The organism is Cupriavidus pampae, assembly GCF_914271485.1.
Classification (GTDB): domain Bacteria; phylum Pseudomonadota; class Gammaproteobacteria; order Burkholderiales; family Burkholderiaceae; genus Cupriavidus; species Cupriavidus pampae.
The window spans coordinates 230687-287367 of sequence record NZ_CAJZAG010000011.1 but is presented as its reverse complement, the minus strand read 5'-3'; the positions used below and the strand labels follow the sequence as shown (position 1 = coordinate 287367).

General features: G+C 64.3%; 54 protein-coding genes (2 of these 54 running past the window's edge). 24 read left to right on the top strand and 30 right to left on the bottom strand.

Annotated features, from left to right (window positions below; translation table 11 throughout):
• On the bottom strand, positions 1-922 hold the 5' portion of the coding sequence (locus tag LDO41_RS26840; protein ID WP_223993874.1) for a DASS family sodium-coupled anion symporter. 584 nt of this gene lie to the left of the window's left edge; 922 of the gene's 1506 nt are visible here — the first part of the coding sequence; the start codon lies at positions 920-922; the stop codon falls past the left edge of the window.
• Between the two features lie 231 nt (positions 923-1153).
• Between LDO41_RS26840 and LDO41_RS26835 the strand changes: the two genes are divergently transcribed.
• The 4 genes from LDO41_RS26835 (at position 1154) to LDO41_RS26820 (ending at position 3871) form a co-directional block, all read left to right on the top strand.
• Positions 1154-1999, top strand: coding sequence for a class II glutamine amidotransferase (locus LDO41_RS26835; protein ID WP_223993873.1), 846 nt, complete (start codon positions 1154-1156; stop codon positions 1997-1999).
• Positions 2000-2215: 216 nt separating this feature from the next.
• Positions 2216-2401: a hypothetical protein gene (locus LDO41_RS26830; protein ID WP_223993872.1), complete on the top strand. Its 186-nt coding sequence runs from the start codon at positions 2216-2218 to the stop codon at positions 2399-2401.
• 49 nt (positions 2402-2450) lie between these two features.
• Positions 2451-3407, top strand: coding sequence for a ThiF family adenylyltransferase (locus LDO41_RS26825; protein WP_223993871.1), 957 nt, complete (start codon positions 2451-2453; stop codon positions 3405-3407).
• A complete protein-coding gene (locus LDO41_RS26820) occupies positions 3404-3871 on the top strand; it encodes an HIT family protein (protein WP_223993870.1) in 468 nt (155 codons plus the stop codon). The genes LDO41_RS26825 and LDO41_RS26820 overlap by 4 nt, the downstream gene beginning before the upstream one ends.
• Before the next feature lie 60 nt (positions 3872-3931).
• Here LDO41_RS26820 and LDO41_RS26815 read toward each other — a convergent pair whose 3' ends face one another.
• Together LDO41_RS26815 and LDO41_RS26810 are read right to left on the bottom strand one after the other, a co-directional pair.
• Positions 3932-4144, bottom strand: coding sequence for a GSU2403 family nucleotidyltransferase fold protein (locus LDO41_RS26815; RefSeq protein ID WP_223993947.1), 213 nt, complete (start codon positions 4142-4144; stop codon positions 3932-3934).
• Between the two features lie 50 nt (positions 4145-4194).
• Positions 4195-4620 (bottom strand): PH domain-containing protein, encoded by a 426-nt coding sequence (locus tag LDO41_RS26810; RefSeq protein ID WP_223993869.1) that lies wholly within the window; start codon positions 4618-4620, stop codon positions 4195-4197.
• A 209-nt stretch (positions 4621-4829) separates the two neighbouring features.
• Here LDO41_RS26810 and LDO41_RS26805 point away from each other — a divergent pair, with 209 nt between their 5' ends.
• The 4 genes from LDO41_RS26805 (at position 4830) to LDO41_RS26790 (ending at position 9189) form a co-directional block, all read left to right on the top strand.
• A complete protein-coding gene (locus LDO41_RS26805) occupies positions 4830-5174 on the top strand; it encodes an HIT family protein (RefSeq protein ID WP_223993868.1) in 345 nt (114 codons plus the stop codon).
• 135 nt (positions 5175-5309) lie between these two features.
• On the top strand, positions 5310-6410 hold the full coding sequence (gene alr, locus LDO41_RS26800; RefSeq protein ID WP_223993866.1) for an alanine racemase: 1101 nt from the start codon (positions 5310-5312) through the stop codon (positions 6408-6410).
• A 337-nt stretch (positions 6411-6747) separates the two neighbouring features.
• The gene (locus LDO41_RS26795) at positions 6748-6945 is read left to right on the top strand and encodes a hypothetical protein (protein WP_223993864.1); all 198 of its coding nucleotides are present in this window, start codon (positions 6748-6750) and stop codon (positions 6943-6945) included.
• Positions 6946-6993: 48 nt separating this feature from the next.
• Complete coding sequence (locus LDO41_RS26790; protein ID WP_223993862.1) at positions 6994-9189, top strand: phosphocholine-specific phospholipase C; 2196 nt, start codon at positions 6994-6996, stop codon at positions 9187-9189.
• Between the two features lie 86 nt (positions 9190-9275).
• Here LDO41_RS26790 and LDO41_RS26785 read toward each other — a convergent pair whose 3' ends face one another.
• Positions 9276-9656 (bottom strand): carboxymuconolactone decarboxylase family protein, encoded by a 381-nt coding sequence (locus tag LDO41_RS26785; RefSeq protein ID WP_223993860.1) that lies wholly within the window; start codon positions 9654-9656, stop codon positions 9276-9278.
• 288 nt (positions 9657-9944) lie between these two features.
• Between LDO41_RS26785 and LDO41_RS26780 the strand changes: the two genes are divergently transcribed.
• From LDO41_RS26780 to LDO41_RS26760, 5 genes are all read left to right on the top strand, one after another.
• On the top strand, positions 9945-11447 hold the full coding sequence (locus tag LDO41_RS26780) for an aldehyde dehydrogenase family protein (RefSeq protein WP_223993858.1): 1503 nt from the start codon (positions 9945-9947) through the stop codon (positions 11445-11447).
• 46 nt (positions 11448-11493) lie between these two features.
• The gene (locus tag LDO41_RS26775) at positions 11494-12387 is read left to right on the top strand and encodes an NAD(P)-dependent oxidoreductase (RefSeq protein ID WP_223993853.1); all 894 of its coding nucleotides are present in this window, start codon (positions 11494-11496) and stop codon (positions 12385-12387) included.
• A gap of 173 nt (positions 12388-12560) precedes the next feature.
• Positions 12561-13532 (top strand): Bug family tripartite tricarboxylate transporter substrate binding protein, encoded by a 972-nt coding sequence (locus tag LDO41_RS26770; protein WP_223993852.1) that lies wholly within the window; start codon positions 12561-12563, stop codon positions 13530-13532.
• A gap of 3 nt (positions 13533-13535) precedes the next feature.
• Complete coding sequence (locus LDO41_RS26765) at positions 13536-14936, top strand: M20 family metallopeptidase (protein WP_223993851.1); 1401 nt, start codon at positions 13536-13538, stop codon at positions 14934-14936.
• Between the two features lie 72 nt (positions 14937-15008).
• Complete coding sequence (locus tag LDO41_RS26760) at positions 15009-15926, top strand: LysR substrate-binding domain-containing protein (protein ID WP_223993850.1); 918 nt, start codon at positions 15009-15011, stop codon at positions 15924-15926.
• A gap of 34 nt (positions 15927-15960) precedes the next feature.
• On the opposite strand, the gene LDO41_RS26755 is transcribed toward LDO41_RS26760, so the two are convergent.
• The 16 genes from LDO41_RS26755 to LDO41_RS26680 all read right to left on the bottom strand — a co-directional run bounded on the left by LDO41_RS26755 (position 15961) and on the right by LDO41_RS26680 (position 33544).
• Complete coding sequence (locus LDO41_RS26755) at positions 15961-16503, bottom strand: cytochrome b (RefSeq protein ID WP_223993849.1); 543 nt, start codon at positions 16501-16503, stop codon at positions 15961-15963.
• A complete protein-coding gene (locus LDO41_RS26750) occupies positions 16500-17612 on the bottom strand; it encodes a catalase family peroxidase (RefSeq protein WP_223993848.1) in 1113 nt (370 codons plus the stop codon). Before LDO41_RS26750 ends, LDO41_RS26755 begins: the two co-directional genes overlap by 4 nt.
• A gap of 340 nt (positions 17613-17952) precedes the next feature.
• A complete protein-coding gene (locus tag LDO41_RS26745; protein ID WP_223993847.1) occupies positions 17953-19371 on the bottom strand; it encodes an NHL repeat-containing protein in 1419 nt (472 codons plus the stop codon).
• A 100-nt stretch (positions 19372-19471) separates the two neighbouring features.
• Positions 19472-20311: a hypothetical protein gene (locus LDO41_RS26740; RefSeq protein ID WP_223993845.1), complete on the bottom strand. Its 840-nt coding sequence runs from the start codon at positions 20309-20311 to the stop codon at positions 19472-19474.
• 164 nt (positions 20312-20475) lie between these two features.
• A complete protein-coding gene (locus tag LDO41_RS26735) occupies positions 20476-21429 on the bottom strand; it encodes a Bug family tripartite tricarboxylate transporter substrate binding protein (RefSeq protein ID WP_223993945.1) in 954 nt (317 codons plus the stop codon).
• Between the two features lie 267 nt (positions 21430-21696).
• Positions 21697-22281 carry a glycerol-3-phosphate responsive antiterminator gene (locus LDO41_RS26730; protein ID WP_223993838.1) on the bottom strand — a complete coding sequence of 195 codons (585 nt, stop codon included), beginning with the start codon at positions 22279-22281 and terminating at the stop codon, positions 21697-21699.
• 2 nt (positions 22282-22283) lie between these two features.
• Positions 22284-23837, bottom strand: coding sequence for an FAD-binding oxidoreductase (locus LDO41_RS26725; RefSeq protein ID WP_223993837.1), 1554 nt, complete (start codon positions 23835-23837; stop codon positions 22284-22286).
• Complete coding sequence (locus LDO41_RS26720) at positions 23834-25513, bottom strand: glycerol-3-phosphate dehydrogenase/oxidase (protein WP_223993836.1); 1680 nt, start codon at positions 25511-25513, stop codon at positions 23834-23836. The genes LDO41_RS26725 and LDO41_RS26720 overlap by 4 nt, the downstream gene beginning before the upstream one ends.
• Positions 25514-25546: 33 nt before the next feature.
• A complete protein-coding gene (locus LDO41_RS26715; protein ID WP_223993835.1) occupies positions 25547-27070 on the bottom strand; it encodes an FGGY family carbohydrate kinase in 1524 nt (507 codons plus the stop codon).
• The gene (locus LDO41_RS26710; RefSeq protein WP_223993943.1) at positions 27067-28536 is read right to left on the bottom strand and encodes an MFS transporter; all 1470 of its coding nucleotides are present in this window, start codon (positions 28534-28536) and stop codon (positions 27067-27069) included. The genes LDO41_RS26715 and LDO41_RS26710 overlap by 4 nt, the downstream gene beginning before the upstream one ends.
• Positions 28537-28721: 185 nt before the next feature.
• Entirely contained in the window at positions 28722-28904 is a 183-nt protein-coding gene (locus LDO41_RS26705) for a hypothetical protein (protein WP_223993834.1), read from the bottom strand.
• 117 nt (positions 28905-29021) lie between these two features.
• On the bottom strand, positions 29022-29741 hold the full coding sequence (locus LDO41_RS26700; protein ID WP_223993941.1) for a GntR family transcriptional regulator: 720 nt from the start codon (positions 29739-29741) through the stop codon (positions 29022-29024).
• A gap of 93 nt (positions 29742-29834) precedes the next feature.
• Entirely contained in the window at positions 29835-30833 is a 999-nt protein-coding gene (locus LDO41_RS26695) for a 2Fe-2S iron-sulfur cluster-binding protein (protein ID WP_223993833.1), read from the bottom strand.
• A 6-nt stretch (positions 30834-30839) separates the two neighbouring features.
• Complete coding sequence (locus tag LDO41_RS26690; protein ID WP_223993831.1) at positions 30840-31319, bottom strand: GlcG/HbpS family heme-binding protein; 480 nt, start codon at positions 31317-31319, stop codon at positions 30840-30842.
• A gap of 39 nt (positions 31320-31358) precedes the next feature.
• The gene (locus LDO41_RS26685) at positions 31359-32807 is read right to left on the bottom strand and encodes an aldehyde dehydrogenase family protein (protein WP_223993829.1); all 1449 of its coding nucleotides are present in this window, start codon (positions 32805-32807) and stop codon (positions 31359-31361) included.
• A 17-nt stretch (positions 32808-32824) separates the two neighbouring features.
• A complete protein-coding gene (locus tag LDO41_RS26680; RefSeq protein WP_223993827.1) occupies positions 32825-33544 on the bottom strand; it encodes a TenA family transcriptional regulator in 720 nt (239 codons plus the stop codon).
• A gap of 315 nt (positions 33545-33859) precedes the next feature.
• Between LDO41_RS26680 and LDO41_RS26675 the strand changes: the two genes are divergently transcribed.
• The 4 genes from LDO41_RS26675 to LDO41_RS26660 are packed head-to-tail and all read left to right on the top strand — an operon-like array spanning position 33860 to position 36459.
• Positions 33860-35398 carry a hypothetical protein gene (locus LDO41_RS26675; RefSeq protein ID WP_223993825.1) on the top strand — a complete coding sequence of 513 codons (1539 nt, stop codon included), beginning with the start codon at positions 33860-33862 and terminating at the stop codon, positions 35396-35398.
• Between the two features lie 46 nt (positions 35399-35444).
• On the top strand, positions 35445-35747 hold the full coding sequence (locus tag LDO41_RS26670; protein ID WP_223993823.1) for a 2Fe-2S iron-sulfur cluster-binding protein: 303 nt from the start codon (positions 35445-35447) through the stop codon (positions 35745-35747).
• Positions 35744-36049, top strand: a complete 306-nt coding sequence (locus tag LDO41_RS26665; protein WP_223993821.1) for a ferredoxin — start codon at positions 35744-35746, stop codon at positions 36047-36049. The genes LDO41_RS26670 and LDO41_RS26665 overlap by 4 nt, the downstream gene beginning before the upstream one ends.
• The gene (locus LDO41_RS26660) at positions 36046-36459 is read left to right on the top strand and encodes a 2Fe-2S iron-sulfur cluster-binding protein (protein WP_223993819.1); all 414 of its coding nucleotides are present in this window, start codon (positions 36046-36048) and stop codon (positions 36457-36459) included. Before LDO41_RS26665 ends, LDO41_RS26660 begins: the two co-directional genes overlap by 4 nt.
• Here LDO41_RS26660 and LDO41_RS26655 read toward each other — a convergent pair.
• Both LDO41_RS26655 and LDO41_RS26650 read right to left on the bottom strand, forming a co-directional pair.
• Positions 36416-37414: an alpha/beta fold hydrolase gene (locus LDO41_RS26655; protein ID WP_223993818.1), complete on the bottom strand. Its 999-nt coding sequence runs from the start codon at positions 37412-37414 to the stop codon at positions 36416-36418. The two genes, LDO41_RS26660 and LDO41_RS26655, sit on opposite strands and share 44 nt — an antisense overlap.
• 151 nt (positions 37415-37565) lie before the next feature.
• Positions 37566-38513, bottom strand: a complete 948-nt coding sequence (locus tag LDO41_RS26650) for a TauD/TfdA dioxygenase family protein (RefSeq protein WP_223993817.1) — start codon at positions 38511-38513, stop codon at positions 37566-37568.
• A 184-nt stretch (positions 38514-38697) separates the two neighbouring features.
• Between LDO41_RS26650 and LDO41_RS26645 the strand changes: the two genes are divergently transcribed.
• The 4 genes from LDO41_RS26645 (at position 38698) to LDO41_RS26630 (ending at position 44061) form a co-directional block, all read left to right on the top strand.
• The gene (locus tag LDO41_RS26645; RefSeq protein ID WP_223993816.1) at positions 38698-40353 is read left to right on the top strand and encodes an ABC transporter substrate-binding protein; all 1656 of its coding nucleotides are present in this window, start codon (positions 38698-38700) and stop codon (positions 40351-40353) included.
• A gap of 75 nt (positions 40354-40428) precedes the next feature.
• Positions 40429-41403, top strand: a complete 975-nt coding sequence (locus tag LDO41_RS26640; RefSeq protein ID WP_223993939.1) for an ABC transporter permease — start codon at positions 40429-40431, stop codon at positions 41401-41403.
• A gap of 16 nt (positions 41404-41419) precedes the next feature.
• Entirely contained in the window at positions 41420-42349 is a 930-nt protein-coding gene (locus LDO41_RS26635; protein WP_223993815.1) for an ABC transporter permease, read from the top strand.
• A 14-nt stretch (positions 42350-42363) separates the two neighbouring features.
• Entirely contained in the window at positions 42364-44061 is a 1698-nt protein-coding gene (locus LDO41_RS26630; protein ID WP_223993813.1) for an ABC transporter ATP-binding protein, read from the top strand.
• Here LDO41_RS26630 and LDO41_RS26625 read toward each other — a convergent pair.
• The 4 genes from LDO41_RS26625 to LDO41_RS26610 all read right to left on the bottom strand — a co-directional run bounded on the left by LDO41_RS26625 (position 44048) and on the right by LDO41_RS26610 (position 49092).
• Positions 44048-45388 carry an LLM class flavin-dependent oxidoreductase gene (locus tag LDO41_RS26625; RefSeq protein WP_223993806.1) on the bottom strand — a complete coding sequence of 447 codons (1341 nt, stop codon included), beginning with the start codon at positions 45386-45388 and terminating at the stop codon, positions 44048-44050. The genes LDO41_RS26630 and LDO41_RS26625 overlap by 14 nt on opposite strands.
• 22 nt (positions 45389-45410) lie before the next feature.
• Entirely contained in the window at positions 45411-46637 is a 1227-nt protein-coding gene (locus LDO41_RS26620; RefSeq protein ID WP_223993804.1) for an acyl-CoA dehydrogenase family protein, read from the bottom strand.
• Between the two features lie 113 nt (positions 46638-46750).
• Complete coding sequence (locus LDO41_RS26615; protein WP_223993802.1) at positions 46751-47734, bottom strand: sulfonate ABC transporter substrate-binding protein; 984 nt, start codon at positions 47732-47734, stop codon at positions 46751-46753.
• A gap of 101 nt (positions 47735-47835) precedes the next feature.
• Positions 47836-49092 carry a Bcr/CflA family multidrug efflux MFS transporter gene (locus tag LDO41_RS26610; RefSeq protein WP_223993797.1) on the bottom strand — a complete coding sequence of 419 codons (1257 nt, stop codon included), beginning with the start codon at positions 49090-49092 and terminating at the stop codon, positions 47836-47838.
• 220 nt (positions 49093-49312) lie between these two features.
• Here LDO41_RS26610 and LDO41_RS26605 point away from each other — a divergent pair, with 220 nt between their 5' ends.
• A complete protein-coding gene (locus LDO41_RS26605; protein WP_223993792.1) occupies positions 49313-49645 on the top strand; it encodes a DUF2322 family protein in 333 nt (110 codons plus the stop codon).
• 1 nt (position 49646) lies between these two features.
• Here LDO41_RS26605 and LDO41_RS26600 read toward each other — a convergent pair whose 3' ends face one another.
• From LDO41_RS26600 to LDO41_RS26585, 4 genes are all read right to left on the bottom strand, one after another.
• On the bottom strand, positions 49647-50645 hold the full coding sequence (locus tag LDO41_RS26600) for a Bug family tripartite tricarboxylate transporter substrate binding protein (RefSeq protein WP_223993790.1): 999 nt from the start codon (positions 50643-50645) through the stop codon (positions 49647-49649).
• A gap of 88 nt (positions 50646-50733) precedes the next feature.
• Entirely contained in the window at positions 50734-52152 is a 1419-nt protein-coding gene (gene pyk / locus LDO41_RS26595) for a pyruvate kinase (protein WP_223993789.1), read from the bottom strand.
• Between the two features lie 15 nt (positions 52153-52167).
• A complete protein-coding gene (locus LDO41_RS26590) occupies positions 52168-53445 on the bottom strand; it encodes a glycerate kinase type-2 family protein (RefSeq protein WP_223993788.1) in 1278 nt (425 codons plus the stop codon).
• A gap of 109 nt (positions 53446-53554) precedes the next feature.
• Complete coding sequence (locus LDO41_RS26585; RefSeq protein ID WP_223993787.1) at positions 53555-54643, bottom strand: tartrate dehydrogenase; 1089 nt, start codon at positions 54641-54643, stop codon at positions 53555-53557.
• 205 nt (positions 54644-54848) lie between these two features.
• On the opposite strand from LDO41_RS26585, the gene LDO41_RS26580 reads away from it, so the two are divergent.
• Both LDO41_RS26580 and LDO41_RS26575 read left to right on the top strand, forming a co-directional pair.
• Positions 54849-55325 (top strand): hypothetical protein, encoded by a 477-nt coding sequence (locus LDO41_RS26580; RefSeq protein WP_223993786.1) that lies wholly within the window; start codon positions 54849-54851, stop codon positions 55323-55325.
• 722 nt (positions 55326-56047) lie between these two features.
• Positions 56048-56681, top strand: the beginning of a protein-coding gene (locus tag LDO41_RS26575) for a GGDEF domain-containing protein (RefSeq protein ID WP_223993784.1). The gene runs 662 nt beyond the window's last position; 634 of the gene's 1296 nt are visible here — the first part of the coding sequence; it begins with the start codon at positions 56048-56050; its stop codon lies beyond the right edge, outside the window.

The following is a 56681-nucleotide window of genomic DNA, read 5'->3' as shown; positions in this document are numbered from 1 at the left end:
CCGGCACGTTGGCCCACAGCACCAGCATCATGGCGAAAACCCCCATCATCATGCGCTCCTTGCCGCTGAGCGGACCCATGCGTGTCAACTCGCCACGCGCATACTCCACGGCGTTGGGTGTCACCTTCAGCTCGGGCGGATTCAGCAGGTAAATGACCATCGGCATGACCAACAGGCAGAGCAGGCCCGGCAACAGCATGCACAGCGCCCACATGGTCCAGCTCAGATGCAGCGACTGGCCGCTGGCCCGCGCGATGTAGTCGACCACAAGCGGATTCGGCGCGGTAGCCGTCACGAACATCGCCGACGTGATGGGGTTGGCGTGATAGTTGACCAGTGCCAGATACGTGCCTACCTTACCTTGCGTGCCCTTGGCCGGATCCGAATCGAACGCGCCAGCGATCGAGCGCATGATCGGATGCACGATGCCACCCCCACGCGCCGTGTTGCTGGGCGTGAACGGCGCGAGCACCAGCTCGCAGATCGCCAGTCCGTAACCGATGCCAATGGTGCGCTTGCCCAGCAGCGCAATGAACATCAGGCCGATGCGATTGCCTAGGCCGGTTTTCTTCAGTCCGCGCGAGATCAGAATGGCCACCACGATCAGCCAGATCAACGGATTGGAGAAGCTGCTGAGTGCATCGGCGATGGCGCCCTTCGACGAGTGCGAGGTCACCTGCGCGAACGCCACGATGACGATGGCCATCATCGCCATCACACCAATCGGCATTACCTTGAGGATGATGGCGACAATCGTGGTCAGAAAGATGGCCACTAGCGTCCACGCGTCTGCGTTCAGGCCCGACGGCGCGGGCAGCAGCAATAGCGTGACAAGGACGATCGTGGTGATGATGGCCGGCGTTAGCCGGAACGGCACCACGGACATGAAGTAACGGTACATCGCAGCGATCCTGCGGAGCATCTCCGAACCTCCCTGGGCGAACATACTGGTCATCGGCATCGTGACCGATCGGCGCCGGGAGCGGAAGTCAATTTTTTTGAAGCGCGCTTGAATCCGATGGTTTGGCGGCCCCATTGCGCCGCAACGTGTCTAAAACGTGCGCAGGGAGTGTGATCACGGCTTCCGCTGACATCACAATTTCCGCATTGTTGCTATCCTGAAGTGGTGCACCCATTCCAAGGAGACGCCCCCATGTGCCGTTGGCTGGCCTATTCCGGCCGTTCCGTCCCACTCGAGGCGGTACTGTTTCAGCCGGAGCATTCCCTGATCGACCAGAGCCTGAATGCGCGGCTCGGGCATACCACCACGAATGGCGATGGCTTTGGTGTCGGCTGGTATGGCCGGCATTCGGAGTTGCCGTTCCGCTATCGCTGCCTGCATCCCGCGTGGAGCGACACCAATCTGCGTGAGACCGCGCGCGCCGTCAGGGCGCCGATGTTCGTCGCCCACGTGCGCGCGGCCACGGGTACGCCGACGCAGGAGACCAACTGCCATCCGTTCCGCTTTGGCCGCTGGCTATTCGTGCACAACGGCTTGATCCGAGATTTCCCGCTCCTGCGCCGTGACCTGATGATGGCGGTGGCGCCGCACCTGTTCCGCTGGATCGAAGGGTCGACGGACTCCGAGATCATGTTCTTCCTCGCCCTGACTTTCGGCCTCGAACGCGACCCGCGCAGCGCGTTGGAGCAGATGGCCGGATTCATCGAGAAGGTGGGGCACCGCTACGACGTCCAGTTCCCGCTGAACATGACGGTGTGCGTCACCGACGGCCAGCAGATCGTGGCGGTCCGCTACTCGAGCGAAACCGCATCGCGCTCGCTGTTCCACAGCACGTCCTTCCGCCAGCTACGCGCCCTCTACCCCGAAGACCCCCGCATCATCGCCGCTGGTGACGACGCCTTCCTCGTCTTGTCAGAACCATTGATCGATGTACAGGACGTGTGGGAGGAAATCCCCGAGGCAACGATCCTGATGTCGAAGGGCGGAGAACTCCAACAGGAGAAGTTCGTACCGAGGATGCCGAAGGCGGAGGTGTAGGTTGGGAGCGTGGCACGTTGCGCGCCGCGCCGAAACAGATTAGAAAACCAATTAGATCGTAATTATCCTAATTGTTGCCAATTTTGTTAATTAATTTCAATCAAGCCATATACTGACTTCGCGAACCATCGTGGTTCGCGTTTCGTCTGTGTTCACGATCCACCGTTGACGACAACGCTGTTCTCGTCGAATCGGTGTCGATATGGAGCGATATATATGGCTATCACGAAAACAGGTCTTGCCATCTCTGCAATGCTGATGTTGGCCGCCAATGCGCAAGCATCGGCGTTGCGCGCGCCGCAGGATCCGCAATCGGTCGTTGATCTTAAGTGGGGCCATTGCGAGCCCTTCTACGAAACCGGCGCTACGTCGGAGATGCTGTCGATGTTCGGCTGTAACTGACGATCGTACGTCAGCCAATTTCTCAATCCTCGCAGAGCCATCTGTCGCCATGTACAAGCAGTTTTCGGACGAGATGAACTTCATCGAGGACGGCACGGTGTTCGCCAACGGCGAACCGATAGGACTACTCGTGCCGTCGACGTTGTTTGGCTATAGCGATGACGGCACTCTGCACGTCTGTGGAAGACAGGGAGTCGCCCAGTTAGGGAAGGGCGACGGTCCGATGCGATTCTGGGAGGCTTTGATCGCATCGGACTGCATACTATTTGGGGAAGCGTCTGCAATCAAACGTTGCAAGGAAATACTTGCAGACCCGGTCTATAGTCGGACATTTTCATATTTGGCTACCGTCTCGGCCACCTGTGAAGACCTGCTTCGTCGTCTGGCGCTTATACGTTCGTCAAGCGTACTAGTCCTAGGCTGCGGCGGAATTGGTTCCCTAGCGGCACTGAACGTAGCCGGCGCTGGCGTCAAGTCTGTGACCCTCGTGGATCATGATCACATCGAGCTGAGCAACCTCAATCGTCAATTTCTTTGGACGACTCGTGACATAGGCTGCCTGAAGGTAGAAGTACTGCGTAGCGCAATCGAGCAGCGTTTCCCGTGCGTCGAGGTCACCGCCGTTGCCGCGACAATCACCGTAGAAGACGCCAAGCGTCTCAGCCGAAGCCATGATGTGATTATTGTGTCGGCAGATGAGCCATTGGGCTTGGGAGGCCACCTTTCGGAGGAGTGCCGAGAGTTGGTCGTGTATGGGGCCTACTTCCAAAAGTATTGGGGTTACTTTGCCTCAAAGAACTGCGGTCGCGTTGCCGGTCGAGAGCGAGGCGTGACGTGGGTACGAAGTCCAGGATTCATTGGTCCCAGTTTCGGTCCCGGGAACACGGAAATTGCTGGAGCCATTTCCGCGGCATGTATGCACTATCTGTGCGAAAGAGATCGCCTCGAGACGGTGGATCTCGCTCAAATCTGGTGTGGCGATAGAGTCGTCGCGGAGAGACGATGACGAGTATTCAAAACTGTGTCTTTTGCCAGATTGTCGCCGGCTCGTCTCCCGCGCACGTGATCTGGGAGGACGACCACCATCTGGCCTTCCTTTCGATCTATCCGAATACGCCGGGTTTTACCGTCCTCGTCACGAAGGAGCACCACCCCAGTTACCTTCTCAATCTCGATGCAAACACACTCCAGCGTCTCATGCTCGCCGCAAAGGAAGTAGGTCAGCTACTCGATCGATCGTTCGACGACGTGGGCAGGACAGGCTGCATCATGGAAGGCTTCGGCGTGGACCATGCGCACATCAAGCTTTTCCCCATGCATGGCACGCGCGGGGCATGGCGGCCAATCAAGTCGAACGTGGACAAGTACTTCGAGGCATACGAAGGCTATATCTCATCGCACGACTTTCGGCGCGCCAACGAACGTGATCTGGCGGCGATGGCCGCGAAGATCAGGGCGAGTTGTTCATAGGCGGCGGCAACGAGATGGCGCTTCACGTTGCATATTCGTAATGAGGCCATATGCATGCCGTTAGTTCAGATGCGCAAGTCGCTCAGTCAACAGCTTTTCTACGATTGCAGCCTGCAGACGATCTCGTGACACCTTTACCGGGTCTCGATCGCTCAGTCCTGCCATCCATCGCTTGAAGTCGACGAACGTCTTCGGATCGATCGTTCTCATTCTGGCCATCTTCCCCGTCGTTGCCACGATCGGTGCGCTGAATGGCTTCGCGCTTAGCAGCACACTTGCGCGCGGCGCCGCCTCGAAGGTTGCGCGCGGCGCCGTCGATGTCCTCACGCTTGCTGCGTCAACTGCTCCTCCAGAATCGCATTCAACCGACCCCGGAAGTTGAGCGGCGACGAGATTCCCGGGATAGGCGCCCGTGGTGCGCCGGCGCCCGAAACAACGACCGAGCCGTAGTTGAGAATTCGGCCGAGAATCGACTGGTCGATCTGCACAGTCTCGACCTTGGCCAGACGCATTTCGACAGTGCTCCGGCTGATGAGACCAAACTTCGCGATGACACGCTTGTCGGTGATGGCAAGCTCGGTCGTCCAGACGCGAACGAACGCGACGATAAAGCAGATCAGCCCGATGCCCATGAAGGGCAGCGTGAGCAGGCCCAGGATCAGGATCGGTAGCTGAGACAACCACGACACCTTTGCCTCGTAAACGATTGTCTCGTTAGCGGCGATGCTGGCGTTGACGTACGACCCCATTGTTTATCTCCTTTGATTGGATTGCTGTAGACGAAGATCGATTGGATCCCGATCGTTAGATGTCGTCGCTTTCTCAAGAATCTTGACCCCTCTTGCGTTGGGAAAGGGCCGCGATGCTTCAAGATTAACGAAACGCTGATTGTTCCTCGTCCTCTCGCATGTGAATCTCGGCTTCGATACGTTGCCAATTTCCAAAGAGGACGAAGACCATGGCCCAGACCGAGCATCAGGACTGCATCTTCTGTCAGGTGGTCGCCGGCGCGTCGCCTTCGCACACCATCTGGGAAGACGAGCACCACATCGCGTTTCTTTCGATCTATCCGTACACGCCGGGGTTTGCGGTGCTCGTGACCAAGGCGCATCACGGCAGCAATCTCCTCGCACTGGAACCTGCGATCGTCGATCGATTGCTGGACGCTGCGAAGGACGTCAGCCGCATGCTCGATCGCACATTCAAGGAAGTGGGTCGGACCGGGTGCGATATGGGTGGATTTGGCGTGGACCACGCGCATGTGAAGTTCTACGTGATGCACCATAGCACCCGCATACACTGACTCTCACAAACGAACACGCATCCGTAATCTTTCCTGATTTTTCAAGATTTTTCAGCAACTCAAGCTGCCCACTCGTCATTAACATAGCAATCATTCCGGAAAGTAAAACGCTCCAGCAACCATCACGCCCCCGCCATGCCACGGCCGATCTCCGCCACGATTCATCTCTCCGCGCTCGCCAACAATCTCGCCGTCGCGCGGCGGCTCAGTTCCGATTCGAAGGTGTGGGCCGTCGTCAAGGCGAATGCCTATGGGCACGGCATCGAGCGCGTCTATCCGGCGCTTTCGGCGGCGGATGGGTTCGCGTTGCTCGATCTCGACGAGGCGGTCCGCTTGCGCCAACTGGGATGGGACAAGCCGATCCTGTTGCTCGAAGGGTTCTTCGATGAGAGCGATATCCCGCTGCTCGCCTCGCTGCGCCTGACCACCGCAGTCCACGACGAAGCGCAGTTGCGCATGCTCGAAGTCGCCTCGCGCGATGGACGACTGCCGCGTGGGTCCGTGAATGTGTTCCTGAAGCTGAACTCCGGCATGAACCGGCTCGGCTTCGCCCCCGATGCCTACCGTGCCGCATTCCGGCGCGCGCAGGAAATCGAGGCCATTCGAACCCTCGGCCATATGAGCCATTTCGCCGATGCGGACACCGAGACCGGCATCTCCGCGCAATGGGAAAGCTTTCGGACGACCACGCGCGATCTGCCCGGACCGGTATCGCTTGCCAACTCCGCCGCGACGCTGTGGCACCGCGAATGCCGCTATGACTGGGTGCGTGCCGGGATCATGCTGTACGGCGCTTCACCATCGGGCCGCGCGAGCGACCTGGCCAATACGGGCCTGATGCCAACGCAGACGCTGGCCAGCCGAATTCTCGGCATCCAGCAGATCGAAGCTGGACAAGCGGTGGGTTACGGCTCGCACTATGTGGCCACGCGGCGCCAGCGCATCGGCGTGGTGGCGTGCGGCTATGCCGATGGATATCCGCGCATCGCCTCCTCGCATGCCGGACATTTCGCGCCGGTGCGTGTGGGCGACCGCCTCACACGCACGCTCGGTCGGGTGTCGATGGACATGCTGGCCGTCGATCTCGATGCCTGTCCGGACGCGGCAGTCGGCACCCCAGTCGAACTATGGGGGCAGCACGTGCCGATCGACGATGTGGCCGCCGCCGCCGGGACGATTGGTTACGAGCTGATGTGCGCGGTGGCACCGCGCGTGCCGGTGCGCATCGAGTCCTGATCGCCGATCGTTACCACCGAGACAATTTCAACAGTAACGACCGCGCGCGTAAATACCACGCGCATATGCCCGCCTCAACTATCTCTTCGGTTATTCAAGCGGCCGCTTTGCCTCTCTCCGAGTCACATCGCTGACACATCGGATTCCTAGACTTCGCCTCTCTCGATCGGCACCCCCCGGTCGAGGGGTGCCCGGTCTGCAAAACCAATCCCAGAAACCATCCTGGCCGAGATCGGCCGGGCACATCGACGGCGCGCGCGGGCACCGAGATGCCGACTGCGCGATGCCGTGCGAGCCCTCGCGGCTCGCGCTCGGTCAGTTGCGCGGATCATGACCCATGACAAGAAAAGGTACGATCTCCCATTACGGCCGGCCTCTGCTCGGCGCCGGCATCCTGTGTCTGTCCATGTTGTTGAGCGCCTGCGGGGGCGACGACAACAACCCACCGGCAGGCGGCAATCCCAGCACGGGCAATCCCGGTGGCGGCACGCCGCCCGCGGCTTGCGCGACGGCTCATTGCGCGCCCGCACCCTGAAGTCACCATAAAAACGAACAGACAACAGACAACGGACACCAGACCGGTATGACTTTCAATCCTTCCAAGCGCAAGTTCCTGCGCAACACGTTGGGCACCGCCGCTGCCGCGGCCACGCTCGCCTCGTTCCCTCCCAGCATTCGCCGCGCGCTGGCCATCGAAGCCAATAACGCCACCGGCACGATCCAGGACGTGCAGCACGTCGTCATGCTTATGCTCGAGAACCGCGCGTTCGACAGCTACTTCGGCACGTACCGCGGCGTGCGCGGCTACGGCGATCGCTTCGGCATTCCGCTCGCGAATGGCAAGAACATCCTGTACCAGACCGACAACACGGGCACGATCGTCCCGCCATATCGCCTCGATGCGACGCTGGGCAATGCACAGCGCGCCGGCAGCACGCCGCATACATGGCCCGACGCGCAGGCCGCGTGGGACCATGGCCGCATGAATCGCTGGCCGGTGGCGAAGAACCGCCTGTCGATGTCGTACTACGAGACCGCCGAGATTCCGTTCCAGCGCGCGCTGGCCGACGCCTTCACGCTGTGCGATGCATACCACTGTTCGATGCACACCGGTACGATCCCGAACCGTCTGTTCTACTGGACGGGCACCAACGGGCCGAGCGGTGACAACGTCGCGGCCATGGTCAACGAGTTCAACGGTGGCAACGACGTGGGCCCGTCGACACAGGGCTGGACGTGGAAGACCTATGCCGATCGTCTCGTGGATGCCGGCGTGAGCTGGAAGGTATATCAAAGCCTCGCCGACAACTACGGCTGCAACGAGATGATGAGCTTCCGCCATTGGCGCGCGGCCATGGAATCGATGCCCGCGGCGCGCCGCCCGGTGGCACTGCCCGCTGTGTCGCCCGCCTATGATCCCGCCATCGACGACGCGCTGAGCCCGCTCGCGCGCGGCTTCAGCAACACCATGCCCGACGGCTTCCTGCAGGCGCTGCGCGACGACGTGCAGAACGGCACGTTGCCTTCGGTGTCGTGGATCATCGCGCCGTCAACGTACAGCGAGCATCCGGGGCCGTCGAGCCCCGCGCAGGGCGGCTGGTACGTGCAGCAGGTGATCGACGCACTGACCGCGAACCCCGAGGTATGGAGCAAGACCGTACTGCTGATCAACTACGACGAGAACGACGGCTTCTTCGACCACCTGCCGCCGCCGTCCGCGCCGTCGGTCAACGCCGATGGCACACTCGCGGGCGGCAGCACGCTGTCCGATGCGGACATGGCGTTCGAGTATTTCAACTACACGCCTGCCACTGCCAACCAGCTCAGGATGGACGGCAAGCCGTTCGGCCCGGGCCCGCGCGTGCCGATGTGGGTGGTGTCGCCGTGGAGTCGTGGTGGCTGGGTCAACTCGCAGACGTTCGACCACACCTCCACACTGCTGTTCCTGGAGAAGCGCTTCGGCGTCAAGGAGCCGCAGATCGGCGCGTACCGTCGCGCGGTGTGCGGCGACCTGACGTCGGCTTTCAACTTCGTGAATCCCAATAGCGAGAAATTGCCGACGCTGTCCGGCCGCACCACCAAGGTCGCGGTGGACAACCTCGCGCTGTCGCAAAAGGCGCTGCCCGCGATTCCCGTGCCGACCGCCGGCGTGGCGCCGAAGCAGGAAACCGGTTCGCGTCCGTCGCGGGCGCTGCCGTATGAGCTGCACACCACGTCGCGCGTGGATGCGGGCGGCACGGTCACGCTGACCTTTGCCAACAGCAGCACGGGTAACGCGGCCGCCGTGTTCCATGTCTATGACAAGCTGCACCTCGATGCGATTCCGCGCCGTTATGTGGTGGAAGCCGGCAAGACCTTCGAAGGCGTGTGGAACGCCACCGCCGATGGCGGCAAGTACAACCTGTGGGTGCTTGGCCCCAATGGCTACCACCGCGAGTTCATCGGCAACACCGCCGAACAGGGCGCCGGCGGTGGCGCGGAGATTCAGGTGTGCTACGAGCTGTGCGATCCGCCCGCGTTGCAGATCAAGCTGTACAACCGCGGCACGCAGCCGGTGACCTTCACGGCCACGGCGCAGGCCTATCGCGGTGATGGTCCGTGGGCGCAGACCGTGCTACCGGGTCGCATCGGCGAACTGAGCTGGCCGCTTGGCGAGAGCGGCAACTGGTACGACTTCGCGATCGTTTGCGACGCCGCACCGTCGTTCAGCCGCCGCATCGCGGGTCGCATCGAGACCGGCAAGGACTCGGTCAGCGATCCGGCGATGGGTCAGGTGTAAGGGGCAGGTGTAAGGTCAGGTGTAGGTCGGCGCTCGACACACCACCCTCTCCCTGAGGGTGGCGGCGCGTACGGGTTCTCGCGAGCCTACTTCGCGTCCATCTCCGCAAACAGCAGCTTGGCCACTCGTGTGGCCTCGCTGCCTGCGGGGATACCGCAATACAGCGCCGACTGCAGGAACACCTCACCGATTTCCTCGCGCGTCAGGCCATTGTTCAGCGCCGCGCGAATATGCGTCTTGAGTTCACCGGTACGACCTTGCGCCGCGAGGATCGACAACACGCCGATACTGCGCGCGCGACGATCGAGGCCCGGACGGCTCCAGATGTCGCCCCACAGGTTCTTGATGGCGAACTCGCGAATCGGTTCGCTGAAGGCGTCGGTATTGCGCGTGGAGTTGACCACGTACTCCTCGCCCAGCACTTCGCGGCGAACCTGCTCGCCCTTGTCAAACAGTTCCTTGCTCATGGTCGCTCCTTGCGCTCTCGATGGGAAGCCGGCACCTGCCAGCCGATGCGCAAAGTCTGCAATGCGCTCGGAGAGAAGCAAAGATGCCTGCACAGTTCTCATGATCACGCTTTGTGATCGGGGCGGATTGACGCTCCCCGTGAGAACTTATGGTGATCGCGAGAACAGAATTAGCATCTTTCGCTACCCGCCATCGCAACCCTAGACTTGCCTCATCGCATGACGGCATCAACGTCGTGCCATCGGTTAGGCACCCCAGCTCGGGTGTCGTTCTTGCAAGGCAGGGGCATGAATCATTCTTCGTCGGACTTCAATGCGCTCGTCGCGTCGCTCGTGGGCTCGCCCACGGACATCGGCTCCTATATTGGTGCTGAACTGGTGCCGGGTAGCGGCGCCACGCTGACGCTGATCGACCCCGCCACGGAGCAGACGCTGCTGCAGTTCGCCGATACGGACACGACGATCGTTGACGCCGCGCTGCGCAGCTGTCAGGCCGCGCAGAAGCAATGGGCCGCATACTCCGCCCAGCGCCGCGGGGAAGTACTCGCGCAGCTTGGCCAACTGGTGCGGCGCGATGCCGAACCACTGGCGCGGCTGGAAGCGATCACGAGCGGCAAGACGATCAAGGCGGCGCGCGCGCAGGTGGCCGCCGTCGCGGAGATCTTCCGCTACTACGCGGGCTGGACCGACAAGTTTCACGGTAGCGTGATTCCGGTGCCCGGCGGTCAGCTCAACTACACGCTGCGCGAACCGCTAGGCGTTGTGCTCGCGATTACGCCGTGGAATTCCCCGCTCTATCTCGCGGCGTGGAACATCGCGCCGGCACTGGCCATGGGCAATGCCGTGCTGCTCAAGCCTTCCGAACTGACGCCGCTGACCGCGCTGGCATTGGCCCGGCTCGCTCGCGAAGCCGGGCTGCCGACGGGCACGCTCAATGTGGTCAACGGTCTTGGCAAGACCATCGGCGATACGGCGATCGGCAACCCGATCACAAAGAAGGTGGTGTTCGTCGGCTCGACGCAAACCGGACGCGCGGTGAACGCCGCCGCGGCGCAGCGTCCGATCTCGTGTCTGCTGGAGCTGGGCGGCAAGTCGGCCAATATCGTGTTCGACGATGCCAACCTTGAACAGGCCTGCAAAGCGGCCGTGATCGCCGCCTGCGCCAATACGGGGCAGAACTGCGCGGCGGGATCGCGGCTGCTGGTGCAGCGTGCGGTCTACGATCGCTTTGTCGAAACCGTCGGCCGTGCGGTCGCCGAGTACCGCATTGGCCATCCGCTCGATGAAACGGCCGATGGTGGCCCCATCAACAACCGCCCGCAGTTCGAACGGATCCAGCGCATGATCGCCATGGGACTCGAGGAAGGCGCGCAACTCGTGACCGGTGGCGTCACTGGCGACGGTCACGAATCGCACGAACCTGGCTTGTATGTGAAGCCGACCGTGCTGAGTCACGTCAACAACACCATGCGCATCGCACGCGAGGAGGTGTTTGGGCCAGTCGTCGTAGCGATTCCCTTCGACACCGAGGCCGAAGCCATCGACATCGCCAACGACAGCGAGTTTGCACTGGCCGGCGCGGTCTGGACGCGCGACATCGCGCGTGCGCATCGTGTCGCCGCGCAGGTCAATGCCGGTCTGCTGTGGATCAACATGTACCGCGACATGCACGTTGCGTCGCCGTTCGGCGGCAACGACAGCAGTGGTTACGGCCGCTCCAGCGGCGCCGAATGTTTATACGAATACACCAAAACCAAGAGCGTCTGGGTACCGATCGCCGCAGGTTGCTGACTCTTCTTCACCTCCGTTCACGCTTTATTTCTTATCAGGTCTGACGATGGAAAACACCAAATCCGTAGGCGTCATCGGTCTCGGCAACATGGGCCGCGGCATGGCGCTCTCGCTGCAGCGCGCCGGCTATGCCGTGCTGGGTCTCGACAAATCCGAGCAGGCCGTCAATGCGGCACGCGAGGCAGGCATTCCAGTGGGCACAGATCTGGCGCAGCTGGCCCGCGAGTGCGCGACCATCGTGCTGTCGCTGCCGACCTCGGCTATCGTGCGGGCGCTGCTGGAAGGCGAGGGCGGTCTGCTCGCGCTGGCAAAGCCGGGACTGCTGCTGATCGATACCACCACCGCCGATCCGCAGGTGACGCGCGAACTCGCGGTCGCACTCAAGGACAAGGGCATCCGCTTCGTCGATGCACCGGTGAGCGGCGGCCCGAGCGGCGCGCTCAAGGGCGAACTCACGATGTTTATCGGTGGCTCGGAGGCGGACGTCACGCACGCGCATCCGGTGTTGTCGGCGCTCGGTACCAAGCGCTTCCATATCGGCGACGTCAGCGCGGGCCACGTGGCCAAGCTGATCAACAATCTGCTGACCGCGTCGCATCTGGTCACCGCGAGCGAGGCGTTCCGCCTGGCCAATGCGGCAGGCATCTCCACCGAGCAGCTGATTGAAGCCGTCAACGCGGGCTCGGGCCGCAGCGGCGTGACGCTGTTCAACTATCCGAACCGTATCCTGAACAACACGTACGCCTCTGGCTTTACGATGCAGTTGATGCGCAAGGATGTGAACCTCGCCGTGTCGCTGGGCGAAGCACTGGGTCTGGACCTGCCGGCTGTCGATGTGATCGGCGATATCTGGAAATCCAGCGCCTCCGCGCTGGCCGATGGCGAGGATTTCAACCGCATCGTCAACTTCGAACGGAGCACCTCGCCGGCGCGCGCCTGAACCGTGTCGTCGTAGCTGCTCCTGTACCGATGCCGCATTCGCACAGAGGTGAGATCACCCGAGGATGCGGCAGTGATTCCCAACAGTCTCTTCCGCCAACCGCCGCCGGCCTGCCAGCCGGTGCAATCTGAAGGTAAGCAACCACCGTCCCACTGATCATCCTGGAGTGCAAGATGTCTTTCCCGCGGATTCTCGTTTCCTGTGTTGGCGTATCCATCGCGCTGCTGTCCGGCGCCGCGCTGGCGGAATTTCCTGATCGTCCGATCCGCCTGGTGGTGCCGTTTCCCCCCGGCGGCAGCGTGGACTCGGTGGCGCGCCTGGTATCCATACAGCTGAGCGAGCGCCTGAAGCAACAGGTCGTCATCGACTACAAGCCCGGCGCGGCAACGATCGTCGGCGCGGAGCAGGTCTCGCGCGCGACGCCCGATGGCTACACGCTGCTGCTTGGAACGTCGACGACGTTCGTGGTGAACCCGATCATCTACAGCAAGCTCAACTACAACCCCGAGTCGAGCTTCGATCCGATTGGACTGGTGGGCAGCGCCTCGCTCGTACTGCTGGCCAACAGCGGCGTGGCGGCGCAGACCCTGCCGCAACTGCTGGCGGATATCAAGGCCAAGCCGGGCACGTACTCGTATGGCTCGCATGGCACCGGCTCCACCGTGAACTTTGCCGGCGAAATGCTGTGGAACGCGGCGGGCGTCAAGGTGCTGCATGTCCCGTACAAGGGCAGCGCTCCTGCCATGACGGATGTGATGGGTGGACAGATTCCGCTGAGCTTCGATGCGGTGCCCGCCTCGGTGGCGGCGCTCAAGGGCGGCAAGGTGCGCGCGCTGGCCGTCACCGGTACCAAACGCAATCCGATGCTGCCGAACGTGCCGACGATCGCCGAGAGCGGCTTTCCTGGCTTCCGTATGGATTCGTGGTTTGCAATCGTCGCACCGAAGGGTGTGCCGGCCCCGATCAAGCAGAAGCTCGTGACGGAACTGGCTGGTGTGATGGCGGACCCCGCGCTCCAGGAGAAGCTCGTGAACCTCGGCTTCGACCCTGAGTACGGTGCGCCGGCCAAGTACACCGAAGCCGTGCGCGCCGACACCAAGAAGCTGGCGCCAGTCGCCAAGGCCAACAACATGATGCAAGACTGAACCATGACACGTTCCACCGCCCTGCAATCCGCGCTGCAATATCTCGATCAAGGCCAGTTGTTCACCGACCTCGCGCGTCGCGTCGCGATCCGCTCCGAGAGCGACCTTGGCGCGGACCCTGCCGCGTTGGGCGAGTATTTCGATGCCGAGATGGTGCCGTGGCTGGAGCGTCTTGGTTTCGAGGTCACGGTGTCGCCGAACCCGGTGGCGACCGGCGGGCCGTTTCTTGTGGCGCGGCGGGTGGAAGATCCTGCAGCGCCCACCGTGCTGACTTACGGGCACGGCGATGTGGTCAACGGGCAGGAGGCGAGCTGGCGCAAGGGGCGGGGGCCCTGGGCGCTGACCGTCGATGGCGACCGTTGGTATGGGCGCGGCACCGCCGACAACAAGGGTCAGCACACAATCAACCTCGCGGCGCTCGAGCACGTGCTGAGCACGCGGGGCGGCAAGCTCGGCTACAACGTGCTCGTGCTGATGGAGATGGGCGAGGAAGCTGGCTCGCCGGGCTTGCGCGAATTCTGCGAGGCCAATGTGGCGCAGCTGCGCGCGGACCTGTTTATCGGCTGCGATGGTCCGCGTGTCGCGGCGGGTCGCCCCACGCTGTTTCTCGGCTCGCGCGGCATGGTCAACTTCACGTTGTCGATGCGCGCGCGCGAACGCGCGTATCACTCGGGCAACTGGGGCGGCGTGATCTCCAATCCGGCCAGCGTGCTCGCTAATGCGCTGGCCACGATCGTCGATGCACAGGGGCGGATGCTGGTCTCCGAGCTGTTGCCGCCCGCGATTCCCGATGCGGTGCGCGCCGCACTCGCGGATATTGAACTGGGCGGTGGCAAGGACGATCCGCCGTTCACAACGGGCTGGGGCGAGCCGGATCTGACGGCGGCCGAGCGGCTGGTCGCGTGGAACACGATCGAGGTGCTGGCGCTCGGCGCGGGCTCGCCGCAGCGTCCGGTCAATGCGATTCCGCCCGCGGCCGTCGCGCATTGCCAGTTGCGTTTCGTGGTGGGCACGCGGTGGCAGGAGCTGGAGTCGATCCTGCGTCGACATCTCGATGCGCATGGGTTTGGCGAGGTGGAGGTGAGCATCACGATGAGTGGCGCCGCCACGCGCCTCGATGTCGATCATCCGTGGGTGCAATGGGCGTCGGATTCGATCGAAGCCAGTACCGGTACGGCGCCAGCCGTGCTGCCGAACCTCGCGGGCACGCTGCCCAACGATGTGTTCGCCGATGTGCTGAAGTTGCCGACGATCTGGGTGCCACACTCGTATCCGGCCTGCGCGCAGCATGGTCCCGACGAACATATGCTGACCGATGTCACGCGCGAGGGGCTGCGGATCATGGCCGGTCTGTACTGGGATCTGGGCGAGCGGGGCACGTTACCCGCGGGTGTCGGCGTTTAGATGCGGGTTTGACAGCGGGATCGGCCGCAGTGTTCACTAGCGGATATTGATCATCAACGCCTGTCTCCCGTCATGACCCTGGATCAGTTGAGGGCGTTTGCCGCCGTCGTCGAACATGGGAGCATCCGCGCCGCCGCGCGTTCGCTCGAGCTTGCCCAAAGCGGGCTGACGCAGCAGATCAAGCGGCTCGAGGCCTCGCTCGGCGTGAGCCTGTTCGCGCGTGGCAATCGCGGCATCGTGTTGACCGGCCCCGGCGAGACGCTACTCGCGCGCTCGCGCATCATCCTCGGCGAGTGCGAACGCACCGAACAGGAGTTTCAGAGCTTTCAGGGCAATCTGGTGGGCTCGATGAACGTCGGGGTATCGTCGGAAGCGTTCGCGCGTATCGTACCGCCGGTGCTGCGTGCATTTCGCCAGCGCTTTCCGCAGTTCTCTGTGCATCTGGCAAGCGGCCCGGCTAGTTCGCTGCTGAGCGGCATTCGCGAGGGGCGGCTGGATTTTGCGCTGACGCTGGTGTCGCGTCGCACCGATGTGACGGACCTCACGAGCACGCGGCTCGCTAAATCGGAACCGGCGATCGTCTGCCGCGTGGGACACCCGCTCGAACGCGCGCGCGCCATCAAGTCGCTGGCCGAGTGCGAATGGGTCAACACGCGACCACCGGGTCAGGCTGGCCTGCCGTCGAACCGGCTGGTCGACATGTTTCACCATGCCGGGCTGGACACGCCCAATATCGTGGTTACGGTGGAGTCGCTGTACGACACGCTCAATCTGGTGTCGCGCACGGACCTGCTGTTTCTGGCGCCAAGGATTGCGCTGGAGCAGGAGGGCTTTCAGGACGCGCTGCGCGAGATCCGCATCGCCGAAGCGATCCCACCGGCCGACCTTTGCCTGGTGCAGCGTACCGCGGTGCCGCTACCTCCGATCACCGGCGAGTTCGCCAAGATGCTGATCTCATACAGCCGCATGTTGCGCAAGGGCGCGAAGTAGGGGTTGGGGGCCCTGGGGTGAGGGCCCCCAACCCTCACTGCGCCTTGCCAGTCGTCATCGACTCCAGCACGCCATCACGCCGCACCAGCCCGTGATAGAGCGCGGCTGCAAAGTGCAACAGCAACACCGCAAACAACGCAAACGCACCAATCGTATGCGCCTCGCGCAGGAACGCATAAAGCTGCGGGCTATGCGGCAGAATCGGCGGCAGCTCGGTCTGGCCAAACAGCACGATCGGAAACCCGCCGGCCGATTGCATGCCCCAGCCTACGAGCGGCATCGCCAGCATCAGCGCGTACAACGCCAGATGCGAAGCATGCGCGGCCACGCGTTGCGGCGCGGACAGCGAGGCTGGCAGCGGCGGCGGCCGATGCGTCAGACGGTTGATCACACGCAGCACGGCCAGCAGGAAGATCGCGATCCCGATCGGCCGGTGCAGCGTCAGCAGCGTCGTATAGCGCTCCGACACTGTCGACACCATGCCAATACCAATAAACAGCATCGCCACGATCAGCACCGCCATGACCCAGTGCAAGGCGCGCGAAATGAAGGAGAAGCCCTGGACGTTGTTGCTCATGATTTGCCTCCCGCGTTCACTTCGGATTCCGTTACAGCGCTAGGCGGCTTGGCCGAGCGTTCGTGCTCACGCAGCAGGAACGAGCGTGCATAGGCCGCCGACCGCGCGGCCGGAATGCCATCGGCGGACGTGCTGATACCTGCGGGCAACACGGTCGGATCGAACGTGATATCGGTGCAGGCAGCACCCGCGCTGTCCTCGCCCACCAGCTTGTCGAGCGTCACTGTGCCGATATCGATCTGCTTGCGCGTCTCGGGCCACGGCAGATCTGGCCGCACTGGATCGTCGGCCTGACCGATAGTCACGAGGACCTTCCACTTGAGCGGCTTGGCGGCGTCAGCGATCAGCGCGTCGAACAGGTAGTTCTTGTCCTCCAGCTTCGGCCCCAGCGGCGCAAACGCCTGCTCGGGTACCACCGACCAGCGCACCGGCACCGACACGCCCTCATGATTGACGAACAGGAACGTGTTGAGCCCGTTGTAGGTGGTGTTGGCAAAGCCCGACGACGCCACGCGCTTGCCAACGAGGCCATACGCTGTCAGGAACTCGGGATGCGCTGCGACGAACGCCTTCATCTTGTCGGGATCGGGCTTGCCGGTCTTGGGATCTGGCACCGACGTCATCATCTGTTCATAGAACGTGTCGACGTTGGCAAACGGGAAGACCGGAATATCGATCATCGCCATGCGCCATTCCTCGCCACCCGAGGGTTTGATCTGCAGCGCCAGGCTGCGAATTAGCCCCGGTGCGTCCGGGACATACGGCATGCCGCCGGCAAATGCAAAGCGGCCCACCACGGGGTAGTGACCAGGTGTCAGCAGACGGGCCTTGCTGTATGGCCCGGCGGCGCCGGTAGCATCGAACCAGCCCGTGGCACAGACGCCTTTGGCGTGGTTACGCCGAAAGCCGATGTGTTTGCCACTGGTGGCCTCGAAGCCATCGATGACCCGATGCGGCGAAAGCCGTTCGGGGGTCAGCCATCCGCCCGTGTAGGCAAAGGCGCCCGCAAGGCATAACGTCGCCAGCCCGATCACGCCGAAGCGGATCGCCAGCGCGGCGGGGCCGAGTCTGGGTGGAAGCCCCGAAGGGTTCCGCTTGTCTTGGTCCATGGTCACTCCTGCTGTATGGACAGCAACTGGTTTTGTGGGGGGCAGCGACGGAACAATCGCCACCATGGCAAGGTATGCCACGGGGCGCCAGGAAACCATCCGACGATGGCTTGTCGCGTCCAACGTTCTGGCTTGATCGTCCTATACGTTTGTATAGGACAAAAAGTGAAGTTGGAGGCGGAAATTTCGTAAGCTGGGACGACAAGAGGCCGGTGTCGATGCAATCCGGCATTCCTTGTCGAATGCAATCGCACCTAGCCAATAAAAAAGCGGCAGCCCGTGGCGAGGCTGCCGCAAACCGGTTAGACATCGTGGCGCGCGCTACGCGCGCGCCTTCGCGTCACTGCAAGACGATCTTGCGGATGACGAGGCCGTTCAGTTCCGTCACGTAGAGGTTCTTCGCCGCATCGATCGCGAGGTACGTCGGGTTGCTGAAGCGGGCGACATTGCCGTCGCCGTTGGTATTGCCCGCGGTGCCGTCACCGGCGATCGTCGTGACCACGCCGGCGGGCGTGATCTTGCGGATGCGGTTGTTGCCGCGGTCGGCCACGTACAGGTTGCCGTCCGCATCCAGCGCGAGGCCAAACGGTGCGGCGAACTGGGCAGCCGTACCGGTGCCGTCGGCAAAACCGTAGGTGGAGCCAGCGATTGTCGTGACGACACCGGCAGGCGTGATCTTGCGGATCTTGTTGTTGGACGTGTCGGCCACGTACAGATTGCCGCTCGCATCGATGGCAATGCCGCTCGGCGACTGGAACTGCGCGCCCGTGCCGGTGCCATCGAGATAGCCGCCCGTCGAGCCGGCAAAGGTCGTGACCACACCGCCCGGCGTGATCTTGCGGATACGGTTGTTGCTGAACTCGGTCACGTACAGATTGCCGACTGCATCGACCACGCCCGCGTACGGCGAGTTGAACTGCGCGCCGGTACCGGTGCCATCGAGATAGCCCGCGGTGGAGCCGGCGAGAGTCGAAACGGTGTTGGTGTTATCGATCTGGCGGATGCGATGATTGCTCTGATCGACCACGTACACGTTGCCGACGCTGTCGGCGATGACGCCAGAGGGATACTTGAAGGTTGCCGTGGCGGCAGCTCCATCGGCGGCGCCCATCGCATGGGTATTACCGGCGATCGTGCTGACCACGCCCCCCGGCGTAATTTTGCGAATGGCTTGGTTGTCCAGGTCGGCGAGGTAAAGGTTGCCGGCTGCATCGAAGGACATGCCGGCCGCCGACAGGAACCTGGCCGTGGCAAGGGTGCCGTCGGCGGAACCCGGCGTACCGTCGCCCGCGAACGTCGAGACCTGCGGCTGCGGCGGCGGGTTGTTCACGCAATTGACGGTGACGTCGGTCACGTTGGCGCTTGCCGTGCCGGCGCCATTTGTCACGGTACAGGTCTGGCCCGAGGGCTGCGTGCCGACCGTCACCGCATAGACATCGGTCACCGAGGTCGGGAACGTGAATGCACCGCTCGCGGACAGCGAGAGCGCGTCAACGCCGTTGTTTTGCAGGATCACCGTCGCGCTGCTCGCGAGGCCGGCAAGCATGCCGCCCACCGTGTAGGTGGCAGGCAGTTGCGGTGTGACGGGAACGTTGGGGTTATTCGGCGTCGCCGGAACTTGCGCAGGAGCAGACGGCGCAGCCGCATCGTCGCCACCACCGCAGGCAGCGAGAATGGTGACCGCGAGGCAGATCGAAGAGACGGTGGCTACCGCGAGACCGCGGCGCGAATTGTGGTGACGCGAACGAAGAGGTTTCATTGTTAGTTGTAATGGTCGAAAGGGTGCGATGGCAGTGGCCACCCACTCTTCCTATCGGCGCATTACAACGAACATTTATCCCGATTATTCCGGTTACACGTCAATCATTTTCGAGTATCGGCCGCAACTGCGTAAAATCGTTCGGATAATAAGGCGGCACCGCCTCGGGGTTCTTCTTGCGTGCAAGATCTACAAAGCGCCGGTCGGCTTCGAACGCGAGCATCACCTCATGCTTCCTGATGCCCAGCGCCTGCGCACGCTCGAGATCGCGAATGCTTTTCGCGCGATAGGCGATGGTTCGCATCAGCAGGTCGTACAGCACCTTGGGCCGGCGCGCGATCGCTTCCTGCACCGCCAATTCTTCCTTCTTCAGCAAACGCGTCCACAGCCGCGAGGATTTCAGCCCTTCGGTATGTTCAGCCATCGAGGCTAGCTGCGCCTTCTGCAGCGATGCTTCGAACGGCACGCCAACCTCGGTCAGGTAGTGCTCGAGCTCCACCGCATCGATGTCGAGCAGACGCGTATGCGTGGGCCGATTCGCGGGCGTGGGGACGTGATGGATATCAGTCCAGTTGGACGGGAACGCGCCGAGCTTTTCGAATGCCTCGCGCCACTCGTCGTACTCGCGCCAGCGCCAGTCGCGGTTCTTGAAGAAACGCTCATAGCCGCGTGTGAAATAGCCACCGAGGTTCAGGCCATCGCTGCCGCTCTCCTTGACGAGCAGCAGCAGTTCAGCGGCATCGTCCGCGGAAAGCCCGTCGACGGTGGTCATGACCTCCGCATAGACGCGGTCGTACGCGCTCTGCGGCAGGCTCACGATCGGTGGCGCCGGCCGCGCGGCGGGCGCAGGGGTACCCACGGCGGCCGCATCCTGTGCCGGCCCCGGCTTGCGCACGCGCGCCTTCTTATTTCTCCGCTTGAACAAACTCAGAATACTCATCGCCAACAGCCCTCTAACGCTTCCGTCGCCCTATGCGCAATAACGGCATACGGCAACATTCTCGCAGATACTCTAACGCGTCTTTGCCATGAAAAAAGCCATGCCCTTGCGAGCATGGCTTGTTTTCGTGACAAAGCCGGGCAGTGAGCGGCCCAGCAAGCCGCTCAGTCGAGCGAAATCTTGCCTGCCTTGACGATTTCGGCGTAACGCACCGTGTCGCGCTCGATCAACTTGCGGAATTCGTCCGACGTGCCGCCCACGGGAACAAAGCCAAGGTCGGTCAGCTTCTTCGCGACGTCGGCGCTGGCCGTGGCCGCGGCGATTTCCTTGGCCATGCGATCGACGATCGGTTGCGGCGTGCCTGCCGGTGCCAGCAATCCGGTCCACGAGCTCATCAGAAAGCCCGGAAAGCCGGCCTCTTCCATGGTCGGGATATTCGGCTCGCCGGGCCAGCGCTTGGCCGACGCTACCGCGAGCGCGTTGATCTTGCCGGACTTTACATGCGGCATCGGCACCAGCAGCGGATCGAACGCAACCGACACTTCGCCCGACACCAGCGCCGGCAGGATCGGCGCGCTGCCGTTGTACGGAATATGCGTCATCTTGACCTTCGACTCCATCGCCAGGCGTTCGCCCGTCAGATGCGCCGAGCTGCCAACGCCGCTGGAGCCGAACGTCAACGTGTCGGGATGCTTCTTGCCATACGCGACCAGTTCGCCGACGGTCTTCACCGGTAGCTTCTTGCTGGCGAACAGGAACAACGGCAACTCCGCCATCTCCGCCACGGGCACGAGGTCCGAGGGTTTGTAGCTGAGCTTCGAGTACAGCGACATGTTCGCGCTGTAGGCCGCGAGGATGGAGACAAACGTGTAGCCATCGGGCGTCGAGCGCGCCGCCACACCCACGCCCAGGGTGCTGTTCGCGCCGGGCTTGTTCTCGATGATGATGGGCTGGCCGAGGCTCTGCGCCACCTTCTCGAACACCACGCGCGACACCGTGTCGGTGGAACCGCCCGGCGTGTACGGCACGATGACCTTGATCGGCTTGCTGGGCCACGCATCGGCGGCGTACGCGGCGGGGGCACTCACGAGTGCCGTCGTCAGCAGCGCGGTGAACAGGCCGGCCGACGACAGGGTGCTACGCAGGGAACGGGAAAGGAATGCGGTACGCGCCGCGCGCGGCAGGCGCGTCGCGTCAGTCTTGATACTCAAGTTGTGTCTCCGATGTCTTATGTCATGCCGCATGCTAGGGCGGCATCATTATGACGGCCGGTTTTGCCGTCAATGTCGGGACAAACCATGTATTCGGGACGAGCGGAAGCACGCGGTGTGCGATTGCCGGTCAGCAACGCCGCCTTGTTCCGCGATGCGAGACAGCTACCGCTTTTACGCTTTGAGCGCCTTGGCTTCGAGGTTCCAGAGCTTGCGATCGCTGGTCGAGACGGCCACAGCGCCATGTGCGATCGCCGTCACGATATCGTCGCGGTTGCACACGAAGCCTGATGTGACGATCGGAGGCAGCGCCTTGCGGTCCGCCTCCGGCAGGTGCGACAGCATCGGCGCGGGCATCAGCTGCACGAGGTTCGGGTCGCTTTGCTCGAGCGCCTTCACACTGCGCGGCCACGTCGAGCGATCGGTCACGAAGACCTTCTGCATCGTCACCATCCCCGCGCGATTGGCGCGCTGAATCGTCGCCACACGCGTGGAGACCAGGCTCACCACGCCGATGTCGCCCAGGTACTCGACGCCGCCCTTGTCCTGCGACAGTCCTTCGCAACTGTCGATATTGACGATCGCGTACTTGCCGGCCCGTGTCAGCGTGGCGATCACGGGTTGCAACTTGCGCAGATCGACATTGGCCACGATCGAGACTTCCGCCTCGCTATCGACGAAGGCGTCGATCTGTTCCGTGCCGTACAACGTGGCGATGACCGGATGTCGTGTCAGGCGGGCGCCGAGAGACCTGTCCATGCTTACTTCTTCACTTCGTTGGCGAGTACGTCCGTCAGGCCGAGCTTGCCGGGGTTGAGAATGTTCTGCGGATCCAGCGCGCGCTTCACCGTCTCCAGCACCGGAAATGCGGTGTCGAGCGAAGGTGCCATGTAAGGCGCGCGCAGCAGCCCGATGCCATGGTGATGGCTCAACGCGGCATTGTATTGGATCAGCACCGCGTTGGCGGCATCCCAGGCCTGCCGATACCACTTCTGCCGATCTTCCACCGCGACGTCCCCGCGCAGCGAGAAGTACAGGCAGGCGCCATCGACGTAGGCATGCGACTGGTGCGCGGAACCCGCGAGCGTGCCGGGCACCGCGTTGATCGCCGCCACCACGTCGTCGTAGATCGCCGGCAGGTCGCGCCACGGGCCGGCCATCTCGAGCGTGTCGGCCACGAAGCCGGGGCTGCGCTTGAACCCTTCGGCACTCTTGCCGGTGAGGTAGCGCGTGTCGAGCCAGCGTTCGAAGATGGCATCGCCATCGAGTCGCTCGCCAAGTTCCGCGCAAACGCGCTCGCTGATGGCCAGCACCGCATCGACCATCTCGCGCGGGCCTTCATCGGCAATCAGCAACACGTTGCTCTCGGGCAGGCCGAACTGCACGCCGCTCTCCAGCGCGTCGTAGAGCCGCAGCGCGGCCGGGTTTGCGCCGCGTTGCATGATCTCGCGGCAGGCCTCGAGACCGATCGCAAACGACTTGAAACCATAGGCGATCGCACGGCCATAGTCGGGCAGGCGATGCAGCTTGAAGCGCGCGCGCACGATCACACCGAGCGTGCCTTCGGAGCCGATGAACAGTTGCTGCAGATCGGGTCCCAGCGCCGCGCGCGGATAACCGCCGACGGTGATCAGGCTGCCATCGGCCAGCACCACATCCATGCCGACGACCATGTCCTCGATCTTGCCGTAGCGCGTCGACAGTTGTCCCGCGCCACGGCAGGCGATCCAGCCGCCCACGGTGCTGATCGCGAATGACGAGGGCCAATGGCCCATCGTCATGCCGAACTCCTGCTGGATGGTCTGCTCGAAGATATCGCCGAACATGCCCGCTTCCACCTCGACGATCTGGCTGTCGCGATCGAAGCCGATCATGCGATTCAGCTCGCACACATCGAGCACGATGCCACCGCGCACCGGCAGCGCCGCGCCGGTCACGTTGCTGCGGCCTGCGGATACGGTCACCGGAATCGCCTCCGCATTCGCGATGCGCATCACCGCCTGCACCTGGTCGATGGTCGACACGCGCACGATCGCGCCACGCGGCGTGGCCGGCTTACCGCCTGTCTCGGTCATCATCGAACCGGCCCACCAATCGCGCGTCCAGTTGACGACGTCGCTCGTGCTTGTGAGCACTTCATCGGCGGCCTTGCGCAGCGCGTCGAGCGTAGACTCGGCCAGGCGCACGGCGTCGCGTTGCAGGCCCGGGGCGTCCGGCGTCTCGGTAATGGTGGTTGCGAAATGCGGCGGCGTGTGGGCACCCACGACGTAGTTGCGGCGGTTGTAGCCGCGCTTGATGGCTTCCTTGCTGATCATGCTGCTTCTCCCATAAGTACGGATTTTTCGAGGGTGACGGCGGACAGGTAGTCGCTGACCTGCCGTGCAACGGCCGACTCGGACATTCCGAGCTCGGCCTGGAGGATCTGTGCCACGCGTGGCGCGGCGTGTGCGGAGGCATCGCGTGCCATCAACCGCGCGCGAATGCGGCGCGACAGCACGTCGTCCACAGTGCAGGCCATTTCGTGGCGCACCGCGTAGACGATCTCGGCTTCGGTGTGCGGCAGGCCTTCGACGAGCGGACGCGCGAGCGAAGGGTCGGCCTGCAGGATGTCGCTGACAAAGCGCGCTTCGGTGCCATAGCGTTCGCCAAGGTGCGCGGACATGCCGCCCGAGGCGACGATGGCCTGCGGGTCGTAGCCCGCGGCGCCGAGCAGATAGGCCGACTTGGTGCGGCACTTCGCGCGCTTGCCGATAACCTTCTCAGCGGCGTCGATGGTCTGCTCGGCCATATGACGCGACGTGGTCAGCTTGCCGCCGACGATCGTCACCAGCCCATCGGGGCCGACGTGAATCTCGTGGTTGCGCTTGATCTCGAGCGTCTTGCCGCCCGGTGGCGCCACCAGTGGACGGCAGCCCGCAATGCTGCCCACCACGTCCTCGGGCCGCAGATCGGTTTTGAGCGCGGAGCGCGCGCCCGCCAGCAGGAAGTCGAGTTCCTCGCGCGTGCACATCACGTTGTCGAGGTCGCCGTCATAGTCCTCGTCGGTGGTGCCGAGGTATGACACGTTGCCCCAGCGCGTAATGGTGGCGCGGCGGCTGCGGCCCGGCACGGGAATCGTCACGGTGCAATCGTTGCGGATCTTGAGCCAGGGCACCGCCACGTGTACGCCCTTGGCGGGGCGCACGTGCAGCGTCTTCTGCTCGTTCTTGCGGCCGCCGGTCCAGTCGCGCAGCCACACGCCGGTGGCCATGATGACCACGCCCGCGCGCACGCGCAGTTCGCGACCATCCGCATGGACGATCGCGCCATCGACCTTGCCATGACCGTCGCGCGTGATCTCGGTAACGTGCGCATGGTTGGCCACAGCGGCACCGTGGAACGCCGCGGTGCGTGCGATATTGAGCGTGAGGCGCGCATCATCGACGCGCGCGTCGAAATACATGAAGCCGCCCTTCAGATGCTCCTCGTTGAAGGTAGGGCAGTGCGATAACACCTCGGCCTTGGTCAGGCGCTGATGCAGGATGCCCTCGCGCCAGCCACCGGCCAGATCGTAGGTCCATAACAGCCCCTCGAACGCCTTGGCCAGGCGCTGGTCGAACACGCCGTCGCGTTCGAGGATCGGCAGCAGAAACGGCAGGCGCTGCACCAGATGCCGGGCATTGCGCCGCAGGCGCTGCCGCTCCAGCAGCGAATGGCGGACGAGGCCGAGGTTGCCCTGTTCGATATAGCGCAGACCGCCGTGCACCATCTTCGAAGACTTGGACGAGGTGCCCGACGCGAAGTCGCTCTTCTCGACGAGGGCCACGCGATAGCCGCGCAGGCTCGCGTCGAGCGCCGCATAGACACCGGTCACGCCACCGCCGACGATCAGCACGTCGAAGGTGTCGCGTTCCAGGCGCTGCAGTTGTTCCGCGCGGACCAGCCGCAGCGGTTCGGTGCGCGTCATTTCGGCGCGCTCGCGGCTGGCGCCGCGGGATGGTAGACCCATCATCTTGCTTGCTTCTCCAGATCGATCGAGGTTCGGTCAATGCGCGGCCACATCGCGCACATGGTTGAGTTCCGAGGCGATGCGCGCATGCCACAGGGCGCGCCGTGCGGCGCGTTCGTCATCGCTGATCGCGGGCACGAAGGTGGCGTCGGGCGCGGTGGTGGTACGCGCCTGCTGCAACGAATCCCACAGCAGACCCGAGCCTCCGGCAAGGAACGCGATACCGCGCAGGCTCGCGCGATCGCTTTCCTTCATGCGATGGATCGGCAGACCGGTGAGGTCGGCTTGCATCTGCAGCAGCGGGTCGCTGGCGGAGAGGCCGCCACCGACCACGAGCTCGGTGACCGGCACACCGGCCATGTCGCGGTTGGCGTCGATGCAAGAGGCCACCGAATGCGCGACGCCTTCGAGAATGGCGTAGGCGAGTTCGGCCTGCGTGGTGGACATCGACATGCCATTGACGGTGGCGCGCGCATCGGGCTGCATGCTCGGCACGCGTAGCCCGGTCAACGCGGGAATGAACGTCACGCCGCGCGCGGTGTTGACCGTGGCGGCCAGCGCGCTGATCTGCTTCGCGTCGTCGAACCAGCGCAGACGCTCGCAGATCCAGTTCAACGCCGAGCCTGTGGTCGCCACAAAGGTCTCCACCGAGAAGTGCGACACGTCATCGACGCGCCGCGCGGTCATGGTCAGGGTGCTATCCGATTGGCCGCAGCGTGCCGGCAGGCGCGGACCGGTAACGAGGTCGACGAAGCTACCGGTGCCGTGCAGGCACATCGACTGCCCGGCATCGAGGCAGCCAAGACCCACCGCACCGGCGAGTTGATCGCCCGCGCACGCGAGGATCGGCACATCGATGCCAAGCACATCGGCGCGCGTGCGGCCGAAGTCGTCCGCGTCCTGACGCAGTGCGGGCAGCAGCTCGCGCGGAAAGCCGACCGCATCGACCCAGTCCTGCAGATAGCGATGCTCACCCAGCACGTATGCACTGCACGACGTGGCATTGGTCGGCGTGGTCACGCAGGCGCGTGCCGTCGACAGGTGCCATAGCAGCCAGCTGTCGACGGTACCGAACGCGAGCCGCCGCGCCTGCCACGCCTCGGCCACTGCGGGCGTTTCGCGCAGATGGCGCGCGGCCCACAGATAGGGCGATCGCACGCCCACTGGGCGGCCCACCGAGGCACGCAGCGGCGGATCCCACGTGGTGGCCAGCCGGTCGAGGTCATGCGCATAGCGCGTGTCCTGCCACACCATTGCGGGCACCAGCGCGCGGCCGGTCTGCGTGTCCCAGAGGATGGCCGTCGCGCGTTGCGTGGCGATGGCCATGGCGATCACGTTGAAGTTCTCGCGCGCGGCTTGCGCCAGCGTGGCGCGGCACACCGCGATGGTCTTCTCGAGCAGCACGTTGGCGTCCTGCTCGACCACGCCGGGACGTGGCGAGTCGACCTGAAGGGTCATGTATTCGAGGCACGAGACGTGGCCGTCGGCGGCAACCACCGCGGCCCGCGTGCCCGACGTACCCTCGTCGATCGCGAGGATGACGTTGGTCTTGTTGCTCATGAACGGGATTTCTCGATAGCGGGATTGATGAAGCCCTCCACGTCACGGGTGTCGCGGGCGTCGCCACGGAACTGCGGCGCATTGGCTTCGTTGTCGGGATGGATCTCCGTGCGCGTCGGGTCCCAGCGAATCGCAAAGCAGATGATGCTGGCGATAAACGGGACGACGGACAGAATCAGGAACGTCGTTTCCAGACCGTACTTGGCGCGGAAAATCGGAAACACCAGCAGGCCAAGCGCGGCGCCGATCGAGCCGAGGGCGCCGATCACGCCGTTGGCGCCGGCGCGCAGTTCGCTGCGGAACGACAGCGATGACAGGCTCTTGCCATTGGCACCGGGGCCGCCCGAGTGGAACAGGATGAACAGCGACGGCACCACCACCGCGAGCCACGTTGGCATGCGGCCGTTGAACAGGCCGAGCGTCAGCAGCATGACGAACACCGCGGCGAAGCCGAAGGCCGAGGCGCGGCGCAGGCCAAGCTTGCGGCCGATCAGCGGCGACAGGAAGCCGCCGAAGATGCCACATACGTTGAAGACCAGCGCGCCGATCGTCGCGTAGACGAAGTCCTTGCCGAACAGCGCGGCGCTGATCAATGGCAGATACCAGCCAATACCGAAGTACTGGATCGACTGGCCGATCTGCACCGTGGCCGCGAGGATCGTGCGCGGCAGATAGATGCCGCGGAAGATCAGCAGCAAGTTGGCAATGCCGCGACGGGCGAGGTTGGTGACCGGCACACGTTCGGACTGCGGCGCGGCGACGAATGCGCGGCCGTAGATGCACGTCATCGCGCGCGCCGCGGCCTCCAGGCGCTCCTTGCGCGCCAGCCAGGTCGGGCTTTCGACAAGGAACAGCGCCTGCAGCACGAGGATCAACGTGCCGAATACGGCGGTGGCGGCCACCGAGTAGCGCCAGATGGTATCGCCGACATTCCACGAGTAGAACATCAGCGCGAGCACGAGGTTCAGGCAGACCGCCGTGTACCACATGCCCTGCCACGTATTCAGGCGACTCTTGAGTTTGACCGGGGTGAACTCGGCGAGCACGGCCATCGCGATCGCGAAGTCGATGCCGTACGCGGCGCCGACGAAGAAACGGCCGACCAGAATCATGTCGAAGTCAGGCGCGTACACGACCAGCAGCGCGCCGGTGACCGCGAACACCTTGGCCAGGATCAGCGGCTTGACGCGACCCCAGCGATCGGCCATCCAGCCGCCGATCGGATTGAACGCGATGGCCACCCACGAGGCGAACGAGGTCAGCAACGCGACCTGCGACGGTTCGAGCTGGAGGTTGCGCGTCATCGGGCCGAGGCCCGCGCTCAGTGCGGAATTGGAGAAGGCGTCTAGAAACAGTCCACCAAGCGCCAGCCACCAGATCACGCCGGCGCGGCCACGAATACCAGGACAGGAATCTATGAAGGCGATGACATCGTCGATGCCACGCAGTTTGATCGTCGATTGAATGGCAGATGCTTGCACGGCGGTCTCCTTATCGTTGTTCTGTAAGAGGCCGCAGCAAATTGCACGCGCTAAGAGACCATCTTACAGATGGTCTCTTATCTAGATCTGCCAGCGAAATTTAAGGTGTGCGCACTAGGGTGTCAACCGGGAAAACCCGCGCTGGGCGGGCGACACGCGCATAGGAGCGACTACTGACGCGCGGTATCGGGCCTGCGTCGGAACAGTGCCGACACCGATGCCAGCGCCGTCGCAATAGTCGTGAAGCTCGGCAAAAGCGGGGTCGCGCGACGTACGGCATCGCGGTGCGCGTAATGGCGCAGCAGTTGCGCGCCGACCGGACGGTTGAGGTAAGAAGCCTCCGGATATTGCATGATCGTTTTCCCTACTGTGGTTCCAAGACGGACTACAGTATACACTTTATTGGTGCAATGCACCACGACGGGCACGGATGGTGCCCAAGCATGGCGCAGAGAGGGAAAAGCGTCGAATCAGGCGCGCGGGGCGTCGCTGTCGAGATTCATCGCGTCCACCGCCTTCGCGGCGCTGTAGACGTGGCGCGTAGCCAGCAGCGAGGCGAGGTCGGCGTCGCCGGCAATGACGGCCTGGAGGATCTGGGCGTGCTCGTCCCAGTTGAGCCGCGCGCGGCTCAGATTGGCCGGCGCGAAGAGCAGCGCGGTGCGCTCGCGCAGCGATCGCATCATGTCCTGCAGCACGCTGTTGGCGGCGATATTGCCGAGCACTTCATGAAAGCGCGAGTTCAGTTCGACGAAGCGTTCGGTCTGGCCGCTGTTGACGGCTGCGTTGCCTTCCTCGAGCACCTTCTCGATCTCGGCGATCAGGGTCGGATCGCGGCGCTGGGCCGCCAGCTTGGCGTTGAGGCCTTCCAGCGTGGCACGGACTTCCACCATTTCCCGCGCGATATTCGGTGACAGACGAGCCACCGATGCGCCGCGGCGCGGCTCGATCTTGACCAGCCCCTCCGCCGCGAGCGCGCGCAAGGCTTCGCGCACGGGAATGCGCGACACGCCGAGCTCCTGAGACAGCGTGTTCTCGACCAGCCGCTCGCCCTGCTCATACTGGCCGCCGAGGATGCGCTGGCGCAGGGTGTCGGTGACCAGCGCGAACAACGGCGAATGCTGCGCGCCGAGGCTGGCTACCGGAAGTTCCGGCGTGGGGAAGCGCGGGGTGCCCGCAGAGGCGTCGTTCATGGTCATGGAAGGCGGCGTGAATGCCACTATTGTATACGGTCAACATCGCGGCCGCCTTCCCGTTTCTTGCGTCGACTGTTCCCCCGACCGAGGTTAGGCGTGCTGGAACGTAAAGCTATCCGCGTAGATGAACGGCGACTGCGCGCCGAGTGCCACAAACGTTTGCCGCGCATCGCGAATCATGTTCGGCGACCCGCACAGATAGATCGCATGCTCGGACAGATCGCCATGATCCTGGCTCACCGCCTGCTGCACATGACCACGCCGGCCCTGCCAGTCATCCTCCGCGCGCGAGAGCACCGGCACGTACTGGAAGTCATAGAGCCGCTCGCCCCATGCCGCAATCTCATTGTGCAGATACAGATCGGCTGCCGAGCGCGCGCCCCAATACAGCGAGACCGGTGGGCAATCGGGATCGTCCATCAACGACTCGAGCATGCTCTTGATCGGCGCCAGCCCGGTGCCGGTGGCGACCATCAACAGCGGGCGATAGTCCTCCTTGCGCAGACTGAAACTGCCGTGGGGCACCTCCACCTCGAGCCGGTCGCCAGGTTGCAGCGTCGGTAGCCGCGTCGCGGTAAAGCGGCCGCCGGCAATGCGCCGCACGTGGAAGTCCACCGCATTGCCTTGCGGAGCCGAGGCCATCGAGAAGCTGCGATGGGTGCCGTCTTCGAGCAGGATCTTCATGTACTGCCCGGGCGCGTACTGCAACGCGATGTCCTCGGGCAGTTCCATGCGCAGGTGCGTCACGTCTGGGCCGAGCCAACCGACCTCTCGCACGACCGCCGTGACGCGCTGCGCGGGGATGTCGGCCTCGGCGCCGCGCGCGACGCTGAGCACGAGGTCCGCGGTGGGCCGCGCCTGGCAGGCGAGCGCGGCTCCGGTCGCGGCTTCTTCCTCGGTCAGCGCCATCGGGAAGTCCTCGTACGCGACCGCGCCTTCGACTACCTGCACGCGACAGGTGCCGCAGCCGCCGAACGTGCATTCATGCGCGAGGCAAACGCCTGCGCGCAGCGCGCCGTCGAGTACGGTCTCGCCGGCTTCCACGGTGAACGTCGCCTGCGTTTCGACGACATGGATGCGATAGGACATGGCGCTTTACTTCTTGATATCGGCCTGTGCCAGAACCTGCAGGTCTTCACCGGCCAGCAGATCGCGCAGTGCCTCGAGTGCGGCCACGCCGCAAGCCGTGTCCTGCTCGCCATTGCCGCCAGAGAGTCCGACGCCGCCGATCACCTCGCCGTTCACAACCACCGGAAAGCCGCCCACGAATACCGCGAACTTGCCTTCGAAGCTCCACTGGATGCCGAACGCTTCGTTGCCGGGTAGCGCGGGACCATTGGGCGCCTGATTGAACAGATGCGTCGAGCGCTTGTGGCCCGCAGCGGTGAAGGCCTTGTTCCAGGCGATCTGCGGGCCCGTGATGCGCGCGCCGTCCATGCGCTCGAGCAGCAGCGGATAGCCGCCATCATCGACGATGCAGATCGACTCCAGCACACCGATCTCCTTTGCTTTTGCCGCCGCCGCGTCGACCATCAACCGGGCCTCGCGCAGTTCGAGCTTGATGCTTGCCTTCATGACATTGACTCCTGAAATGTGAATTCGCCCTGCAACCGCTCAACAGCCTCGATAGACGGTCTTGACCTGGGTATAGAACTCCAGGCCGGCGCGGCCCGACTCACGGAACGTGGCCGTGCTCGAACGCTTGAGGCCGCCGAATGGCGCATTGACGAGGTTGCCGGTGGTGGTGCGGTTGATCTTGACCGTGCCGGACTCGATATCGTTGGCAAAGTCGTGCGCATAGCGTGCGTTGCGCGTAGCGATCGCAGCCGACAGGCCGTACTCGGTGTCGTTGGCCTTGGCCATCGCATCGGCGTAGCTGCTGGCCTCGATGATGGCCAGCACCGGTCCGAAGATCTCCTCGCGCGCGATGCGCATGGACATCGTCACGTCGGTGAAGATCGTCGGCGCCACATAGAAGCCGTGCGCGAAGTCGCCTTCGGTCAGCGCCGTGCCGCCTTGCAGCAGCGTGGCTTCCTGCTTGCCGATCTCGATATAGCCCAGCACGGTCTCGCGCTGCTTGCGCGTGGCCAGCGGCCCGAGGTCCATGCCGGTCTGCAGCCCGCTGCCGATCTTGAGTGCTTTCACGCGCGCCACCAGTTTCTCGGTGAACGCCTGCTTGACCGCGGCCATCACGATGATGCGGCTGGTGCCGGTACATGCCTGACCCGACAGCGACAGCCCGCCCTTGACCGCGAGATCAACGGCCTGATCGAGGTCCGCATCTTCCATCACGATCAGCGGGTTCTTGCCGCCCAGCTCCATCTGCGTACGCGTGGTCATCGACACCGCGCGATGAATCTGCTCGCCCGCCGATGTGGATCCCGTGAACGACACCGCGCGTACGGCCGGCGATGCCACGATGGTCTCGCCGACTTCGCCCGCGCTGCCGGTCAGGAAGTTCAGCACGCCGCGCGGAATGCCGGCCTTGACGAACGCCTCGGCCAGCCGTAGCCCGGAGAGCGGTGCATCCGACGACGGCTTGAACACTACGGTGTTACCGGCGATCAGCGCCGGCGCGATCTTGCGTGCGGGAATCGACACCGGGAAATTCCACGGCGAGATCACAGTCACCACGCCCAGCGGCTCGCGCTGCGTATAGACCACCATGTCCGGATCGTCGTTGGGGAAGGTCTCGCCCGTATAGGTCTGGCCTTCCACCGCATAGAACCGCAGCGTCTGCGCGGAGCGCACGATCTCGTCGCGCGCAAGGTTCAGCGCCTTGCCTTCCTCGCGCGTGAGCTCCGCCGCAAACGCGTCGGCGTTGGCTTCCAGATACGTGGCGGCGTCGTTGAGGATCTTGGCGCGCTTGCCGATCGGCGTTTTGCGCCATGCGGGGAACGCTGCCGCCGCGGCGGCCACGGCGGCGGCGGCATCGCGCGCGTCGGAAGCCGCATGGCGGCTGACGGTCTCGCGCGTGTCGGCCGGATTGATGTTGTCGAACAGGCGACCGCTCACGCTGTCGCACCATTCGCCGTCGATGTAGTTGCGGTAGGTGTCCGTCATCGTCGTGGCCCCGTGCATCAGGCGGCGACCGCGGCCGGCTTGGCTTCGACGTAGTCGTAGAAGAGTGCAGTGGTGTACAGCAGACGCATCTGTGCGCCGATCTCGCAGATCTTCAGGCAACGGGCCTGCAGTTCCGGCGTGTTGGCGTGTTCGAGCACGATCTGGTAGCCGCGTTCGCCATGGATCTCGTCGGACACGATGTGCAGATCGAAGAATTCCACTTCTTCGTCGGTGAAGCCGTACTTCTCGCGCAGCGTCGGGGTCTGCTTGCGGTAGATCGACGGCACCTGCGATTCCAGGCCCACGACCAGACCGGCCACCGCGACCACCGGATCTTCACGCATCGCCACCGCGTAGCACCAGCTTTGCAGGCCGCGCGTGGTCGGCGACATATTGTCCGGATTGACGACGCGCTCGCGCGTGGTGCCGCAGGCTTCGGCAAAGCGGATCAGCAAATCGGTGTGGCGGTCGCCGCCGATTTCTTCCTCGTACATGTTGGCCAGCAGGAAGTCCTTGGCCTCGGTCATGTGGTCCGGCGTGCGTGCATAGATATAGGCGAGGTAGTCGGCGAACGGGCCCACGTAGTGATAGTGGTTCTCTGCCCAGCGCGAGAGGTGCTCGCGCGTCAGCGTGCCGCCGGCCCAGGCCTTGCTGAACGGGGCCTGATTGGCGCTTTTGCCCTTGATTGCGTTCTCGAGCGCGGCGCGGAAGTCTTCACGGTTCATCAGTTCTGCCATTTGGGGCTCCTTTCTTGCGTGTGTAGGGACAGGTTGGGACTGCAATTTGGTATACAGTCTACACATTGAGAAAGAAATTGCTAGCAGAGTTTTTGGGGCATAGCGCCTGAAGGGGCCCGTCGAAAACGGTGCGAGATGCGCTGAAACCGTGCAGTGGCGCGGTTTATGGCACCGTATCAGCGATTCGACACGGAGTTTCCCTAACCCGGTGGGTTTTCGCTTGTGTTTCGTTTTGATCGGAATATAGTATACGAAACAGTAATTCGTATCCTCCACAAAACCTGCCCCCACCAGGGCCCCACTCAGGGGAGCCTCATGCAACCAACGGTAGAGATTGGCCTAGCGCACTGGACGTATCTATTAGGCGTGCTGGTCATCGTGCTGACCATGATCCTGCGCGCCAACGTCGTGGTGCCGTCGATCATCGGCACCTTCTGCGTGATCCTCGCCATCACAGGCAGTCCAGTCAGCGCGCTCGGTGGCATCTTCGGCGCGAGCCTCGTGGCGGCGAAGGAGTTGTTCAACATCTTCCTCGTGATCGCGTTCATGACCGCGCTGCTCAATGCGCTCAAGACCCTGCGGTCCGATATCCGGATGGTCGAGCCATTTCGCGTGATCATGAAGAACGGCCATAGCGCGTACTTCATCCTGGCGGGTATTACCTATGTGATCTCGCTGTTCTTCTGGCCCACGCCGGCGGTACCGCTGGTCTCGGCGATCCTGCTGCCTGCCGCGATTGCCGCGGGTCTGCCGCCGCTGGCGGGTGCGATGGCGATTGCGATCGCGGGGCAGGGCATGGCGCTCTCATCGGACTATGTGATCGGGGTGGCGCCGGGCATCAGCGCCAAGGCGGCTGGTGCCGCGGTGAGCGCGGCAGTGGTCGCGGACCGCGCGCTCGTGTTGTCGATCATCGCCGGTGTTATTGCGCTGACGCTCGCATATCTGTCGATGCGCCGCTATATCGTGCCGGCCAATGGCGCGCTGCTCGATCGCTGGCAGGCCAAGGCCAACGGTATCGAACCGCAGGTTGAAGCGACCGGTACCTTCGACAAGGCCGAGATCGCGCGCGGCACGTCGCATGACGAGCCGCTCGTTACCGATGCCAATATCGAACGTAGCCTGGCGATGGTCGCGCAGCGCCGCATCAAGTGGTCCAAGTTCTTCGCGGTGCTGACGCCGCTCGCGTTCGTATGCGTGGTCTCGCTGATGGTGCTGCCAAAGCTCGCCAACGGCATGCCCGACCTCAAGGGTGGCGCGGCAGCCGCGCTGGTCGGCGGCGTGGCCGCGGTGCTGATGATGCTGGCGACGCTCGCGGCCGAAGGCCCGCGCCGCATGCTCGATGTCTGCCCCGAGCACATTACCGACGGTTTTGTGTTCGCGTTCAAGGCGATGGGGTCGGTACTGCCGATCGCGGGCTTCTTCTTCGTCGGGGCTGGCGAGACGGCCGCGCAGATTCTCGGCGTCGACGCCGGCAAGGCACCGAGCCTGCTGTTCGAACTGATCCAGGCCTACCAGCACATGATTCCCGACAACCACGTGCTGGTCGCATTCGGCGTGTTGCTGGTGGGCATGATTACCGGCATCGATGGTTCGGGCTTTGCCGGACTGCCGCTGACCGGCACGCTCGCCGGCGCACTGGGTCCCGTGGTCGGCTTCGACTCCGCGACACTCGCCGCGGTGGGACAGATGGGTGCGGTATGGACCGGCGGCGGCACGCTGATCGCCTGGTCGTCGCTGATCGCGGTGGCGGGGTTTGCGCGTGTACCGGTGCTGGAGGCCGTGCGCGCGCTGTTGCTGCCGGTGATCACCGGGCTGATCGTTTCGACAATCTGCGCGATGGTGCTGTGGCACTGAAGCCTGGGTTTAGCTCCACCAACATGTAGCAAAGGTTAGAGAACACATGCCGAAAGTCATCTTTCACAAGCACGGGCAAGTCTTTGAGGACGAGGTCAAGCCCGAAACCAACCTCGTCGTGCGTGCCGGCATCAAGCAGTTTCCGTATCCGAACCTGCGCTACGAATGCGGCATGGGCAAATGCTCGAAGTGCGCGTGCAAGGTGCTGGCCGGTGCCGAGCATCTGCCGCCGCCGAACTGGAAGGAGAAGAAGCAGCTCGGCGAGCGCATCGATCAAGGCTTTCGGCTGGCCTGCCAGATCTGGCTCACGCACGATATCGAGCTGTGCCAGGAGGAGATAACGGCATGACATACGTGATCCTGACCAGCAAGCCGGGCCAGTTCCGCACCGAGCCGGTCGAGGGTGTCACGCCGTTGGAAACGTATGACTACGCGTTCTACGGCCGCGCCACCGCAAGCTTTGTGATAGCCGAACTTCACCAGGCGGTGAAAGTGCGCGTGATTGACGAGTCAGGCGGGGCCGAGGCCGAAACGATCAACCTGGTGCCATCGAAATTTCTCGAACGCTTCGACACGCTGGACGCCGCGCGCGCCGCGCTGCGGAACCTCGCGAGTTTCGGGACGATGGACCTTTCGCTGACGAAAAGATGACACAGGAAACGCTGGGCAGCGCGCCCGCCGATACCAACGCCGAGGCCACCACCGAGGTGACCACCGCCGCCCCCGCCGAACGCGTGACCGTCGAGGTCACGTTCGTCACCAACGGCGGCAAGACCGTCAAGGCGCCGCACAACAGCAACCTGCTGCGCGTGTCGCTGCGCGAGCAGGGCGGCATTCCGTTCAAGTGCGGCGGCGGCATCTGCGGGACCTGCCGCTGCCGCATCGAGACCGGCCTCGAGCATACCGATGCGGTCAAGCCGAAGGAGCGCAAGCATCTGTCGGAGCAGGACCTTGCCGATGGCTATCGCATGGCGTGCCAGACCTTTGTCAATGGCGACATCGCAGTGTCGTGGGAAGCTACGCGGCCTGCTTCGCCAGCAACGCCAGCAACTCCGCGTTGAAGCGCGTGGGGTCCTCGAAGAACGTGCCGTGTCCGATCGCCTCGTAGACCGAGAGCGTCGAGTGCGGCACGAGCTTGTGCGTGTACTCACTCATCGCCACCGCCGAGATCTGATCCTCGCGGCCGTGCGTCACCAGCATCGGCACGCGAATCGCGCGTAGCGTGTCGTCATAGGCGGCGGGCCGCCCCGCCAGCAGTTTGCGCACCGCCACGGGCGTCTTGGCATTGAAGCGTTCCATCTGCGCGAGTTCCGCCGCGCTCGGCGGCCGCGCAAAGCAAGCGCGCAGGAACGCCTCTGTCCCTTTCTCCGCTTCCATCGCATCGTCGGACATCATCGGCACCATCAGTCGCGCCGAACGTCCCTGACCGAACGGTGCGCTCGTCGACGTGGCGGCCACGTAGTTGAGGCTGCCAATCTCGCCGTCGCCGAAAGCGGTCAGGTAATCGTTGACCACGCGCCCGCCATAGGACCACGTGACGATCGCCGGCCGCTGGGCGCCGGTCGAGCGAATCACCGATCGCACATCCTCGGCCCAGCGACGGTTGTCGTGATAGGCCTCCTTGACCAGCGGCTTGGCGGAGTCGCCATGGCCACGCAGATCGAACGCGATCAGACGCAGGTGCTGCAGCTCGGGCGCGGATAGCTGCTTGGACCAACTCTCGCTGCTCTGCGCGAAACCGTGGATAAAGATCACCGGGCGGCCATTTGGATTGCCGGTCTCGAAGACAGCGAGTTCGACGGCGTCGCTTGCGGAAGATCGGATGCGGGACGTGCGCATGGGGGACGGAGTCTGCGTGGCGGAGCCCGCCACGGGGGCTGCGGTCTGGCGGTTGGCGCAGCCAGCGGCGAGGGCGGCGGCAACCGCGGTGGCACCGGCTTGCAGAAAGCGGCGACGCGTAACGCCGGTGACAGGCGCTGCCACTCTGCACATTAGGTCGGAAAGTGTAGAAGTCAAGATGGTCTCCTCTTGCAGCGGCGTCATGGGTGGCCGCAGTCAGGAAGAAAGCCTAACCGACAGTTCGTTGCAGCCAAAATGGCGAATTTAGCTCCTTATGATCGACGGCGTCGATGGTTCGGCGCCGTCGCGGTGCGTCGATATAAGCGGGTCAGGCCGCCTTGCGCGCCTGCGCGGCGGCGTCATTGCCAGCGGCACCCGCATCCCGCACAGGCTTGATCGCACGGCTGTGCTCGCCGTCCACACTCACTGGCACATCGCCGGCGATGGTCACACGGCGCACCACGCGGCGCGCATCGCCGTAGTCGTTGATCGCATAGTGCTGCGTTGCGCGGTTGTCCCAGATCGCCACGTCGCCGCTCTGCCAACGCCAGCGCACGGTGTTCTCGAGCCGATGCACATGGTTCTGCAGCAACGAGATCAGATGCGCCGAATCGGACGACGAATAGCCAAGCAGGCGCCTGACGAAATGGCCGAGCACAAGCGTGCGCTCGCCGGTTTCCGGATGCACGCGCACGACCGGATGCTCGGTCTCGTATACGGTGCGCGTGAACACATCGCGATAGTGCTGCGCATCGGGACCATGTGGCTGCGGACGCGAGCCCGCGTAATCATAGTCGTTGGTATGGAGGGCCCACAGCTTGTCCGCGAGGTCGCGCAGCGGTTCCGGCAGTTCGTCGTAGGCCGCGGCCGTATTGGCCCAGACCGTATCGCCACCGTACGCAGGCACCTCCACCGCGCGCAGCACCGATACCTGCGGATAGGCGAGGTCGAACGTAACGTCGGTATGCCATGAGTTGGCGCGGCCGCCACCATGCTGCGAATCGAGCTCCAACAGGTATTGCGTGCCCGCCCGTACCGGCACGGTCGGATGTGGCACCGGTGTGCCGAACAACGCGCCGAACGCTTCCTGCGTGGCATCGTCGAGGTGACTCTGCTCGCGGAAGAACAGGACCTTGTGCTGTAGCAGCGCCGCGCGGATGGCGTCGAATGCCGCAGCCGGCAGATCGCCGTCCAGGCGTACGCCGCGCACTTCGGCACCGATGCGCCCCGACACGGGGCGCACGTCGAGGTCGATCGGAATCTGATTCTGCGTCATGGGGAGGTCTCCGGAAGAGGACGTCTGGGTGATCGTCACCTTAGGCGTCGCGGCAGGTCACGCAGAACGAATGAATTCGCGCTTGGATATCGGCAGGCATCGCATATCGGCATGCGTAAACGTTCGTTCGCGCGCACGGAGGCCCTCTCTATATTGGGTGGCCCATCTTCCTACCTGCCCTTCTATGTTCCAGCACCTGTTCCGGAAGTCCCGGCCACTGGCGTGGCTAGCCCCGACCGCATTCGCGTTGCAACTGCTCGCCGGCACCTCGGCAGTTGCCGCGCCCGCCGCGGAAACCCCGCGCGCCGGCGGCACGCTGACCACGATCATTCAGCCCGAGCCCGTGATCCTGACCTCGGCGCTCAACTCGGCCGCACCGACTGGCTTCTTCAGCGCGAACGTGTTCGACGGCCTGGTCGAGTACGACAACAACTTCAAGCTCAAACCGGCGCTGGCCGAGCGCTGGGACATCTCGAAGGATTCGAAGACGTTGACGTTCCATCTGCGGCCCAATGTGAAGTGGCACGATGGCAAGCCGTTCACTTCGGCGGACGTCAAGTGGACGCTGGAGAACGTCTGGAAGAAGCTCCATCCGCGTAACCAGATCCTGTTCGGCAAGGTGACGCAGGTCGATACGCCGGACCCGCTTACCGTGGTGCTGCATTTCTCGGAGCCGTCGCTTGCGGTGCTGAGCTCGCTCAACAGCAATGGCGCGCAGGTGCTGCCGAAGCATCTGTATGAAGGCACGGACATTCTCAACAACCCGTACAACAACAAGCCGGTGGGTACGGGTCCGTTCGTGTTCAAGGAATGGAACAAGGGCAACTACATCGTGCTCGAGCGCAATCCCAACTATTGGGACAAGGGCAAGCCCTACCTCGACAAGATCGTGTTCAAGGTGATTCCGGACGCCAGCGCCCGTGCCGCGGCGCTCGAGAAGGGCGAGGCGCAGTACGCGCCGTTCAACCCGGTGCCGCTCAAGGATGCGCAGCGTCTGGCCCAACTGCCGTCGCTCAAGCTCGAGACGCGCGGCTACGACTGGATCTCGCCGTGGCTGTTCATGGACGTGAACCTCGACCGCCCGTACTTCAAGGACGTACGTGTGCGTCAGGCCCTGGCTCATGCGATCGACCTCAACGCGCTCAACAAGGTGGTGTGGTTCGGTTTCGGCAAGCCCGCGGTGAGCCCGGTGGTGTCGACGCTCACACAGTTCTTCAACCCGGCCGTGCCGAAGTATGCGTATGACCCGGCCAAGGCCGAGCAACTGCTCGACGCGGCCGGTCTCAAGCGCAATGCCGATGGCAACCGCCTCAAGATCCAGATCGACTATCTGCCGTACGGCGACGACTATAAGCGCAGCGCCGAGTACCTCAAGCAGGCGTACAAGCGCGTCGGCATCGACGTGACCGTGCGCACGCAGGACACGCCGACGTACACCAAGCGTGTCTATGGCGATCGCGACTTCGATCTCGCCGTGGTGTGGTTCGCTGGCTTTGCCGATCCGCTGGTGGGCGTCACGCGCGCCTATCGTGCCGACACCGTGGGCAAGAACATCCCATGGTCGAATGGCTCCGGCTATCGCGGCGAAGAAGCCAACAAGTTGATCGACGAGGCACAAGGCTCGCCGAGCCAGGCCGAGCGCGTGGAGCTGTTCAAGCGCTTCCAGACCGTGGTGCAGAATGACCTGCCGTCGGTGCCGTTGCTCGAGCTGCGTTTCTTCACGGTGCAATCGTCCTCGCTGCGCGACACGGTCAGCGGTGTGGATCAAATCTACGCGTCGCTGAAAAACGCGTGGTTCGCGCAGCCGCCCGGCGCGACGGCCACGGTTGCGGGCAAGTAAGCCTCTGAGGTGTCTGACGTGAACACGCGCGCTCCAGGAGCTTCTTCGACGTCCTTCACGACGTACCTTCCCGCGCTGGCGCGCGTGCTGCCGTGGCGCCGCCTCGCACAGCTCGTGGGCGTAGTGGTTGGCATCGCGATCGTCAACTTCTTCCTGCTGCGGCTGGCGCCCGGCGATGCGGCACAGGTACTCGCGGGTGAGGCCGGTGCGGCCACGCCCGAGTATCTGGCTGCGCTGCGTGCGCAGTTCGGCCTCGATCAACCGCTCTGGGTACAGCTGTACAAGTACCTTTGGCACCTTGCGCAGCTCGATCTCGGGTACTCGTTTCGTCAGGGCATGCCCGTGCTGGACCTGATCGCGCAACGACTGCCCGCCACGCTGTTGCTGATGGGCGCGAGCATCGCCTTTGCGGTGGTGCTCGGTGCCGGGCTCGGCGTACTGGCCGCGGGCCGCGCGGGTCGGTTGCTCGATACCGTGATCTCTGCGGCCGCACTGCTGTGCTTCGCGACACCGCTGTTCTGGATCGGGCTGATGCTCGTGCTGGTGTTCTCGGTGTGGCTCGACTGGTTGCCGGTCGGTGGCATGTTCACGGTGGAATCGGGCTACACGGGCTGGCGTTACGCGCTCGACGTGGCCCAGCATCTCGTGCTGCCGGCGATCACGCTCGGGCTGTTCTATATGGCCGTGTATGTGCGGCTGATGCGCGCGAGCATGATCGAAGTGCGGCGTCAGGATTTCGTGCGCACGGCCGTGGCCAAGGGTGCGCCCGCTTCGCGCGTGCTCACGCGCCATGTGTTGCGCAACGCGCTGCTGCCGCTGATCACGATGTTCGGCGTGCAGGCAAGCTCGGTCATCGGCGGCGCGGTGATTGTCGAGACCGTGTTCTCCTGGCCGGGCCTCGGGCGCACCGCTTTCGACGCGCTCTATCAACGCGACTACAACCTGCTGCTTGGCATCCTGCTGTGCAGCTCGGTGGTCGTGATCGTCGTCAACTGGATCGTCGACGTGGTCTACGCGCGCGTCGATCCACGCATTCGTCTTCCGCACTGAATCCCGGGAGTTGTTCATGTCATCGTCATCTCCATCGCTGATTGGCGCCCCGGTCCTGACCGATGCGGACGTCACGGTAGCGCCGCCGTTGTCATATACGCGTAGCCACGGCGCGTTGCGTCGACTGCTGAGTTCGCCAAGCGCGTGGGTCGGCACGGTATTGCTGGCAATCGTCGTGGCGGCTGCCGTCACGGCGGGCTGGCTATATCCGGACGACCCGCTCGATATGGCCACCGAGCCGCTGCTATGGCCGGGCCGTGATGCGGCCTTCCCGTTTGGTTCCGATATGCTCGGCCGCGACATTCTGGCCGAGCTGTTCCACGGCGCGCGCGCGTCGCTGACGATCGCGGCGGTGTCCACGCTGATCGCAGTAGTGCTGGGCGTGGCCGGTGGCATCGTGGCCGGCTACTACGGAAATGATTTCAAGGGTCGCATCGATCGTATCTTCGGTACCGTGACCACGTTTTTCCAGACCATCCCGTCGTTTCTGTTTGCGCTCGCGATCGTCGCGGTGGCACAGCCGTCGATCGGCAAGATCGCGCTGGCCATCGGCGTGACGTCGTGGCCCGCGCTCGCGCGGCTGGTGCGCGCGGAAGTGCTGCGCCTGCGCCACGGAGACATGGTGCTGGCGAGCGAAGCGTTGGGCGCCAGCGACGCGCGCATCATCGCGCACGACATCCTGCCCAATGTGCTCACGCCAGTGTTGGTGTCGGCCTCGCTGATGGTCGCCACCGCGATCCTGACCGAGTCGAGTCTCGCGTTCCTCGGCCTCGGCGATCCCAACGTGGCGAGCTGGGGCAATATGGTCGGCGCGGGTCGCGAGGTGCTGCGCACGGACTGGTATGTGTGCGTGCTGCCGGGCATGGCGATCGTGCTCACGGTATTGGCACTCAATCTGATTGGCGATGGGCTTGCCGCGGCATTCGATCCGCGCGGCGCGCGCTGAAGAAGGACCGAATCATGACTGAACCCCTGTTGTCGCTGCGTGGGCTGACAGTTTCCTATCCCGGTGCGGAACGTCCCGCCGTGGCATCGCTGGACCTCGATGTCGGCGAGGGTGAGACGGTTGCGCTCGTCGGCGAATCGGGCTGCGGCAAGTCGACCACGGCGCTGGCGATCCTGCGCCTGTTGTCGCCGACGGCGCGTGTCGAGGGCAGCATCCTGCTCGATGGCCGCGATTTGCTGACATTGCCGGAACGCGAGATCACCGCGGTACGCGGCAATGTCGTGTCGATGATTTTTCAAGAGCCGATGACCTCGCTGAATCCCGTGCATACGGTGGGCCAGCAGATCGTCGAGTCGCTGCGACTGCATCAGCCGCTGTCGGCGCAGGCCGCCGTGGCGCGGGCATTGGAGTTGCTCGATCTCGTGCGCATTCCGGAACCGCAGCGGCGCTTCCAAGCGTATCCGCATCAACTGTCGGGCGGTCAACGGCAGCGCGTGATGATCGCGATGGCGATTGCGTGCTCGCCGCGGTTGCTGGTGGCGGACGAACCCACTACTGCACTGGACGTCACGGTCCAGGCGCAGATCCTCGAACTGCTCGATTCGCTGCGCCGCGAACTGTCGATGAGCGTGCTACTGATCACGCACGACCTTGGCGTGGTGTCGCGCTGGGCCGATCGCGTGGCCGTGATGCATGACGGCCGCAAAGTGGAGGAACAAGCGGCGCGCGCATTGTTCGCGGCGCCCGCGCATGACTATTCGCGCGCGCTGCTGGGCGCATCGTTGAGCGGTGTCCATGCGCGCGGCGACGCCCCGCATTACCGCGTTGCGCGTTTGCCGGAGTTACGCGTCGAACGGCGTGCCGACGGCACGGCCGCGGCGTTCCGCCTCGCGCAGCCGGTGCCGCGTCAGCCGGCGTTGCCCGTCGACGCTTCCGCACCACTGATTCGGGTCGAAGGCCTCGACGTTGTGCATCGCACCGGTCGCCATGCCGCGCATGCGGTGCGCGATGTCTCGTTCTCGATCGCGGCGGGAGAAACCGTCGGCCTGGTCGGCGAGTCGGGCTGCGGCAAGTCGACGCTCGCGCGCGCGATCCTGCGGCTGGCTGATCATGATGGCGGCCGCATCGTACTCGACGGGACCGATATCGCGGCGCTCGAACGCCGGCGACTGCGGCCGTGGCGCGGGGCGATGCAGCTGGTGTTTCAGGATCCGTACGGCTCGCTCAATCCGCGCAAGACCGTGGCGGCGCTGCTCGAGGATGCATTGCGCATTCACGGCGCAAAGGATGCACGTGTGCGGCGCGAGCGCACGCACGCGATGATCGAACGTGTGGGACTGCCGGCCTCGGCGTTGCAGCGCTATCCGCATGAGTTCTCGGGTGGTCAGCGCCAGCGCATCGGTATTGCGCGCGCGTTGATCGTGCAGCCACGGCTGCTGGTATGCGATGAACCGGTGTCCGCGCTCGACGTCTCGGTGCAGGCGCAGGTGCTGAATCTGATCGCCGATCTGCAGGCCGAGTATGGGCTGGCGTGCCTGTTTATCTCGCACGATCTGGGCGTGGTGCGCTATATCGCGGACCGCGTGCTGGTGATGAAGGACGGGAAGATCGTGGAGAGCGGCGAGCGCGAACAGATCTGGTCGGCGCCCGCGCATCCGTACACGCGGCAATTGCTGGACGCGGTCCCGTCGTTCGCCGCTACGCCACTTTAAGTGCCGACGCACGCCCTTGCGGACGTGCCAGTCCCAGATGATCCCGCAGCGTGCGTCCTTCGTACTCGGTACGGAACAAGCCACGCCGCTGCAGGATCGGCACCACGCCATCCACAAAATCCTGCACGCCATCCGGCAACACATCGGGCATCAGGTTGAAGCCATCGGCCGCACCGTTGACGAACCAGTGCTCGATATCGTCCGCGATCTGCTCGGGCGTGCCGACAACCACGCGATGGCCACCACCGCCGGCCAGTTCGCGAATCAATGCGCGCACAGTGAGCCCACGCTGCTGGCCAAATGCGACCGTGGCGCGGAAGAACGTGTGGTTGCCGTTTGCCGGCAGCACAAGGTCGTCCGGCAGCGGCTGATCGAGTGACAGGCGATCGGCCGAAATCCCGAGCGTGCCGGCCAGCCGATTCAGGCTGTAGCTCCAAGGAATCAGATCGATGAGTGCATCGCGACGGGCGATCGCCTCCGCCTCGGTGGCGCCGATGATCGTGGTCAGGCCCGGCAGCACCTTCACTGCATGCGGACCACGACCGAGGGCCTCGGCGCGTTGATTGATCTCCGCGCGATAGGCAAACGCCTCCTCGAAAGACTGCGCGGCGGAGAACACCGCTTCCGCATGCAACGCAGCCAGTTCGCGCCCGTCGGAAGAGCCGCCGGCCTGGAACAGCACCGGGTGCCCCTGCGGCGGCCGCGGCTGATTGAGCGGACCGTGGACGTCGAAGAACGCGCCATGGTGCGCGATCGGTTGCAGCTTCGCGGTGTCGACGAAGCGACCCGACGACTTGTCGCCGACGAACGCGTCGTCTTCCCAGCTATCCCACAGCGCCTTGACCACGCGCGTGAACTCGTCTGCGCGCGCGTAGCGCTGGGCGTGATCGGGTGGCGCCAGTCGGCCGAAATTGCGCGCGGAACCGGCATCGGCCGTGGTCACGACGTTCCAGCCCGCACGGCCATGGCTGACGATATCGAGCGTGGCAAAGCGCCGCGCCACGTTGTAGGGCTCGTTGTAGCTTGTCGATAGCGTGGCGACCAGACCGATATGCGTGGTCGCGGTGGCGACGCACGCAAGCAGCAACGTCGGCTCCAGCGCGGTGATCGGCCGAAAGTCGATCTGATCGGCGATCGATGCATTGTCGGCGAGGAAGATCGCATCGAACTTGCCGGCCTCGGCGATCCGCGCCAGCCGGATATAGTGCTGCACATCGAGAAACGCGCGCGGATCGGCGTCCGGCACACGCCAGGCCGACGGCACGAAGCCCGAGTGCAGCGCGTTGAGGTTCAGGTGAAGCTGGCGCGGTCGCGCGGCCTGGGTCATGAGTGCGTTCCGGTGGATGCGTTCAGAACACGCGGCCTTCGGTCAGGTGCGTGGTCTCGCCGTTCAGGTGATAGGCGCCTACCACGCGTGCCTTGTGCAGCAGCGGGTTGTGGCTGAAGATCGTGCGCAGATTGCGCCAGTGGCGATCGAAGTTGTGCGCGCGCGCGGTGAACGACGCGCCGCCGGCTTCGAACATGCGCTCGCCCGCATGCAGCGCGAGCTTGCTGACGACGAGCTGGGTCTGCGCGGTGGCCAGCGCGCCGGCCAGCACCAGTTCCTCGGCATTGTCGGCGCCATTGACGAGCGCATCCGCCGAGCGGTCGAGCGCGCGCGCGTTCTCGCGCACAAGGCCATCGATCGCATGACTATGCGCGGCAAGGTCGCCAATCACACCCTGAATGAAGTGGTCCTCACGCGCGCTCGGCGCGGGGCTGTGCAGCGCGGGCCGGCCATGTTCGAGTACATAGCGGCGCGCATCGTTCCACGCGTTGCGCACGATCCCGGCCGCCACGGCGACCAGATGTAGCTGTCGCAGCGCGCCGCAATGACGACCGACCAGCGTGGTGCTGTCGCGCGGCGCCACTTCATTGGCGAAGACTGCCACGTTATCGAACAACAGGCTGCCGCTCGCGGTCATGCGCTGGCCCATGCCGTCCCAATCGTCGACGATGCTGAAGCCGGCACGGTTCACGGGAATCACGATCAGCACGGGTTCGCCATCGGCGCCCAGCACGTTGATGCGGGCGTAGTCGGAGAAGGCGGTGCCGGTGGAGTAGTACTTGCGGCCCGACAGCAGGTAGCGATCGCCGTCGCGGCGCAGCGCGGTCTGGATTTCACCGGGGCGCGAGGTGGTGCGCTCGGTCGATGCGCCGCCGAAAATCGCGCCTTCGGACACGCGGGCAATCTGCACGTCGTTGAACGCGGAGCGCGGCGACAATCGCAGCACTTCGGTCTGGTCGTAGTGAATGCGCAGTGCGTGGGCGACGTTCGACTCTTCCGCGGCGATCGTCGTGATCGCATCGAACAGATCGACGAGCGTGCCACCGAGTCCGCCCCACGCGACCGGCAGTCGCAGCGCGCCCAGTCCGGACTTGCGGAACAGCGCAAAGCCTTCGTACGGCAGCACGCGTCGCGCTTCGCGCGCGGCGGCGCCAGCGCCGATCTGACGGGCCAACTCGGGCAGGCCGTCGAGCGCGGTTTGCAGCGGATACAGCGAATCCAGTGAATCGAGTTGCAGGGGGGCGTTCATGAAACCTTCCTTCAGCGACACATGACCCGCAAGCATAGGGTGGGCCGTGTGTCGCTGGGAACGAAGGAATCAGGATAAGGATATGTACTTCCGCGCTTGCGCCCCAGCCTGAGTTAGTTGGTGGCCGCGAGCGAGAAGTTGGCCTGCCACACGTTCTGGCTGACCACCACCGGGGTGGGAATCAGCTTCTGTTCGTGGAACAGATCGGCCACGCGCTGCTGACTCGCCACGACTTCCGGCGTGATTGGCGTGACGCCATACGGTACGCGCTTGAGCCAGGTCTCCACGACGGGGAGGGGCAAGCCCAGCGACGGCGCGAGCAATGCCGCGGTTTCCGACGGGTTCTTGACGACCCACTGACCCGTGGCTCGCAACTGCTCGAGCACCGCGTTGATGGCCTTCGGATTGGCTTCGGTGAAGCGACGCGAGGCCTCATAGAAGTTGAACGGCGAAGGCACATTCTCGTAGTCGGCCACGGTGCGCACCTTCAGCGACTGCTGGGCCAGCGCGTAGTACGGGTCCCACACGACCCACGCGTCGACCTTGCCGGACTCGAACGCGGCGCGCGCGTCGGCGGGCGGCAGGTAGATCGGCTGAATATCGGCGAACGACAGGCCGTTCTTCTTCAGCAACTGAACCAGCAGGTAGTTCGAGCTCGAACCCTTCTGCACCGCGATGCGTTTGCCTTTGAGATCGCTGACGGTGCGCACCGACGAGTTATCGAGCACGAACAGCGCCTCGTTGGACTTGCCGCCGGGCTCGGCGCCGACGTAGACGAAGTCAGTCTTGGCGGCCTGCGCGAACACGGCCGGTGGCGCGCCGGTGTAGCCGAAGTCGATGCCGTTGGCATTCAGTGCTTCGAGCAGTTGCGGGCCGGCGGGAAATTCCTTCCACTCGACCTTGTAGCCGAGCGGCGCCAGCTTTTTCTCGAGCGAGCCCTGTGCTTTGAGCACCGCGAGCAGGCCGGCCTTCTGAAAGCCGACGCGGATGGTCTGGTCGGCCGCATGGGCCGGAGCGGTGAGTGTGATGCCCGCCAGCAGCGTGCTTGCGCTCAAGGCGGTGGTGATCCGGCGGAGCCAGGGAGTCAGGTAGGCCATGATTCGTTCCTGTCGAGATGGGTTGGGACCGGCTATGGTCACCAGAATCGCCCCTCGACGGGAACGAACGTATTGTCATGTTGGCATGCGGTGCGGCCGCATTACGTTATGCGGCGGGCGTGGATGTGCGTGGAGATTATCGACGTCACAAGGCTGCCGACGCCCGCCGCACCCATGATCCAGGCCATCGTCCACGGTGTGCCATCGGCGCACCAGCCGACCAGCGCCGCGCTGACGATGCCGCTGCCATAGTGCATCGCGCCCAGCAGCGACGATGCCGAGCCCGCCTTGTGCGGAAACGCTGCCAGCGCGCCCGCGACGGAGTTGGCGACGATAAAGCCGTTCATCGACATGTAGAAGAACAGCGGCAGCACGAGTCCGACGAGTCCGCCCCAGCCGAAGTACGCATTGACCGCGAGCACGATGCCCGACAGCGCGAGGATCCACGTGCCCAGATGGAACAGCCGTGCGCTGCCGATCGCGCGCAGCAGCCGCGCGTTGACGAAGTTGGCCGCCATCATGCCCAGCACGTTGACGCCGAACAGCAGGCCGTAGTTTTGCGGCGACACGTGGTAGTACTCGATATACGCGAACGGCGTGCCAATGACGAACGCATAGGCGCCCGCGTAATAGAACCCACCGGACAGGCCGTAGCCGATCAGCCGCGCATCGCGGAACAGCGCGGCGTAATCGTGGAAGACGTAGCGCAGCGGTGTCGTCACGCGTCGCGCGGGCGGCAGCGTTTCCGGCAGGAAGCGCAGCGCGCCGATGGTCAGCAAACCGACGATCACGAGTGTCCAGAAAATGCCCTGCCAGTTCCAGAACGACAGGATCTGCCCGCCCAGCAACGGCCCGGCCAGCGGCGCGATGCCCATGATCAGGATCAACGTCGACAGCATGCGCGCGCCGTCCTCGCGCGCATAGAGGTCGCGCACCATCGCCCGCGCCAGCACCGGGCCCACGCTGGCGCCCAGCGCCTGCACCACGCGCCAGCCCATCATCTGCCACACCGTGGTGGACAGCGCGCAGCCGGCCGAGCCGATCACGAACAGCACCAGCCCCGCCGCAATCGGCAGCCGCCGGCCGTGGCGGTCGGCGAGCGGGCCCCATAGCAACTGTCCCGCGCTGAAGCCAATCAGGAACGCCGACAGCGTCAGTTCGATGCTGGCCGCGCTGGCATGCAACTCGCGCGCGATAGCGGGCAGCGCGGGCAGGTACATGTCCGTGGAGATCGAGGCAAAGGACATCAGCGCGCTGAGAATCAGCATCAGGCGCAGCGGGTTGGCGATCGAGCTTGCGGGCGTGGTCGCTGCCGTGGGGGCCGCTGGGGTGACCGGCGGCGTAGAGCAGGGCTGCATGCTGAGAAGGTCCGGTAGAGGCGCGTTCCGTGAGGCGGAACGCACAGGAGAGGAATGTGAGATCTTACGGCGTTTACCCCAAGGCTTTAAGCCCTGGAACGCGGATGCACTCTTGAACGTGCTTCACATATGGGCGACATGGGCGACATGGACGACCAATTGCCCGCAGAGGGGTACCATTACGCCCGTTTTCGATCCCCAACCTTACGGAGTGCTTGCAGTGTTTCAACCGACCAGCGTATTCAAGGACAACCTCGCCCAACTGCCCGCCATCGATGCCATCGCCCGCATCGAGCTCGTGGATGCAGCCGGCGCGGTGGTAGCCACCATCGACAACGTGCCCGGCAAGCAGGGCTCGGTTGCCGTCTACAACTACCTGCGCGCGACGTTCGGCAAGCTCGACGCCGCCGCGGCCGGACAGGGTCTGGCGGTGTTCGGCGAGCACACCGCCGACGCGCGTAACCGGCCTGGCGCGCATCCGAATGTCGATCGCCTGCTGGCCATCGCGGGCGGTGCGCCCGCGCTCGACATCCGGGTGATCAGCAACGCCTGAGTTACTCGATCGTGACCTTGCCTTCCTTGACGAGTCCCGCGAACTTCACGGTTTCGTCATCGATGCGCTTGGCGAACGCTTCCGACGTGCTCGACAGCGGCTCGGCGCCGGCCGCCAGCATGCGTTGCTGGAATTCGGGCGAGTTCACGATCTTGACGATCTCCGCGTTCAGGCGCGCGACGAGCGGCTTCGGCGTGGCGGCGGGCGCGAGCACGCCGAACCACGTGCCGATATCGAAGCCCTTGAGGCCTGCCTCTTCCATCGTCGGCACATCGGGCAACGCGCTCGAGCGCTTGGCCGTGGTGACGGCGAGGGCCTTGAGCTTGCCGGCCTTCACGTGCGGCAGCACCGTGGTCAGCGTGTCGAACGACAGCGTAACCTGACCGCCGAGCAAGTCAGTCGTCAGCGGACCGCTACCCTTGTAGGGCACGTGCAGCAGCTGCGTGCCGGTGATGGCCTGGAACTGCGTACCGATCAGATGCTGCGCGGTGCCATTGCCGTTGGACCCATACGAGAACTCGGGCGAGGCCTTCTTCGCGAGCGCCACGAACTCCGCCACGTTCTTCACCGGCGTTTTGGCCGGATTCACCACCATCACGTTCGGCACGAGCGCGATCGGCGAGATCGGCGCGAGATCCTTCTGGAAGCTGTACGGCAACTTCTTGTACACGCTGGTCGCAATCGTGTGGTGTACCGCGCCCATCAGCAACGTGTAGCCATCGGGTTTGGCCTTGGCCACGAAGTCGGCGCCAACGGTCGCGCCCGCGCCGGGGCGATTCTCGACGATGACCGGCTGGCCGAGCTGCTTCGAGAGTTGATCGCCGAGCGCGCGCGCCAGCACGTCGGTGGTGCCACCGGACGGGAACGGCACGATCAGGCTGATTGGCTTGGCGGGCCAATCCTTGTCCTGAGCCAGGGCTGTGGTGGACGTGGCCACCGCGCCGACGGCAAGCGCGAGCAACGACGCTTGCAAGACACGCTGAAGGGTGAAGGTACGCATGATCTGTCTCCGATATCGTTATGGTTACTGCAGGCGTTGCTGATGCTTCTGCCTTTTGCCTCTGCCTTTTGCTTCTGATGTCGCGGTATCACTGCACCTGGGCGATGCGTAGCAGGTTGGTGGTGCCGGCCACCGCGAACGGCAGCCCGGCGGAAATCACGATCGGCTGGCCGCATTCGCCAAAGCCCTCCTTGCGCACCGTGCGACTGGCGAGCTCGGTCATCTCGAGCACGTCCACCACCTCGTGGCACAGCACCGCATGCACGCCCCACACAAGGGCCAGGCGGCGCGCGGTGGCCACGCGCGGCGTCATGCCGAGAATCGGTACCTCGGGACGCTCGCGCGCCATGCGCAGCGCCGAGTAGCCGGAGCTGGTGTAGGCCACGGTGGCGGGCACCTTGAGCAGCGCGGCCACGTGCCGCATCGCGTAGCCGATGGCATCGGCCGCTTCCGCGCGCGGCGGGGTATGCGAGGCCTGAATGGCATCGTGATAGAGCGGATCGGATTCGGTACGCGTAACGATGCGGTTCATCATCGCCACCGCTTCCACGGGATAGCGACCCGAGGCGGACTCCGCCGACAACATCACGGCATCGGCGCCGTCGTAGATCGCGGTAGCGACGTCGGAGGCTTCGGCGCGCGTGGGCACCGGTGCGGCGATCATCGATTCGAGCATCTGCGTGGCCACGATCACGGGCTTGCCGGCCTTGCGGCACGCGCGCACGATCTGCTTCTGCAGCGAGGGGACGAGTTCGGCCGGCATTTCCACGCCGAGGTCGCCGCGCGCCACCATCACCGCGTCAGCCGCGGCCACGATCGCATCGAGACTCTGGATTGCCGCGGGCTTCTCGAGCTTGGCGACGATGCCCGCGCGGCCATCGACGATGGCCTTGATCTCCTCGATGTCCTCGGCGCGCTGCACGAACGACAGCGCGATCCAGTCCACCCCGAGGGTCAGGCCGAAGTCGAGGTCGCGGCGATCCTTCTCCGTCATCGCCGACATCGGCAGCACCACGCCGGGCACGTTGACGCCCTTGCGATCGGACAGCATGCCGCCGTCGATGACCGTGGTCTGCGCGAAGTCCGTACCGCAGCGATCCACACGCAGGCGGATCTTGCCGTCGTCGAGCAGCAGCTCCGCCCCCTCGTGCAGCGCCGCGAAGATCTCCGGATGGGGCAGGCTCACACGCGTGACGGAGCCGGGCGTGGTGTGATCGAGGTCGAGGCGGAACGAGGCCTGCGCGCCGAGTTGCACCGGGCCATCGGCAAACGTGCCGATGCGCAGCTTCGGGCCTTGCAGGTCCAGCAGCACGCCGATCGGACGGCCGCGCTCGCGCTCGATCGCGCGGATCGTCTCCAGGCGCTGGTGGTGATCTTCATGGGTGCCATGGCTGAAATTGAGCCGGAACACATCGGCACCGGCGTCGAACAGCGCGTCGATCTGTTCGGGGGTGCTACTCGCGGGGCCGAGTGTGGCCACGATCTTGGCATTGCGCAGGCGTCGCATTGGACATCCTCCAAATCAGGGCGCGATAAGAATCGCCCGAAAATCATTCACATTGGTCAGGGTTGGCCCGGTCACTACGGCATCGCCGAGCGCGCCGAAGAAGCTGTGGCCGTCGTTATTGGCCAGCGCATCCTGCGCGCGCAAGCCTTGTTGCCACGCACGCTCCAGCGTGTCCGGCGTGACGAACGCGCCGGCGATTTCCTCGCGGCCATCGACGCCATCGGTGTCGCCCGCCAGCGCGAATACGCCGGGCGTGCCGCGCAGCTTCAGCGCAAGCGCCAGCAGATACTCGACATTGCGACCGCCCCGGCCGTTGCCGCGCACGGTCACGGTGGTTTCGCCGCCCGACAGCAGCACGCAGGGTGGCGCGAACGGTTGGCCGGTCTGCGCCGCATGACGCGCGATGGCACCGAACACCTTGCCCACGTCGCGTGCTTCGCCTTCGAGCGCGTCGCCAAGCACGTAGGTGGCAAAGCCCGCGGCGCGCGCCACTTCGGCGGCAGCGTCGAGTGCCATGCGCGGCGTGGCGATCAGCGTGGTGTCGATGCGCGGCAGACGCGAGTCGCCGGGTTTGACGGTCTCGGCGGCGTCGGTGGCAAGCACCGCCATCACGTGGTCGGGCACCGCGATGCCATAGCGCCGCACGATATCGAGCGCATCGGCACAAGTCGTCGGATCGGGAACGGTGGGGCCGGAGGCGATATCGATCGGATCGTCGCCGGGCACGTCGGAGAGCAGCAGGTTGTGCACGCGCGCCGGATGGCAGGCGAGCGCAAGGCGGCCACCCTTGATCGCCGACAGATGGCGGCGCACGCAGTTCATTTCGGTGATGCTCGCGCCGGAGTCGAGCAGCGCGCGATTGATGGCTTGCTTGTCCGCGAGCGTCAGACCCGCCAGCGGCAGTGGCAACAGCGCCGACCCGCCGCCGGAGATCAGGCAGATGACCAGATCGTCAGCGGTGAGTCCCGACACGAGTTCGAGCATGCGCCGCGCGGCATCGAGGCCGGCCGCATCGGGCACCGGGTGGGCTGCTTCGACGATCTCGATGCGTTGACACGGGACGGCGTAACCGTAGCGCGTCACCACGAGTCCCGTGAGCGGACCGGGCCACGCAGCTTCCAGCGCCTGGGCCATCGCGGCCGACGCCTTGCCGGCACCGATCACGATGGTCCGGCCACGCGGTGACGTGGGCGGTGCGGGCAGATGGCGCGCGAGCGTGAGCGCAGGCTGTGCGGCCGCGATGGCGGCGTCGAACATCCTGCGTAGCAGCGCGCGTGCGTCCTGTTGGATCATGCGTGTCTCCATCCAGCTCTGTCGGCTGTGGTTCCTGCGGGCCAGCAGCGGCCCACCGCACCCGGGGTGACCGGGCGCGGGTCATGCACCAGCGAAACAGCGGAAAGCGTCAGGCGGCCTTGGCGACCGCGGCCTGCTTCAGGTAGTCGCACACGGCGCGCGTCACCTGCACCGTGGTGGCCTTGCCGCCGAGGTCGCCGGTATGCAGCGCGGGATTCGCCGTGACCGATTCGACCGCGGCCATCACGCGTTGCGCGGCGGCGTTCTCGCCGAGGTGTTCCAGCAGCATGACGACGGACCAGAACGTGCCCACCGGATTGGCGAGGCCCTTGCCCATGATGTCGAACGCGGAACCGTGGATCGGCTCGAACATCGACGGATAGCGACGCTCGGGATCGATGTTGCCGGTCGGTGCGATGCCGAGGCTGCCGGCCAGCGCGGCCGCGAGATCGCTGAGGATGTCGGCGTGCAGGTTGGTGGCGACGATGGTGTCGAGCGACTTCGGACGGTTGACCATGCGCGCGGTGGCGGCATCGACCAGTTCCTTGTCCCACGTGACGTCCGGGAATTCCTTGGCTACCTGCACGGCCACTTCATCCCACATCACCATCGCATGGCGCTGTGCGTTGGACTTGGTGATCACCGTCAGGAACTTGCGCGGGCGCGACTGCGCCAGACGGAAGGCGAAACGCAGGATGCGCTCGACGCCCACGCGCGTCATCATCGAGACATCGGTCGCGGCTTCGATCGGATGGCCCTGATGCACGCGGCCACCCACACCCGAGTATTCGCCTTCCGAGTTCTCGCGCACGATGACCCAGTTCAGGTCTTCCGGCGCGCAGCGCTTGAGCGGGCCGTCGATGCCGGGCAGGATGCGCGTCGGGCGCACGTTGGCGTACTGGTCGAAGCCCTGGCAGATCTTCAGGCGCAGGCCCCACAGCGTAATGTGATCGGGAATCTGGTTGTCGCCGGCGGAGCCGAACAGGATAGCGTCCTTGCCGCGCAGCGCATCGAGGCCATCGACCGGCATCATCATGCCGTGCTTGCGGTAGTAGTCGCCGCCCCAGTCGAAGTCTTCGAACTCGAAGCGGAAGTCGGCGCCAGCCGCGACCAGCGCTTCCATGACCTCGCGGCCCGCGGGCACGACTTCCTTGCCAATGCCGTCGCCGGGGATGGTGGCGATCTTGTATGTCTTCATGGTTGTCTCCTGATCAACGTTCAGCGCTTTATTGCGTTGGATGCATTCTGTCGTCAGCAGACCGCGCTGGATCGGCGCGGAAGTTAAGCCATTCTTAACTTCAAATTAAGGATGGGTAGTGAAACTCCCCTCCCCGAGCAGGGTCGACAGTCAGGCGTTCGAATGCCCATGCTGTAAGCGGTACTGCTACCTGGCAAGGAGGTCAATGCTTTCCATCAGCAAGAATCCCCAGACATCGGCCTTGCAGGATCGGCTCAGCCATAGCGTGGGATCCGTGCTGGATACGCGCCTGGGTTCAGCGGAAGGCGCGGCGCTGCTTGTGCTCTGCAGCCTGCTGCCGGATGACGCGACCGTCGGCGACCTCGTTGGCGCGAGTGCCGCGGATATGGCCGAAGCGTCCGGCGTGCCCGCGGACCTGCTGGCGGGCTTCCTGCCAGTCAGGACTGCGTTGCAGAACGCAACCGAGTCACGGCGCAAGGTCCCGTTGTTCGATCTGTTCCTCTCCGAGGTGCGCCTTCGCTCGACCAGCCGGGATGGGCCGCCTACTCACTTTGCAACGGAGTGCCCGACTTGTGGTGACCCTGTGGCGTGGCCCGTCAATGCGGGATCGGACCTGAAAGATCGCCCGCTGCGGTGCGAGCAATCCCACGTGTTTGCGTTGAGCAACGGGAAGTTCGTCTAACGCGTAAGCGTGTCATCACTGCACGGCCCGGTAACCCTTACGCAGCGGATGACAAGTAGTGATTGGTCACTTACATCGATGCAAAGTGTCGCGCAACGACACACCGTGCGTACTCGCAATAACTTAAGCAACTAAAAAAGAGGCTTCTGCCGGCCATTAACTGCGCGCCATCCAATGCGGCACGACATTTGCGGACCTGCCCCACATAACGAGAGTGGAGGGGACGAACATTCGTCGCGAAGCATTATGGGGCTGTCAACCAATCAGATACGCATCGTGCGGCAATTGAAGGGTGGATACCGTCTTCGGATCATCCGCTCGCCCATCACGCTGCAGGAGTCGTACGCGGAACTCTATGATCCGGGCAAGCCGAGGCATATCGAGGTCATCGGCTGGTGGAGAGTCCTCAAGTTGATGCGTGCGGGACAGATTTGTCCCAATCATCCAAGACTCGATGCGGCGACCGAATTGATTCTGTGCTGAGATAATGCTAAAAATGCCAACATAATCAGATTCGAAATAATCGGTTGTTTATGCTGCGGCATTTATCGGGTGTCCTCCGCAATCGGAATGGGCGCCGAAGCCTGCCCCGCTGCGGCGGAAGCCAGATCACAGCGCATGCGCCGGACAGTCCACAAATGTCAGGCCGCATGTGCAGAAGGCGTACCGGCGCAGGTCAGTTTGTACTACATTGCACCCTTCTGGTATCTGCGTCCCCGACATTGAAAGCCGCTGTCCACACCGATTTCTCGATCGATTCTGTGCGCGTGGAGTTTGTCGATCCCGACACCGAGCGGGATTTCCAACGTCATCACCTCGATCGCACGCGTGCGTCGCTGCGTCTGACGCTCGTGTTCTGCTCACTCTTCTACGTAGCGTTCTCGCTCACCGATTTCGCGGCGCTCGGCTACGGTACGCCCGCGCTGGTGCTGCTGGTCGGGCGCTTGCTGGTGGCATTCACGGCGTGTTTCGGTCTCTACATGGTGCGCGACGAGATTCATACGATCGCGCCGCATCGCATGGCGGCCAGCGCGGCCGAGATCGTCGGCATGGCGGTGTTCATGCTCGTGGTCTGGTATCGCGCGGGCGAGTTGCCGTGGCATGCGATGTCGCTGTGCATCATGCTGGTCGTGGTCTATGTGTTCATCCCGAACCGCCTGATCACTTCGGTTGCCATCGCATTCGCGGCCACGCTGGCGTTTATCGTCATCGCGCTGGAGCGCGGCGAACTCAAGCCGTCCGACGACATCACGATGTCGATGCTGCTGCTGCTCGTCAACAGCTTCGGCATCGTCGCGGCGCGCCGCTATCACCAGCTCTGGCGCGACGAGTATCGCGTGCTGATGGAGCTCAAGC

Coding starts and splice junctions, on each gene's coding strand:
- LDO41_RS26835 (WP_223993873.1), top strand. CDS start 1,154: ATGTGCCGTTGGCTGGCCTATTCCGGCCGTTCCGTCCCACTCGAGGCG.
- LDO41_RS26830 (WP_223993872.1), top strand. CDS start 2,216: ATGGCTATCACGAAAACAGGTCTTGCCATCTCTGCAATGCTGATGTTG.
- LDO41_RS26825 (WP_223993871.1), top strand. CDS start 2,451: ATGTACAAGCAGTTTTCGGACGAGATGAACTTCATCGAGGACGGCACG.
- LDO41_RS26820 (WP_223993870.1), top strand. CDS start 3,404: ATGACGAGTATTCAAAACTGTGTCTTTTGCCAGATTGTCGCCGGCTCG.
- LDO41_RS26810 (WP_223993869.1), bottom strand. CDS start 4,620: ATGGGGTCGTACGTCAACGCCAGCATCGCCGCTAACGAGACAATCGTT.
- LDO41_RS26805 (WP_223993868.1), top strand. CDS start 4,830: ATGGCCCAGACCGAGCATCAGGACTGCATCTTCTGTCAGGTGGTCGCC.
- alr (WP_223993866.1), top strand. CDS start 5,310: ATGCCACGGCCGATCTCCGCCACGATTCATCTCTCCGCGCTCGCCAAC.
- LDO41_RS26795 (WP_223993864.1), top strand. CDS start 6,748: ATGACAAGAAAAGGTACGATCTCCCATTACGGCCGGCCTCTGCTCGGC.
- LDO41_RS26790 (WP_223993862.1), top strand. CDS start 6,994: ATGACTTTCAATCCTTCCAAGCGCAAGTTCCTGCGCAACACGTTGGGC.
- LDO41_RS26785 (WP_223993860.1), bottom strand. CDS start 9,656: ATGAGCAAGGAACTGTTTGACAAGGGCGAGCAGGTTCGCCGCGAAGTG.
- LDO41_RS26780 (WP_223993858.1), top strand. CDS start 9,945: ATGAATCATTCTTCGTCGGACTTCAATGCGCTCGTCGCGTCGCTCGTG.
- LDO41_RS26775 (WP_223993853.1), top strand. CDS start 11,494: ATGGAAAACACCAAATCCGTAGGCGTCATCGGTCTCGGCAACATGGGC.
- LDO41_RS26770 (WP_223993852.1), top strand. CDS start 12,561: ATGTCTTTCCCGCGGATTCTCGTTTCCTGTGTTGGCGTATCCATCGCG.
- LDO41_RS26765 (WP_223993851.1), top strand. CDS start 13,536: ATGACACGTTCCACCGCCCTGCAATCCGCGCTGCAATATCTCGATCAA.
- LDO41_RS26760 (WP_223993850.1), top strand. CDS start 15,009: ATGACCCTGGATCAGTTGAGGGCGTTTGCCGCCGTCGTCGAACATGGG.
- LDO41_RS26755 (WP_223993849.1), bottom strand. CDS start 16,503: ATGAGCAACAACGTCCAGGGCTTCTCCTTCATTTCGCGCGCCTTGCAC.
- LDO41_RS26750 (WP_223993848.1), bottom strand. CDS start 17,612: ATGGACCAAGACAAGCGGAACCCTTCGGGGCTTCCACCCAGACTCGGC.
- LDO41_RS26745 (WP_223993847.1), bottom strand. CDS start 19,371: ATGAAACCTCTTCGTTCGCGTCACCACAATTCGCGCCGCGGTCTCGCG.
- LDO41_RS26740 (WP_223993845.1), bottom strand. CDS start 20,311: ATGAGTATTCTGAGTTTGTTCAAGCGGAGAAATAAGAAGGCGCGCGTG.
- LDO41_RS26730 (WP_223993838.1), bottom strand. CDS start 22,281: ATGGACAGGTCTCTCGGCGCCCGCCTGACACGACATCCGGTCATCGCC.
- LDO41_RS26725 (WP_223993837.1), bottom strand. CDS start 23,837: ATGATCAGCAAGGAAGCCATCAAGCGCGGCTACAACCGCCGCAACTAC.
- LDO41_RS26720 (WP_223993836.1), bottom strand. CDS start 25,513: ATGATGGGTCTACCATCCCGCGGCGCCAGCCGCGAGCGCGCCGAAATG.
- LDO41_RS26715 (WP_223993835.1), bottom strand. CDS start 27,070: ATGAGCAACAAGACCAACGTCATCCTCGCGATCGACGAGGGTACGTCG.
- LDO41_RS26705 (WP_223993834.1), bottom strand. CDS start 28,904: ATGCAATATCCGGAGGCTTCTTACCTCAACCGTCCGGTCGGCGCGCAA.
- LDO41_RS26700 (WP_223993941.1), bottom strand. CDS start 29,741: ATGAACGACGCCTCTGCGGGCACCCCGCGCTTCCCCACGCCGGAACTT.
- LDO41_RS26695 (WP_223993833.1), bottom strand. CDS start 30,833: ATGTCCTATCGCATCCATGTCGTCGAAACGCAGGCGACGTTCACCGTG.
- LDO41_RS26690 (WP_223993831.1), bottom strand. CDS start 31,319: ATGAAGGCAAGCATCAAGCTCGAACTGCGCGAGGCCCGGTTGATGGTC.
- LDO41_RS26685 (WP_223993829.1), bottom strand. CDS start 32,807: ATGACGGACACCTACCGCAACTACATCGACGGCGAATGGTGCGACAGC.
- LDO41_RS26680 (WP_223993827.1), bottom strand. CDS start 33,544: ATGGCAGAACTGATGAACCGTGAAGACTTCCGCGCCGCGCTCGAGAAC.
- LDO41_RS26675 (WP_223993825.1), top strand. CDS start 33,860: ATGCAACCAACGGTAGAGATTGGCCTAGCGCACTGGACGTATCTATTA.
- LDO41_RS26670 (WP_223993823.1), top strand. CDS start 35,445: ATGCCGAAAGTCATCTTTCACAAGCACGGGCAAGTCTTTGAGGACGAG.
- LDO41_RS26665 (WP_223993821.1), top strand. CDS start 35,744: ATGACATACGTGATCCTGACCAGCAAGCCGGGCCAGTTCCGCACCGAG.
- LDO41_RS26660 (WP_223993819.1), top strand. CDS start 36,046: ATGACACAGGAAACGCTGGGCAGCGCGCCCGCCGATACCAACGCCGAG.
- LDO41_RS26650 (WP_223993817.1), bottom strand. CDS start 38,513: ATGACGCAGAATCAGATTCCGATCGACCTCGACGTGCGCCCCGTGTCG.
- LDO41_RS26645 (WP_223993816.1), top strand. CDS start 38,698: ATGTTCCAGCACCTGTTCCGGAAGTCCCGGCCACTGGCGTGGCTAGCC.
- LDO41_RS26635 (WP_223993815.1), top strand. CDS start 41,420: ATGTCATCGTCATCTCCATCGCTGATTGGCGCCCCGGTCCTGACCGAT.
- LDO41_RS26630 (WP_223993813.1), top strand. CDS start 42,364: ATGACTGAACCCCTGTTGTCGCTGCGTGGGCTGACAGTTTCCTATCCC.
- LDO41_RS26625 (WP_223993806.1), bottom strand. CDS start 45,388: ATGACCCAGGCCGCGCGACCGCGCCAGCTTCACCTGAACCTCAACGCG.
- LDO41_RS26620 (WP_223993804.1), bottom strand. CDS start 46,637: ATGAACGCCCCCCTGCAACTCGATTCACTGGATTCGCTGTATCCGCTG.
- LDO41_RS26615 (WP_223993802.1), bottom strand. CDS start 47,734: ATGGCCTACCTGACTCCCTGGCTCCGCCGGATCACCACCGCCTTGAGC.
- LDO41_RS26610 (WP_223993797.1), bottom strand. CDS start 49,092: ATGCAGCCCTGCTCTACGCCGCCGGTCACCCCAGCGGCCCCCACGGCA.
- LDO41_RS26600 (WP_223993790.1), bottom strand. CDS start 50,645: ATGCGTACCTTCACCCTTCAGCGTGTCTTGCAAGCGTCGTTGCTCGCG.
- pyk (WP_223993789.1), bottom strand. CDS start 52,152: ATGCGACGCCTGCGCAATGCCAAGATCGTGGCCACACTCGGCCCCGCG.
- LDO41_RS26590 (WP_223993788.1), bottom strand. CDS start 53,445: ATGATCCAACAGGACGCACGCGCGCTGCTACGCAGGATGTTCGACGCC.
- LDO41_RS26585 (WP_223993787.1), bottom strand. CDS start 54,643: ATGAAGACATACAAGATCGCCACCATCCCCGGCGACGGCATTGGCAAG.
- LDO41_RS26580 (WP_223993786.1), top strand. CDS start 54,849: ATGCTTTCCATCAGCAAGAATCCCCAGACATCGGCCTTGCAGGATCGG.